This window comes from Phyllobacterium pellucidum (assembly GCF_013327855.1).
In the GTDB taxonomy this organism is placed as follows: domain Bacteria; phylum Pseudomonadota; class Alphaproteobacteria; order Rhizobiales; family Rhizobiaceae; genus Phyllobacterium; species Phyllobacterium pellucidum.
Genome location: NZ_JABUMX010000001.1, coordinates 1237475 through 1293157 on the forward strand (window position 1 = coordinate 1237475; position 55683 = coordinate 1293157).

General features: G+C 60.0%; 58 protein-coding genes. 19 read left to right on the plus strand and 39 right to left on the minus strand.

Features of this window, described 5'->3' with window-relative positions:
- The first annotated feature begins 14 nt into the window (after positions 1–14).
- The 3 genes from HQ945_RS06110 to HQ945_RS06120 all read left to right on the plus strand — a co-directional run bounded on the left by HQ945_RS06110 (position 15) and on the right by HQ945_RS06120 (position 1267).
- Positions 15–572: an SH3 domain-containing protein gene (locus HQ945_RS06110; protein WP_051614822.1), complete on the plus strand. Its 558-nt coding sequence runs from the start codon at positions 15–17 to the stop codon at positions 570–572.
- Between the two features lie 66 nt (positions 573–638).
- Positions 639–884 (plus strand): type II toxin-antitoxin system Phd/YefM family antitoxin, encoded by a 246-nt coding sequence (locus HQ945_RS06115; RefSeq protein ID WP_027230462.1) that lies wholly within the window; start codon positions 639–641, stop codon positions 882–884.
- Positions 881–1267: a type II toxin-antitoxin system VapC family toxin gene (locus tag HQ945_RS06120; protein ID WP_027230463.1), complete on the plus strand. Its 387-nt coding sequence runs from the start codon at positions 881–883 to the stop codon at positions 1265–1267. Before HQ945_RS06115 ends, HQ945_RS06120 begins: the two co-directional genes overlap by 4 nt.
- Positions 1268–1326: 59 nt before the next feature.
- Here the strand turns inward: HQ945_RS06120 and irrA are convergent, their stop codons facing one another.
- Complete coding sequence (irrA, locus tag HQ945_RS06125; RefSeq protein WP_174207809.1) at positions 1327–1758, minus strand: iron response transcriptional regulator IrrA; 432 nt, start codon at positions 1756–1758, stop codon at positions 1327–1329.
- Positions 1759–2073: 315 nt separating this feature from the next.
- Here irrA and fabA point away from each other — a divergent pair, with 315 nt between their 5' ends.
- The 3 genes from fabA to fabI all read left to right on the plus strand — a co-directional run bounded on the left by fabA (position 2074) and on the right by fabI (position 4743).
- The gene (fabA, locus tag HQ945_RS06130; protein ID WP_027230465.1) at positions 2074–2589 is read left to right on the plus strand and encodes a 3-hydroxyacyl-[acyl-carrier-protein] dehydratase FabA; all 516 of its coding nucleotides are present in this window, start codon (positions 2074–2076) and stop codon (positions 2587–2589) included.
- 36 nt (positions 2590–2625) lie between these two features.
- The gene (gene fabB, locus HQ945_RS06135; RefSeq protein ID WP_091919939.1) at positions 2626–3852 is read left to right on the plus strand and encodes a beta-ketoacyl-ACP synthase I; all 1227 of its coding nucleotides are present in this window, start codon (positions 2626–2628) and stop codon (positions 3850–3852) included.
- A gap of 75 nt (positions 3853–3927) precedes the next feature.
- A complete protein-coding gene (gene fabI, locus HQ945_RS06140) occupies positions 3928–4743 on the plus strand; it encodes an enoyl-ACP reductase FabI (RefSeq protein ID WP_027230467.1) in 816 nt (271 codons plus the stop codon).
- A gap of 66 nt (positions 4744–4809) precedes the next feature.
- On the opposite strand, the gene HQ945_RS06145 is transcribed toward fabI, so the two are convergent.
- From HQ945_RS06145 to rimP, 9 genes are all read right to left on the minus strand, one after another.
- Positions 4810–5826: a class I SAM-dependent methyltransferase gene (locus HQ945_RS06145; RefSeq protein WP_113279834.1), complete on the minus strand. Its 1017-nt coding sequence runs from the start codon at positions 5824–5826 to the stop codon at positions 4810–4812.
- Positions 5827–5902: 76 nt separating this feature from the next.
- Positions 5903–8047, minus strand: a complete 2145-nt coding sequence (pnp, locus tag HQ945_RS06150; protein WP_091919943.1) for a polyribonucleotide nucleotidyltransferase — start codon at positions 8045–8047, stop codon at positions 5903–5905.
- A gap of 206 nt (positions 8048–8253) precedes the next feature.
- A complete protein-coding gene (rpsO, locus tag HQ945_RS06155; protein WP_027230470.1) occupies positions 8254–8523 on the minus strand; it encodes a 30S ribosomal protein S15 in 270 nt (89 codons plus the stop codon).
- A 161-nt stretch (positions 8524–8684) separates the two neighbouring features.
- A complete protein-coding gene (gene truB, locus HQ945_RS06160) occupies positions 8685–9656 on the minus strand; it encodes a tRNA pseudouridine(55) synthase TruB (RefSeq protein WP_174207810.1) in 972 nt (323 codons plus the stop codon).
- 1 nt (position 9657) lies between these two features.
- The gene (gene rbfA, locus HQ945_RS06165; RefSeq protein WP_027230472.1) at positions 9658–10110 is read right to left on the minus strand and encodes a 30S ribosome-binding factor RbfA; all 453 of its coding nucleotides are present in this window, start codon (positions 10108–10110) and stop codon (positions 9658–9660) included.
- A gap of 75 nt (positions 10111–10185) precedes the next feature.
- Positions 10186–12918: a translation initiation factor IF-2 gene (infB, locus tag HQ945_RS06170; protein ID WP_091919948.1), complete on the minus strand. Its 2733-nt coding sequence runs from the start codon at positions 12916–12918 to the stop codon at positions 10186–10188.
- On the minus strand, positions 12915–13556 hold the full coding sequence (locus HQ945_RS06175; RefSeq protein ID WP_036813405.1) for an RNA-binding protein: 642 nt from the start codon (positions 13554–13556) through the stop codon (positions 12915–12917). Before HQ945_RS06175 ends, infB begins: the two co-directional genes overlap by 4 nt.
- 81 nt (positions 13557–13637) lie before the next feature.
- Entirely contained in the window at positions 13638–15242 is a 1605-nt protein-coding gene (nusA, locus tag HQ945_RS06180) for a transcription termination factor NusA (protein WP_027230474.1), read from the minus strand.
- Between the two features lie 51 nt (positions 15243–15293).
- Complete coding sequence (gene rimP / locus HQ945_RS06185) at positions 15294–15965, minus strand: ribosome maturation factor RimP (RefSeq protein WP_113279718.1); 672 nt, start codon at positions 15963–15965, stop codon at positions 15294–15296.
- 271 nt (positions 15966–16236) lie between these two features.
- Here rimP and HQ945_RS06190 point away from each other — a divergent pair, with 271 nt between their 5' ends.
- Positions 16237–16401, plus strand: a complete 165-nt coding sequence (locus HQ945_RS06190) for a hypothetical protein (RefSeq protein ID WP_174207811.1) — start codon at positions 16237–16239, stop codon at positions 16399–16401.
- 30 nt (positions 16402–16431) lie between these two features.
- Here HQ945_RS06190 and HQ945_RS06195 read toward each other — a convergent pair whose 3' ends face one another.
- From HQ945_RS06195 to HQ945_RS06285, 19 genes are all read right to left on the minus strand, one after another.
- Positions 16432–17949: a tripartite tricarboxylate transporter permease gene (locus tag HQ945_RS06195; protein ID WP_027230477.1), complete on the minus strand. Its 1518-nt coding sequence runs from the start codon at positions 17947–17949 to the stop codon at positions 16432–16434.
- A gap of 14 nt (positions 17950–17963) precedes the next feature.
- Positions 17964–18446 carry a tripartite tricarboxylate transporter TctB family protein gene (locus tag HQ945_RS06200; protein WP_027230478.1) on the minus strand — a complete coding sequence of 161 codons (483 nt, stop codon included), beginning with the start codon at positions 18444–18446 and terminating at the stop codon, positions 17964–17966.
- Positions 18443–19393: a Bug family tripartite tricarboxylate transporter substrate binding protein gene (locus HQ945_RS06205; protein WP_091919954.1), complete on the minus strand. Its 951-nt coding sequence runs from the start codon at positions 19391–19393 to the stop codon at positions 18443–18445. The genes HQ945_RS06200 and HQ945_RS06205 overlap by 4 nt, the downstream gene beginning before the upstream one ends.
- A 257-nt stretch (positions 19394–19650) precedes the next feature.
- Positions 19651–20349: a tRNA (guanine(46)-N(7))-methyltransferase TrmB gene (trmB, locus tag HQ945_RS06210; protein WP_113279717.1), complete on the minus strand. Its 699-nt coding sequence runs from the start codon at positions 20347–20349 to the stop codon at positions 19651–19653.
- 19 nt (positions 20350–20368) lie between these two features.
- Positions 20369–21634, minus strand: coding sequence for a methionine adenosyltransferase (gene metK / locus HQ945_RS06215; protein WP_036813956.1), 1266 nt, complete (start codon positions 21632–21634; stop codon positions 20369–20371).
- Positions 21635–21810: 176 nt separating this feature from the next.
- On the minus strand, positions 21811–22221 hold the full coding sequence (locus HQ945_RS06220; protein WP_027230482.1) for a helix-turn-helix domain-containing protein: 411 nt from the start codon (positions 22219–22221) through the stop codon (positions 21811–21813).
- A gap of 100 nt (positions 22222–22321) precedes the next feature.
- Entirely contained in the window at positions 22322–23911 is a 1590-nt protein-coding gene (gene lnt, locus HQ945_RS06225; RefSeq protein WP_113280286.1) for an apolipoprotein N-acyltransferase, read from the minus strand.
- A 57-nt stretch (positions 23912–23968) separates the two neighbouring features.
- Positions 23969–25054: a hemolysin family protein gene (locus HQ945_RS06230; RefSeq protein ID WP_113280285.1), complete on the minus strand. Its 1086-nt coding sequence runs from the start codon at positions 25052–25054 to the stop codon at positions 23969–23971.
- Positions 25055–25059: 5 nt separating this feature from the next.
- The gene (ybeY, locus tag HQ945_RS06235) at positions 25060–25557 is read right to left on the minus strand and encodes an rRNA maturation RNase YbeY (protein WP_343051176.1); all 498 of its coding nucleotides are present in this window, start codon (positions 25555–25557) and stop codon (positions 25060–25062) included.
- Positions 25558–25573: 16 nt separating this feature from the next.
- Positions 25574–26593 carry a PhoH family protein gene (locus HQ945_RS06240; RefSeq protein WP_027230486.1) on the minus strand — a complete coding sequence of 340 codons (1020 nt, stop codon included), beginning with the start codon at positions 26591–26593 and terminating at the stop codon, positions 25574–25576.
- Between the two features lie 27 nt (positions 26594–26620).
- A complete protein-coding gene (gene miaB, locus HQ945_RS06245) occupies positions 26621–28060 on the minus strand; it encodes a tRNA (N6-isopentenyl adenosine(37)-C2)-methylthiotransferase MiaB (RefSeq protein WP_113280283.1) in 1440 nt (479 codons plus the stop codon).
- Between the two features lie 11 nt (positions 28061–28071).
- Entirely contained in the window at positions 28072–28917 is an 846-nt protein-coding gene (olsA, locus tag HQ945_RS06250) for a lyso-ornithine lipid O-acyltransferase (RefSeq protein WP_113280282.1), read from the minus strand.
- A gap of 1 nt (position 28918) precedes the next feature.
- A complete protein-coding gene (rimI, locus tag HQ945_RS06255; protein WP_113280281.1) occupies positions 28919–29422 on the minus strand; it encodes a ribosomal protein S18-alanine N-acetyltransferase in 504 nt (167 codons plus the stop codon).
- Positions 29419–30102, minus strand: a complete 684-nt coding sequence (tsaB, locus tag HQ945_RS06260) for a tRNA (adenosine(37)-N6)-threonylcarbamoyltransferase complex dimerization subunit type 1 TsaB (protein WP_113280280.1) — start codon at positions 30100–30102, stop codon at positions 29419–29421. The genes rimI and tsaB overlap by 4 nt, the downstream gene beginning before the upstream one ends.
- A gap of 380 nt (positions 30103–30482) precedes the next feature.
- Complete coding sequence (locus HQ945_RS06265; RefSeq protein ID WP_091921449.1) at positions 30483–30686, minus strand: type II toxin-antitoxin system VapB family antitoxin; 204 nt, start codon at positions 30684–30686, stop codon at positions 30483–30485.
- A 56-nt stretch (positions 30687–30742) separates the two neighbouring features.
- On the minus strand, positions 30743–31558 hold the full coding sequence (locus tag HQ945_RS06270) for a DUF2066 domain-containing protein (protein ID WP_091919966.1): 816 nt from the start codon (positions 31556–31558) through the stop codon (positions 30743–30745).
- 37 nt (positions 31559–31595) lie between these two features.
- Positions 31596–32105 carry a DUF3859 domain-containing protein gene (locus HQ945_RS06275; protein ID WP_091919967.1) on the minus strand — a complete coding sequence of 170 codons (510 nt, stop codon included), beginning with the start codon at positions 32103–32105 and terminating at the stop codon, positions 31596–31598.
- Positions 32106–32115: 10 nt separating this feature from the next.
- Positions 32116–34293, minus strand: coding sequence for a malate synthase G (locus HQ945_RS06280; protein WP_091919969.1), 2178 nt, complete (start codon positions 34291–34293; stop codon positions 32116–32118).
- Between the two features lie 107 nt (positions 34294–34400).
- Positions 34401–36413, minus strand: coding sequence for a hydantoinase/oxoprolinase N-terminal domain-containing protein (locus tag HQ945_RS06285; protein ID WP_174207812.1), 2013 nt, complete (start codon positions 36411–36413; stop codon positions 34401–34403).
- 152 nt (positions 36414–36565) lie between these two features.
- Between HQ945_RS06285 and HQ945_RS06290 the strand changes: the two genes are divergently transcribed.
- The gene (locus HQ945_RS06290; protein ID WP_113280278.1) at positions 36566–37525 is read left to right on the plus strand and encodes a cation diffusion facilitator family transporter; all 960 of its coding nucleotides are present in this window, start codon (positions 36566–36568) and stop codon (positions 37523–37525) included.
- A gap of 20 nt (positions 37526–37545) precedes the next feature.
- On the opposite strand, the gene HQ945_RS06295 is transcribed toward HQ945_RS06290, so the two are convergent.
- Entirely contained in the window at positions 37546–38775 is a 1230-nt protein-coding gene (locus tag HQ945_RS06295; RefSeq protein ID WP_113280277.1) for a DNA recombination protein RmuC, read from the minus strand.
- Positions 38776–38889: 114 nt separating this feature from the next.
- On the opposite strand from HQ945_RS06295, the gene def reads away from it, so the two are divergent.
- Genes def through truA form a run of 4 tightly spaced genes read left to right on the plus strand, consistent with a single transcriptional unit; the run spans position 38890 to position 41632 of the window.
- Positions 38890–39420, plus strand: coding sequence for a peptide deformylase (gene def, locus HQ945_RS06300; RefSeq protein ID WP_027230497.1), 531 nt, complete (start codon positions 38890–38892; stop codon positions 39418–39420).
- Positions 39421–39429: 9 nt separating this feature from the next.
- Positions 39430–40359 (plus strand): methionyl-tRNA formyltransferase, encoded by a 930-nt coding sequence (fmt, locus tag HQ945_RS06305; RefSeq protein ID WP_027230498.1) that lies wholly within the window; start codon positions 39430–39432, stop codon positions 40357–40359.
- Entirely contained in the window at positions 40356–40847 is a 492-nt protein-coding gene (locus HQ945_RS06310) for a GNAT family N-acetyltransferase (RefSeq protein WP_027230499.1), read from the plus strand. The genes fmt and HQ945_RS06310 overlap by 4 nt, the downstream gene beginning before the upstream one ends.
- The gene (gene truA, locus HQ945_RS06315) at positions 40847–41632 is read left to right on the plus strand and encodes a tRNA pseudouridine(38-40) synthase TruA (protein ID WP_027230500.1); all 786 of its coding nucleotides are present in this window, start codon (positions 40847–40849) and stop codon (positions 41630–41632) included. Before HQ945_RS06310 ends, truA begins: the two co-directional genes overlap by 1 nt.
- Here the strand turns inward: truA and HQ945_RS06320 are convergent.
- Entirely contained in the window at positions 41584–42195 is a 612-nt protein-coding gene (locus tag HQ945_RS06320) for a hypothetical protein (protein ID WP_027230501.1), read from the minus strand. The two genes, truA and HQ945_RS06320, sit on opposite strands and share 49 nt — an antisense overlap.
- A gap of 13 nt (positions 42196–42208) precedes the next feature.
- Complete coding sequence (gene dapE, locus HQ945_RS06325) at positions 42209–43396, minus strand: succinyl-diaminopimelate desuccinylase (RefSeq protein ID WP_027230502.1); 1188 nt, start codon at positions 43394–43396, stop codon at positions 42209–42211.
- A gap of 143 nt (positions 43397–43539) precedes the next feature.
- Between dapE and HQ945_RS06330 the strand changes: the two genes are divergently transcribed.
- A complete protein-coding gene (locus HQ945_RS06330; protein WP_113280276.1) occupies positions 43540–44565 on the plus strand; it encodes a 2-dehydropantoate 2-reductase in 1026 nt (341 codons plus the stop codon).
- 5 nt (positions 44566–44570) lie between these two features.
- Here the strand turns inward: HQ945_RS06330 and dapD are convergent, their stop codons facing one another.
- Complete coding sequence (gene dapD, locus HQ945_RS06335; protein WP_027230504.1) at positions 44571–45425, minus strand: 2,3,4,5-tetrahydropyridine-2,6-dicarboxylate N-succinyltransferase; 855 nt, start codon at positions 45423–45425, stop codon at positions 44571–44573.
- A 128-nt stretch (positions 45426–45553) separates the two neighbouring features.
- Here dapD and HQ945_RS06340 point away from each other — a divergent pair, with 128 nt between their 5' ends.
- On the plus strand, positions 45554–46396 hold the full coding sequence (locus HQ945_RS06340) for an LOG family protein (protein ID WP_091919984.1): 843 nt from the start codon (positions 45554–45556) through the stop codon (positions 46394–46396).
- Positions 46397–46400: 4 nt separating this feature from the next.
- On the opposite strand, the gene HQ945_RS06345 is transcribed toward HQ945_RS06340, so the two are convergent.
- Positions 46401–47126 (minus strand): pyrimidine 5'-nucleotidase, encoded by a 726-nt coding sequence (locus HQ945_RS06345; protein ID WP_027230506.1) that lies wholly within the window; start codon positions 47124–47126, stop codon positions 46401–46403.
- Between the two features lie 158 nt (positions 47127–47284).
- Between HQ945_RS06345 and HQ945_RS06350 the strand changes: the two genes are divergently transcribed.
- Positions 47285–48040 carry a GGDEF domain-containing protein gene (locus HQ945_RS06350; protein ID WP_162737151.1) on the plus strand — a complete coding sequence of 252 codons (756 nt, stop codon included), beginning with the start codon at positions 47285–47287 and terminating at the stop codon, positions 48038–48040.
- 14 nt (positions 48041–48054) lie between these two features.
- Here HQ945_RS06350 and phhA read toward each other — a convergent pair whose 3' ends face one another.
- Positions 48055–48888, minus strand: a complete 834-nt coding sequence (gene phhA, locus HQ945_RS06355; RefSeq protein ID WP_174207813.1) for a phenylalanine 4-monooxygenase — start codon at positions 48886–48888, stop codon at positions 48055–48057.
- Between the two features lie 124 nt (positions 48889–49012).
- Between phhA and HQ945_RS06360 the strand changes: the two genes are divergently transcribed.
- Positions 49013–49495 (plus strand): Lrp/AsnC family transcriptional regulator, encoded by a 483-nt coding sequence (locus HQ945_RS06360; protein ID WP_027230509.1) that lies wholly within the window; start codon positions 49013–49015, stop codon positions 49493–49495.
- On the opposite strand, the gene argB is transcribed toward HQ945_RS06360, so the two are convergent.
- Positions 49496–50395 (minus strand): acetylglutamate kinase, encoded by a 900-nt coding sequence (gene argB, locus HQ945_RS06365; protein ID WP_027230510.1) that lies wholly within the window; start codon positions 50393–50395, stop codon positions 49496–49498. It lies immediately after the preceding gene.
- A 163-nt stretch (positions 50396–50558) separates the two neighbouring features.
- On the opposite strand from argB, the gene HQ945_RS06370 reads away from it, so the two are divergent.
- The 3 genes from HQ945_RS06370 to HQ945_RS06380 all read left to right on the plus strand — a co-directional run bounded on the left by HQ945_RS06370 (position 50559) and on the right by HQ945_RS06380 (position 52443).
- Positions 50559–51098: a sigma-70 family RNA polymerase sigma factor gene (locus HQ945_RS06370; protein WP_027230511.1), complete on the plus strand. Its 540-nt coding sequence runs from the start codon at positions 50559–50561 to the stop codon at positions 51096–51098.
- Positions 51095–51802: an anti-sigma factor gene (locus HQ945_RS06375; RefSeq protein ID WP_027230512.1), complete on the plus strand. Its 708-nt coding sequence runs from the start codon at positions 51095–51097 to the stop codon at positions 51800–51802. The genes HQ945_RS06370 and HQ945_RS06375 overlap by 4 nt, the downstream gene beginning before the upstream one ends.
- Positions 51803–51891: 89 nt before the next feature.
- On the plus strand, positions 51892–52443 hold the full coding sequence (locus tag HQ945_RS06380) for a fasciclin domain-containing protein (protein WP_027230513.1): 552 nt from the start codon (positions 51892–51894) through the stop codon (positions 52441–52443).
- Positions 52444–52525: 82 nt separating this feature from the next.
- On the opposite strand, the gene yihA is transcribed toward HQ945_RS06380, so the two are convergent.
- From yihA to rnpA, 3 genes are all read right to left on the minus strand, one after another.
- Complete coding sequence (gene yihA, locus HQ945_RS06385; RefSeq protein WP_036813413.1) at positions 52526–53209, minus strand: ribosome biogenesis GTP-binding protein YihA/YsxC; 684 nt, start codon at positions 53207–53209, stop codon at positions 52526–52528.
- 218 nt (positions 53210–53427) lie between these two features.
- Positions 53428–55281, minus strand: coding sequence for a membrane protein insertase YidC (gene yidC / locus HQ945_RS06390; RefSeq protein ID WP_113280274.1), 1854 nt, complete (start codon positions 55279–55281; stop codon positions 53428–53430).
- A gap of 30 nt (positions 55282–55311) precedes the next feature.
- Positions 55312–55674 (minus strand): ribonuclease P protein component, encoded by a 363-nt coding sequence (rnpA, locus tag HQ945_RS06395; RefSeq protein WP_113280273.1) that lies wholly within the window; start codon positions 55672–55674, stop codon positions 55312–55314.
- Positions 55675–55683 lie beyond the last annotated feature (9 nt).

The following is a 55683-nucleotide window of genomic DNA, read 5'->3' on the forward strand; positions in this document are numbered from 1 at the left end:
AAGGACCGACCTTGTTGAATATTGGAACTTTTCGCCGCTTCCTGACTGCCGCCAGCCTCGCTGCAGCCGTGACGCTGGGGCTGCCATTGACCTTGCCGGCTTTCGCACCGGCGCAGGCAGCGCAGGTCGGACCCAGCGGTCTGCCCCTGCCCCGATTCGTCAGCCTGAAGCCCGGTCGCGTCAATCTGCGCGTTGGCCCGGGCCGCGACTATGCGGTGACGTGGCTATTCCTGAAGTCTGGCCTCCCGGTCGAGATCGTCCAGGAATTCGACAACTGGCGACGCATCCGCGATTCCGAAGGCACGGAAGGCTGGGTCTATCAGTCATTGCTCTCCGGCAAGCGAACGGCTCTGACGGCGCCATGGCAGCGGGACAAGGACGGCGCCATGCTCAATGTCTATCGCAGCGCCGACGATCAGTCCGCGCTTGTCGCCAAGGTCCAGCCGGGCGTACTTGGAACCTTGAAAGCCTGTAACGGCACCTATTGCCGCGTCGTTTTCAGCGGCGCCAGCGGCTGGATAAAGCAGCCCGACATCTGGGGCGCCTATCCGGACGAGAAATTCGACGATTAAAACGTGTACTTGTTTCGCCCAGAGGAATAGACTAAGTCTAATAGACTAAGTCTGAGGGGTGACACAATGCGAACTGTTAATATTCATGAAGCAAAGACGTACCTTTCGCGTCTTATTGAACAGGCCTCCAACGGGGAACCGTTCATCATTGCCAAGGCCGGAAAGCCGATGGTCAAGGTGAGCGCAGTCGACGTTCAAGACACGCCGCAACCAAAGCGCCTTGGGTTCTTAGCTGGCCAGATCGATGTCCCCGACGACTTCAACGAGATGGGCAAAGAGGAAATAGAGGCTCTATTCAGCATTGCCAAATGAGGTTGCTGCTCGATACACATCTTATCCTTTGGGCTGCGGCGTTCGACGACAGACTTTCCGTTGATGCACGATTGCTCTTCACGAATCCGGAGAACCAACTGGTCTTCAGCGCCGCCAGTCTATGGGAAACCGCGATAAAGCAGGGATTGGAACGCTCCGACTTTCGGGTGGATGCGCGCATCCTCCGTCGCGGTTTATTGGACAATGGCTATGCCGAGTTGGCGATCACGAGCGAACACGCCGTTGCCGTCGCAGCGTTGCCGCAGATCCACAAGGACCCGTTTGACCGCATACTTGTGGCACAGGCCATGTCTGAGGGAATAACGCTCGTAACTTCGGATCCGATCGTTGCGCGCTATCCCGGTCCGATACGGCTGGTTTAAAGCTCGGCGGCCGGCACTTTCGTCGACCTGCTGCTGCGCAGGGTGTATTGATAGATCGTTTAGCCGCGCTTCTTGCGCAGGCGGATCACGATATCGACGTTGACGATTTCCATGCCCTCTGGCACGGGAGGCAGGTGCCCGACCATCGCCGAACCATCGGGAATATCGATAACCTCGTTGGCGCCTTCGACGAAGAAGTGATGATGGTCCGAAACATTGGTGTCGAAATAAGTCTTTGCACCTTCAACGGCGAGGATGCGCAGCATTCCCGACTGGGTGAACTGGTGCAGGGTGTTATAGACGGTTGCCAGCGAAACCGGCACGTTGGCGCCCTGCGCCTCTTCATGCAGTTCCTCGGCTGAAAGGTGCCTGTCGCCCTTCGAGAAGATCAGGCTGGCAAGCGCGATGCGCTGACGGGTCGGCCTCAGACCAGCAAAGCGCAAGCGCTCCTGCAAGGAAACATCAGCCTCTATTTCGTAAGAAACATGCATGGCCCGTCTGCCACTCCGTTAACCACATCCAAAACCACACCACGGGCAAAGTGCCCCTGATGCGCACTATTTGATATATGCTGTCTTGCGAAATCGATCAATAGGCAGCATTTAGGCCATTCGTCTATGTCGGATTCCGGCCGATCTTCTGTCATAAGGATTTCACCGAAGGCACAACGAAGCCAAGGGTTCCATTTGACTTCGGATTGCTCTAGAGAGCGTTTTCAGGCGGAAACAGTCTGTGATAGGGTCCGCATGCGCAGGAGCGTCTTGCTTTCCATGCGCCAACGTCAAAAGCAGTCGATGGGAGAAAGAATGCCAGAACAGAAATCAAGCTACGGGTATGAGGAGCTTCTTGCCTGTGCCCGCGGAGAGATGTTCGGTCAGGGCAATGCGCAGTTGCCGGCTCCGCCCATGCTGATGTTCGACCGCATCACTGAGATTTCTGAGACAGGCGGCGAAAACGGCAAGGGCTATATCCGCGCTGAGTTCGATATCAAACCAGACCTCTGGTTCTTCCCCTGCCACTTCATCGGCGATCCAGTCATGCCCGGCTGTCTCGGCCTCGATGCCATGTGGCAATTGACCGGCTTTTACCTCGGCTGGCTGGGCGAGCCCGGCAAAGGTCGCGCGCTCTCGACAGGCGAAGTCAAATTTACCGGCATGGTCACACCAAAGACCAAACTTGTCGAATATGGTATCGACTTCAAGCGCGTCATGCGCGGTCGTCTCGTCCTTGGCATTGCTGATGGCTGGCTAAAGGCCGACGGCGAAACTATCTATAAGGCAACCGACCTGCGGGTTGGCCTGTTCAAGGAAAGCGCTGCCTGAGCCTTCAGCCAGCGCAACACCTTCAAGGAGATCGCGATGCGGCGAGTGGTTGTGACGGGCATGGGTATCGTGTCCTCTATCGGCAATAACACGCAGGAAGTGCTGGAATCCCTGCGGACTGCAAAGTCAGGCATCGTCTTTGCCGAAGAATATGCGAAGTATGGATTCCGCAGCCAGGTTCATGGCGCTCCGACACTCGATCCATCGACCCTGGTCGATCGCCGCGCCATGCGCTTCCATGGAGGCGGGACGGCGTGGAACCATGTCGCCATGGACCAGGCCATCGCCGATGCCGGTCTCGAAGCGGACCTGATCTCCAACGAACGCACTGGCATCATCATGGGATCCGGCGGTTCATCGACGCGCACCATCGTCGAAGCCGCAGAGAAGACCATCGAATCCGGATCGAGCAAGAAGGTCGGCCCATTCGCCGTACCGAAAGCCATGTCTTCGACAGCTTCGGCAACACTCGCCACCTGGTTCAAGATCAAGGGCGTCAACTATTCGATCTCCTCCGCCTGCGCCACGTCCAACCATTGCGTCGGCAATGCGTTTGAGATGATCCAGTATGGCAAGCAGGACATGATGTTCGCCGGCGGCTGCGAAGACCTCGACTGGACCCTCTCTGTCCTCTTCGACGGCATGGGGGCGATGTCCTCGAAGTTCAATGATCGTCCGGCGGTCGCCTCGCGCGCCTATGACAAAAATCGCGACGGCTTCGTCATCTCCGGCGGTGCTGGCGTACTCGTTCTCGAAGAACTCGAACATGCCAAGGCCCGGGGCGCCAAAATCTATGGCGAACTCGTCGGCTATGGTGTCACCTCCGACGGCGCGGACATGGTCGCACCGAGCGGCGAAGGCGCAGCCCGGTGCATGCGCATGGCGATCGCCAATGTCAAAGGACCGATCGACTATATCAATCCGCACGCCACATCGACGCCGGTCGGCGATCTCAAGGAGATCGAGGCCATTCGCGAGGTCTTCGGGTCCGGCAATCAGTGCCCGCCAATTTCGGCGACGAAGTCGTTGACCGGCCACTCGCAAGGCGCAACGGGCGTGCATGAGTCGATCTATTCGCTCCTTATGATGAACCACGACTTCATCGCCGAGAGCGCCAATATCGAGGAGATCGATCCCGCCTTCGGTGACATGCCTATTGCGCGCAAGCGGATCGACAATGTCAAATTGAACACGGTTCTCACCAATTCCTTCGGATTTGGCGGCACGAACGCTTCGCTGGTGTTCCAGCGCTACGACGGTTAAAGGGGGGAGCCGAATGGATCGTCTCGTCAGCCGAGCAACAGAATGCGGCCAGCGTGGCCAGGAAAGGCTCTGAACATGGGTGATTTGATGAAAGGCAAGCGCGGTCTCATCATGGGGGTCGCGAACAGCCATTCCATTGCCTGGGGAATTGCCAAGGAACTTGCGGCCAATGGCGCCGAGCTTGCCTTTACCTATCAGGGCGAAGCGTTCGGCAAGCGCGTCGCGCCGCTGGCGGAACAGCTCGGATCGAAGTTCCTGCTGCCCTGCGATGTGGAAGATATCGCCACGGTGGACGCTGTATTCGACACGCTGGAAAAGGAATGGGGCGCGCTTGATTTCGTCGTGCACGCCATCGGCTTTTCCGACAAGGCGCAGCTCAAGGGACGCTATGCCGATGTGACGACGCGCGACAATTTCAGCCGCACGATGGTCATATCTGCCTATTCCTTCACCGAAGTTGCCCAGCGCGCCTCCAAGCTCATGAAGGAGGGCGGCTCGATTCTGACGCTGACCTATGGCGGCTCGACGCGCGTCATGCCCAACTACAATGTTATGGGCGTCGCCAAGGCCGCGCTGGAAGCAATGGTGCGCTATCTCGCCGCCGACTACGGGCCGGAAGGTATTCGCGTCAACGCGATCTCGGCGGGTCCTGTGCGCACGCTTGCCGGTGCCGGCATCGGCGATGCCCGCGCCATGTTCTCTTACCAGAAGCGCAATGCGCCCCTGCGGCGCACTGTCGACATCGAGGATGTCGGCCGCTCGGCGCTCTACCTTCTATCGAATCTTTCGAACGGTGTGACCGGCGAAATCCATTACGTCGATTCCGGCTACAACATCGTCTCGATGCCGACGCTGGAAGAACTGAAGAAGTCCGACGACGACAAGGAATAATCTAGCGCTTGAAGTGTTTATCGAAGGCCCGCCGGCGATGCGCTGGCGGGCCTTTCTGTTCCAATGTCACTTCTTCGCTTCGATGATCTTGTAGCCGGCATTGTCCTCAAGCGGTGTCACCGTGCGAAACAGCGCGTTTAGTCCGGCTTCGTAGGGCATCTGCCGGTTGGCGACGAGAAGGAGGCGACCGCCTGGCTTCAATCGCTTGGCCGCCGCGGCGATGAACCCCTGCCCCATGGTCGGATCGGCGCTGCGTGCGGCGTGGAAGGGCGGGTTCATGACGATGGTGTCGTAGATATCCGCAATTGCTTCGCGGTTGACGTCGTGCCAATGAAACGACACCGGGATGTCGGCCGGCCCGACCACATTCTGCCTTGCCGCCTCCAACGCCTCGAAATCGGCCTCATAAAGCGCCAGCGACTTCATTTTCTCGGTGTGACCGAGAAGTTCGCTGGCAAGATAGCCCCAGCCTGCACCGAAATCCGCAACGTGGCCGCTGATGCGGCCTTCGAAATGCTTTGCAAGAAGCGCCGATCCCTTGTCGATTGCCATGTGCGAGAACATGCCCGGCGCTGTGGTGTATCGGTCTTCGACTCGAACAGGGAGCGGCTTCAGCGCTTCGACGCTGTCGACAGCCAGCTTTTCGGGGCGCGTCAGCCAGAAGGCGACGGCGTGGTGCTTGGACAGCCGGTCCATAACCGGCGCAAAAGTCTCGACCGTCCTGCGGCAACTGTCGATACCTAGCTTCTTGTCGCCGGCGACGACAATCGTGCCTCCGGGCCTGACGTGAGTGAAAGCCTGGGCGAGCCAGGCTTCATTGCGGCCGCGGTGCTTTCCGATCAGGATCAGTGCACCATCAAATGTCTGCAGGCCCTCAAGGCGCGGAATCGTATTGAACCCGGCCTTTTCAAGATCGATGAAATCCGGCCTGAATGGCTGGAGGCAGGTCAGGATATCACGCCATGCGAGAGCAATGTCGCGGTTCGCCTCGGCGCCGAGAAACAGCCAGCGTTGGCCCGCGGGAACCGGCAGGATTTCGTTTTCAAAGGGTAGAAAAAGCGTCTTGAGTGCGCCGTCGGTCATCGCCTTATCCATTCTGGTCGTTCAAGAAAAAAGCGCGCCACAAGGGCGCGCTCTCCAATTGCGTTCGCTCGAGAAATTACTCTGCGTCTTCTTCCGCAGGCTTCTTTTCCTGAACGATTTCCTTGCCGGTTTCCTGATCGACGACCTTCATCGAGAGGCGAACCTTGCCGCGCTCGTCAAAGCCCATGAGCTTGACCCAGACCTTCTGGCCTTCCTTGACCACATCTGAGGTCTTGGCAACGCGCTCGGAAGCGAGCTGGGAGATATGGACCAGGCCATCGCGCGGGCCGAAGAAGTTGACGAAGGCGCCGAAGTCGGCGGTCTTGACGACCGTGCCCTCGTAGATTTCGCCGACTTCCGGTTCAGCAACGATCGAATGGATCCACTTGCGCGCGGCTTCGATTTCCTTGGCCGAGGACGATGCTATCTTGACCGTACCGTCATCTTCGATGTTGATCTTCGCGCCGGTCTTTTCGACGATTTCGCGAATGACCTTGCCGCCGGAGCCGATGACATCACGAATCTTGTCGGTCGGGATGTTCATGACTTCGATGCGCGGCGCGAACTCGCCGAGTTCCGAACGGCCTTCGGTGATGGCTTTCGCCATTTCGCCGAGAATGTGGACCCGGCCGTCCTTGGCCTGGGCCAGGGCAACCTTCATGATCTCTTCGGTGATGCCGTCGATCTTGATGTCCATCTGCAGGGCGGTGATGCCACCTTCCGTGCCGGCGACCTTGAAGTCCATGTCGCCAAGATGATCCTCGTCACCAAGGATATCGGAGAGAACTGCGAACTTCTCGCCTTCGAGGATCAAGCCCATGGCAATACCTGCAACCGGACGAAGCAGCGGAACGCCTGCATCCATCAGGGCCAGCGACGTGCCGCAAACCGTTGCCATCGACGAGGAACCGTTGGATTCGGTGATCTCGGAAACGGTGCGCAGCGTGTAGGGGAACTGTTCCTTGGCCGGGAGCACCGGATGGATGGCACGCCAGGCAAGCTTGCCATGGCCGATTTCACGACGGCCGGGCGAACCCATGCGTCCCGTTTCACCGACCGAATAGGGCGGGAAATTGTAGTGGAGCATGAAGGTTTCTTTGTACATGCCGGTCAGCGAGTCGACATACTGTTCGTCTTCGCCGGTGCCAAGCGTGGCAACGACGATGGCCTGGGTCTCACCACGGGTGAACAGGGCAGAACCATGCGTGCGTGGCAGGATACCGACTTCCGAGACGATCGGACGAACGGTCTTCAGATCGCGGCCATCGATACGGCTGCCTGTGTCGAGGATGTTCCAGCGAACGATCTTGGCCTGAACCGACTTGAAGACGGTCGCAATCTCTTCAGCCGAAAATTCGGGCTCCTCGACGCCTTCCGGGAAGAAATGCGCCTTGACCTTGGTCTTGGCCGCATCGACGGCGGCATAACGCTGCTGCTTGTCGGTGATCTTGTAGGCGGCGCGCAGATCGTCTTCGGCGACTTTCAGAACGGCGGCTTCTACGGCCGAAAGGTCTTCGGAGACGAAATCGCGCGGCTCCTTCGCAGCAACTTCAGCCAGCTTGATGATCGCGTCGATCACCGGCTGGAAGCTGCGATGACCGAACATGACTGCGCCGAGCATGACGTCTTCGCCGAGTTCCTGCGCTTCCGATTCAACCATCAGAACCGCATCGCCTGTGCCGGCAACGACGAGGTCGAGTTTGGATTCGACCATTTCATCGACCGTCGGGTTCAGCTTGTACTCGCCACCGATATAGCCGACGCGTGCACCGCCGATCGGGCCCATGAAGGGAACGCCGGAAAGCGTAAGAGCTGCCGAAGCGCCGATCATCGAGACGATGTCGGGATTGTTTTCGAGGTCATGCTGGATGACGGTGAGGACGACCTGCGTGTCGTTCTTGTAGCCATCGGCAAAGAGCGGGCGGATAGGGCGGTCGATGAGACGCGAAACAAGCGTTTCGTTCTCGCTCGGACGGCCTTCGCGCTTGAAATAGCCGCCCGGGATCTTGCCGGCGGCATAGGTCTTTTCCTGGTAGTTGACCGTCAGCGGGAAGAAATCCTGGCCCGGCTTCGGTTCCTTGGCGGAAACGACGGTGGCAAGGACCACGGTCTCGCCATAGGTGGCGAGCACCGCGCCGTCAGCCTGACGGGCGATCTTGCCGGTTTCAAGAATGAGCGGACGACCGCCCCATTCGATTTCAACCTTGTGTTGATTAAACATGTCTTGTCCTTCATTGGAAGGCAACGCGCACCCTTTGGTGCCGCGATGATCTTCCGTTTCGTTTCAGACCAATCACGGGCAAGACAACGTGCAACTCCCCAAGCCGAGTTGCCAGCAATCCTGCCCCATGATCTGTCTCATGGTAGTTTCACCCGCGAGGGATGAAAAGAACCGGCGGCGCAAGGAGCGACCGCCGGTCCAGTCTGTTAGCGGCGCAGGCCGAGCTTTCCGATCAGCGTCTGGTAGCGCGTCTCATCAACCTTCTTGAGATAATCGAGAAGGCTGCGGCGCGTCGAGACCAGCTTGAGCAGACCACGGCGGGAATGGTTATCCTTCTTGTGGTCCTTGAAATGGTCGGTCAAATTGACAATGCGTTCCGTCAGCACAGCAACCTGGACTTCCGGAGAACCGGTATCGCCTGGCTTGGTTGCATATTCGGAGATCACTGCCTGCTTGCGTTCAGCGGTAATCGACATCGTATATCCTTTCTTTGGAAGGGAAAAACAGGATGCCCACGGCCGGGATGTCGTCCAGCGGGGGCCGGTTAAAGCGAGAGCAATGCTTGTCGCTGGGGGCCGTATAGTCGAAAACGCGGCAAATTACCAGCCGCAAATGATTTTCACCCGAAACCCAGAAGCTAAGCCGTAAACACCCGCTTCGGCTTGAACTGGCCCTGCTCGATAAAACCGATCGCAAGCAGCTTGCCGCGGCTCGTAACGCAAGCTTCGTCAGCCTCGACCGGCGCGTCGCGGCCGCGCAGTATAACCGGATTGCCCATGCGGATGCGGTGCGCCTGATCGTCTGAAACCGCCACCTGCGGCAGGCAATCGAGCGCAGCGCCTGTCTCGATGAGGAAGGCATCCATCACGGCAAAGCGCTCGGCGATTGCCTGATAGGATTGCTCGCCGGCCTCTTCGCCTTCGGGCACAGGCGGATGCGCCGCCTCAAGTTCGGCCAAGGTCACGAAATCCTGTTCGTCGAACGGCGCGACTTCGATACGGCGCAGGTCCGCAATATGGCCATAGCAGCCAAGATCGCGTCCCATGTCGCGTGCGAGCGAGCGCACATAGGTGCCCTTGCCGCACTCGACTTCCAATATTGCCGTGGAATCGTCGGGCCGCTCTATGAGTTCGAGCCGGTCGATCTCGACTTCGCGGGCGGGTATTTCAATTTCCTCGCCGCCGCGGGCAAGGTCATAGGCACGTTCGCCAGCGATCTTGATCGCGGAGAACTTTGGCGGGACCTGCTCGATCACGCCGGTATATTTGGGCAGGATCGCCTTGATTGCAGCCTCGTCCGGCCGATCGGCCGACGTCAGCGTTACTTCGCCTTCAAGGTCGTCGGTCGTGCGTTCTGCACCCCAAGTGACCGTGAAGCGATACATCTTGGTTCCGTCCATCACATAGGGAACCGTCTTCGTCGCTTCACCAAGGGCAATGGGCAGCATACCGGAGGCAAGCGGATCAAGCGTTCCGGCGTGTCCGGCCTTTTCCGCCTTGAAAAGCCATTTGATCTTGGAGACGGCTTCGGTCGAACCCATGCCTTTCGGCTTGTCGAATATCAGCCAGCCGGAAACCGGGCGGCCCTTCTTCTTGCGCTGTCTTGCCATCTTAGTCGTTACCGTCGTGTCCGGGAACATCGCCGGGATTTGGCTCGCCGCCATCATCGTCATCATCGGCGTGAAGGTCGCGGGTTACTTCCGGCTTGCGCAAAAGCGCATCGATCTTCGCGTAATTATCGAAGCTGGTATCGATGCGGAAGCGGAACTCCGGCATGTACTTCATCTGCTTGAGGTACGGCGCGGCGCGTCCGCGAATGAACTTGGCGCTCTTGTTGAGCGCCGTGATAACGCCTTCGCTGTCGGTGGCGCCGACCGGCGAGACGAAACAAGTCGCGATCTTCAAGTCCGGCGACATGCGCACTTCCGAGACGGCAACCACGGCATTTTCGAGCGTCGGATCACGAACCTCGCCGCGCTGGAGCACCTGCGCAACTGCGTGGCGCACCTGCTCGCTGACGCGCAACTGGCGTTGTGAGGGACCCGATGATGCAAAACGAGACATAACGATCTTATCCAAATAACGATAACGGACCGCCGGCTTTCATTCCGGCGGTCCCATCGATCTTAACAGACGCTTTTACAGCGTGCGGGTGACGTGCTCGACGCGGAAAGCTTCGATCGTATCGCCTGCGCGAATGTCGTCGTAGTTTTCGAATGCCATACCGCATTCCTGGCCCGCCGGCACTTCGGAAACTTCGTCCTTGAAGCGCTTGAGCGTCTTGAGCTTGCCTTCGTGGATGACAACGTTGTCGCGGATGAGGCGTACGCCAGCACCACGTTCGACCTTGCCTTCCGTAACACGGCAACCGGCAACCTTGCCGACCTTGGTGATGTTGAAGACCTCGAGAATCTCCGCGTTGCCGAGGAAGGTCTCGCGCCGTTCTGGCGAAAGAAGTCCCGACATGGCTGCTTTCACATCGTCCACGAGATCGTAGATGATGTTGTAGTAGCGGATTTCGATGCCTTCGCGCTCGGCAAGGTCACGTGCCTGCTTGTTGGCACGCACGTTGAAGCCGATGATCGCAGCATTGGAGGCCTCGGCAAGCGCGATATCGCTTTCCGTGATACCGCCAGCGCCGGAATGGATGATCCGGGCCCGCACTTCATCGGTCCCGAGCTTATCCAGCGCGCCGGAAATGGCTTCGATCGAGCCCTGCACGTCGCCCTTGATCAGGAGCGGGAACTCCTTCTGGCCGGACACCTGCAACTGGCTCATCATCTGCTCGAGCGAGCCGCGCGAACCTGCCTGCTTGGCCACTGCCTTTTCACGGGCAAGGCGCGTACGGTATTCAGAGATTTCGCGTGCCTTGGCTTCGTTCTCGACAACCGCGAAGCGATCGCCTGCCTGGGGCGGACCCTGCAGACCGAGCACTTCCACCGGTGTTGCCGGGCCTGCTTCCTTCATGTTCTCGCCGCGATCATTGACCAGCGCGCGAACGCGGCCCCACTCGCTGCCGGCAACAATGATGTCGCCAGGATGCAAGGTACCCTTCTGGACGAGCACGGTGGCAACCGAGCCACGGCCGCGCTCGAGCTTGGCTTCAATGACCACGCCCTCGGCGGTCCGGTGCGGATCGGCCCTCAGGTCGAGAATTTCCGCCTGGAGCAGGATGGCTTCAAGCAGCTTTTCGAGACCGGCGCCGGTCTTTGCCGACACTTCCACGTCAAGCGTTTCACCGCCCATCGATTCCACGAAAACCTCGTGCTGCAGCAGGCCGTTGCGCACCTTCTGCGGATCAGCGGAAGGCTTGTCGATCTTGTTTATCGCCACGATGATCGGAACACCGGCCGCCTTGGCGTGGTTGATCGATTCGATCGTCTGCGGCATGACGCTGTCGTCGGCCGCGACGACGAGGATCGCAATGTCAGTCGCCTGAGCACCGCGGGCACGCATTGCCGTGAAGGCGGCGTGGCCGGGCGTATCGATAAAGGTGATCTTCTGGCCGTTCTGCTCGACCTGGTATGCGCCGATATGCTGGGTAATGCCGCCGGCTTCGCCGGAGACGACGTTGGCATGGCGGATGGCATCGAGCAGCGAGGTCTTGCCGTGGTCGACGTGACCCATGATGGTGACGACCGGCGGACGTGGCTCCAGTGCTGCAGCGTCATCCTCAACGTTGAAGATGCCCTCTTCGACATCGGACTCGGCAACGCGGCGAACCGTGTGGCCGAATTCCTCGGCGATGAGCTGTGCCGTATCGGCATCGATCAGATCGCCCGGCTTCATCATCTGGCCTTCCTTCATCAGGAACTTGATAACGTCGACCGATCGCTCGGCCATGCGCTGGGCAAGTTCCTGAATGGTAATCGTTTCAGGCAGAATGACTTCACGCGCGATCTTCTCACGCGTTTCCTGTTGCATCCCGCGCTTGAACTTCTCCTGACGGCGACGCATCGCCGAGAGAGAACGGTTGCGGCCGCCTTCATCATCAAGGGCAGCGCCCAATGTCAGCTTGCCGCGACGGCGTTCGTCTTCACCACGCACAACCTTCGGCGCGCGCACCTCGGGCTTGGCCGGCACGGCGCTGGTACCGCGGCGGGCACCTGCTGGTCCACGGCGATCGTCTTCTTCCTCGGTGGCATTGGTCTTGCGCGCCGGAGCCTTCAGCGCCGAATCGTCGGCGGTCTTTAGCTCGGGCTGGCGCTTGCGCGATTCTTCCTCGGCCTTCTGCTTGGCTTCGGCCTCGCGGCGCAGGCGCTCTTCTTCCTCGGCCTGGCGGCGGGCGGATTCCTCACGCTCCTTGGCACGCAATGCATCTTCTTCCGCACGGCGTGTGGCTTCGAGCGCAGCTTTGGCGCGGTCTTCGGCGTCACGCGCCTTCGAACCTTCGAGCGCCTTGCGACGCGCTTCGAGCTCGGCGCTCGAGAGCGTGTTCAGCACCATGCCGGAACGGTCGTTCGGACGCTGGCCGGCGGGACGGTACGGCTGCTGCTGGCCGGAAGGACGCTGCTGCGGCTGGGCCGGGCGCGCGGTGGGCTGAGCGACCGGCGCGGCAGTTGCCGTCGCTGCTGGACGCGGTGCAGCCGCGGGCGCGCTCACCGGCGCTGCCGCAGGCTGAACGGCCGGGCGAACCTGGGCCGGTGCGGGCGAAGGTGCAGGCGCCGGCGCGGCGGCAGCAGGAGGCGCGACCTCCGGCTTGTGATCCGGAAGATTAAACTTGCGCTTCTTGGTTTCAACCACAACAGACTTCGTCCGCCCATGGCTGAAGTTCTGGCGCACCGTGCTCTGTTCAACGCCGGGCCGCTTCAGGGTCAGGGTTTTCTTATTGACGCCAAGCGTCTTGTCGTCTGTCGATTTCGTATCGCTCATTCCGTTTCCGTTTCCTTCGCGGCAAATGCCGTTTTTGCGATGGCCTGATCCTCGGGGCCACCGCGAAAATGCTGAAGCAACCAGGCCCGCTTAACGAACCCGGCAGCTGCCATTCCCTTGAGTACGGCAGCATGTATCACATTTACCCCGCCCAATGCCAAATCCATTTCACTGCTTTCGAACAATGAAAGAGCGGGTATTTCCGGTCCGCCCGCATAAACTACCGAACGGCGTGCCTGGTCAAGCTTGCGAACACCATCTTCCGCCGCTTCATGGGCATGAAGAACGAGTGCGGCAGTACCGTTGCGGATGGCGGCGTCGACTTTTGCCGCCCCTGTTACCACAACCCCGGCCTTGCGCGCCAACCCAAAACTTCCCAGCGCGGATTTTGCGAGCATTCGATCAACGACCGCTCCGAAATCGTCGGGGACGACGACGGCACCCTTCAATGCGCGCGGAAACAGCTTGCGCTTGACCGCTTCATCCAAATAGCGCCGCTCGGCCTTCACCCAGCATCCCCGGCCGGGAAGGCTGCGCTTCAGATCCGGCACAACCGTTCCGTCAGGGCCGGCGACAAACCGGATCATGTCGTCGACAGAACCGCTGTCACGCGTGACGATGCACGTCCTGTCGTTCATTTCCGGTTCCACGCCTCAATCGCCCTTCGATAATTCCGCATGACCCTTCCCGAATAGTCATGCAACTTTCGGGATCGAAGGTCAGCCGGCAACCTCTTCGTCGGAGGTGGCTTCCGCCGCCTCTTCCACAGCAAGGTCCTCTTCCGTGATCCAGCCTGCCTTCAGACGCGCGGCGAGGACCATTTGTTCCGCATCAGCGCGGCTGACATCAAACTGCGACAGGATGCCGGGGTAGTTGACCGTTTCGCCATCCTTGCGTTCGCGCCAGCCGGTGAGTTCGTCGACCGCATAGCCTGCGAAATCCTCGACCGTCTTGACGCCGTCTTCACCGACCGCAACGAGAATGGCATTCGTCATTCCCGGCAGATCGCGCAATTCGTCGGAAACACCGAGTTCCTTGCGGCGCACATCCCGCTCTTCTTCGATGCGGGCAAGGTATTCCTGGGCGCGCTGCTGGATTTCAGCCGCCGTTTCCTCGTCGAAGCCGTCGATGGAGGAAATGTCGTCGCTATCGACGTAGGCAATTTCCTCGACGCTGGCAAAGCCCTCGGAAGCAAGAACCTGGCCGACCATTTCATCGACGTCCAGCGCCTCCATGAAGAGGTTCGAACGTTCGACGAATTCCTTCTGGCGGCGCTCGGATTCTTCCTGCTCGGTGAGGATGTCGATATCCCAGCCTGTCAGCTGTGAAGCAAGGCGGACGTTCTGGCCACGACGACCGATCGCAAGTGATAGTTGGTCATCCGGGACCACAACTTCAATACGTTCGGCATCTTCATCGAGAACAACCTTGGCGACTTCGGCCGGCTGCAGCGCGTTGACGATGAAGGATGCAGGCTCCGGCGACCACGGAATGATGTCGATCTTCTCGCCCTGCAACTCGCCGACGACCGCCTGAACGCGCGAACCGCGCATGCCGACGCAAGCGCCGACGGGGTCGATGGACGAATCGCGCGAGATCACGGCGATCTTGGCGCGCGAACCCGGATCACGGGCAACCGACTTGATTTCGATGATGCCGTCATAGATTTCCGGCACTTCCATGGTGAAAAGCTTTGCCATGAATTGCGGATGCGTGCGGCTCAGGAAGATCTGCGGGCCGCGCTGTTCGCGGCGCACGTCGTAGACATAAGCGCGGACGCGGTCGCCATAGCGGAAGGTCTCGCGGGGGATGAGTTCGTCGCGGCGGATAATGGCTTCACCTCGGCCGAGATCGACGATCACATTGCCGTATTCGACGCGCTTGACGCTGCCGTTGATGATTTCGCCGACACGATCCTTGTACTCGTCATACTGACGATCGCGCTCGGCTTCGCGAACCTTTTGCACGATGACCTGCTTGGCCGACTGGGCGGCAATACGGCCGAAATCCATCGGCGGCAGCTGATCGGCAAGGAAATCGCCAACCTGCGCATCGGGATTGCGGTCGCGCGCGGCATCCATGCCGATCTGGGTGACCGGGTCTTCTACCGCATCGACCACTTCAAGAAGGCGCTGCAGCTTGATTTCGCCGGTCTTGGCATTGATGTCGGCGCGGATGTTGGTTTCCTGGCCATAACGCGAGCGGGCGGCCTTCTGGATGGCATCGGCCATTGCCGCAATGACGATCTCGCGGTCAATCGACTTCTCGCGCGCTACCGCGTCAGCGATCTGCAGAAGTTCTAGCCTGTTAGCACTGACTGCCATTTTCTTCTCCTTGGGTTCACCGCCGCGCTTCTCCCGCTGGCGTATGAAAGATCAATTCTTCTTTGTTTGTTCCTGGTCGGCGGCGGACGTCGCGTCGCTCGCTTCAGCCGCGTCCGCGTCGTCATCCGCGATGCGGCCTTCGCGCAGATCCTTGTCACGCCGCAGCGCGTCGCGGATAAGGTCGTCGGTCAATACCAGCCGCGCATCCGCGATCAATTCGAACGGGATTTCGACCACTGGACTGTCGCCATAGCTTGCCTGATCGCTTTCGACGGTAACCGCTTCATCAGATACCGCAGCGATGCGGCCGCGAAACTTCTTGCGCCCCTGGTGGACCGCCGAGGTATCGACCTTGACGATATGACCGGCCCAGGTGGTGAAATCCGACTTGCGGACCAGCGGGCGATCGATGCCGGGCGATGAAACCTCGAGATGGTAGTGGCGATCGATCGGATCCTCGACATCGAGCACCGGCGACAAGGTGCGGCTGACCAGTTCGCAATCCTCGACGGTCATGGTGCCGTCATTGCGCTCGGTCATGATCTGCAGTGTCAACCCGTTAAGGCCCGTCAGACGGACCCGGACCAGCCGGAAGCCTATCGAAGTAAGGACCGGCTCGATGATACCGGCGACGCGCGCATCAACCCCGGTTTCGGTAATGATCCGCTCGTCGGTCGCGCCGCTTGCGGCTGCTTCCTGTTGTGTATTGGCGCTTTCAGTCACGCAGAAATGTTCCTTGTTTCGGCCTTAAGAAACAAAAAAGAGCGGGACCGGTCTGGACCCACTCCTGTTCTATCGACCAAGAATATGACTTCTATATACCGAATTGCCGTTAAGGTTTCAAGCGCCGAGACGCATTTCATCTCCTGGTACACGGCAGCGTGCATTGCAATGCATTTGCGCATGGCTGCCTTGCAGCATCGGGCCTAACGGCGAAGGCTCAGCGATCCTATCTTTGTGGCATCGCAGCATGGATGCGAGAAGGATGGAAAAAATGATCAGGAAAAATGAAACCAGCAGGATCGGCCGCTTCTTCAATGTATGGGGCAGCGCTGTCGCCGTGGCATCGGCCACGCGCACCGGCTACCAGCCGGCCGCATCGGATCTGCGTGCGCTCGGCATCGATCCGGTTCAGTTCAACGCGATCCACCGGAACTAGACAGTCCCGGCGGATCATCGATGACGCTGATCAGTCCTCGTTAGCCGCGAGGGCCGACAGGACCTTGCCTTTGCCGCGTGCCCGCATGATGAGCGGCACCACGACGGCGCAGACTGCAAGCAGCAACAGTATAACCGCGATCGGCGAGTGCACGAGCACCGTCGGATCGCCCTGGCTGATGGCAAGAGCGCGGCGAAGCTGCTGCTCGGCCATCGGTCCGAGGATTAGCCCGACGACGACTGGCGCGATCGGATAGCCGAAGAGACGCAGCACATAGCCGAGCACGCCGAAGGCCAGGAGCATGCCGAGCTCGAAGGTCGATGGGTTTGCCCCAATCGTGCCAAGCGTCGCGAAGACCAGGATGCCGGCATAGAGCCAATGCCGCGGGATCGACAGCAATCGTACCCACAGCCCAACAAGCGGCAGGTTCAAGACGAGCAGCATAAAGTTGGCAACGAGCAGGCTCGCAATCAAACCCCAGACGATCTGCGGATTGTTCGCAAACAAGAGCGGCCCTGGCTGCAAGCCGAACTGCTGGAAGCCGGCGAGCATGATCGCCGCCGTCGCGCTGGTCGGCAGGCCGAGGGTCAGAAGTGGTACGAGCGTACCGGCGGCGGATGCATTATTGGCGGCCTCCGGACCGGCCACGCCTTCAATGGCGCCCTTGCCAAACTCCTCCGGCCGTTTAGCCAGCTGTTTTTCCACCGAATAGGACAGGAATGTGCCGATCTCGGCACCGCCGGCTGGCATGGCGCCAATCGGGAAGCCGATGGCGGTTCCGCGCAGCCATGGTTTCCACGAACGCGACCAATCCTCGCGGCTCATCCACACCGAGCCCTTGACCGGCTCGATCTTCTCTTCAGCGGTGGTGCGCGAGGCGGCAACGGCCAGGGTTTCGCCGATGGCAAAAAGCGCGACCGCGAGTGTCGTCACCTCGATGCCGTCGAGAAGATCCGGAATGCCGAAGGCGAGACGCGCCTGCCCGGTTTGCAGGTCGATGCCGACCAGTCCCATCGCAAGGCCGAGGAACAGCGCCGTCAAGCCGCGCAACGTCGAATCGCCGAACGCGGCCGAAACGGTCATGAACGCAAGAATCATCAGGGCAAAATATTCGGCCGGCCCGAACGATAGCGCGAACTTGACAATGGTCGGCGCAATCAGCGCCAGCGCCATCGTCGCTATGAAGCCGGCAACGAACGAACCGATGGCAGCTGTCGCGAGCGCCGGACCACCTCGCCCGGCCCGCGCCATCTTGTTGCCCTCGAGCGCAGTGACGATCGAGGCGCTTTCGCCGGGCGTGTTCAGCAGGATCGACGTCGTCGAGCCACCATACATGCCGCCATAGTAGATGCCGGCGAACATAATCAGCGAGCCGGCTGGATCGAGCTTGTAGGTAACGGGAAGGAGAAGCGCCACGGTAAGCGCCGGCCCGATGCCGGGAAGAACGCCGACGGCAGTGCCGAGTGTTACGCCGATCAACGCGTAGAGCAGATTGAGCGGCTGCAGGGCAACGGCGAAACCATTTGCCAGAAGAGTGAAACTATCCATAGCCGAACCTGCTTCTAAATGAGGCGTTCAAGGGGTCCCGCGGGCAGCGACAATTGAAGTCCCTTGGCGAAGATGACCCAGATAACGAAAGACAGAACAATGCCGATAGGAATCGTGAGCCAGAGCGGTCCACGTCCGAATCCCCGCGCAGTCGCTGCAAAGAGCAGGCCTGTCGCAATGGCAAATCCGGCAATGTGAAGGAGCAGCATCTGCGCCGCGAGGCCGCCAACGATCCAGACGATCGGGCCAATCTGTTGTTCTTCCCGCTCGGGAAAATCACCTCGAACCGCTTCAAACGCCGTCCAGATCGCCAAAACAAAGAGGCACGCGGCGATTGCATAGGGAAATGCTCCGGGACCGATCCGGGTCGCGCTGCCGCCACGGGCGGTGGCAGTGCTGTAGACGATCACAGCCGCAATGATTGCCAGAACGGCTGCGATAACCAGCGCCGCCCGGTCAGGGCGGCGCGTTTCGGTGCTCGGTGGCTGTTGCGTCATTTGACGAGACCAATGTCTTTCAGGATCGTGGAGGTTGCCTCGGTATCCTTCGCCAGCTGCGCCTTGAATGCGTCACCGGCGAGATAGGTGTCAGCCCAGCCCTTGGCCTTCAGCTGCTCCTGCCAGGTCTTCGACTTTACCAGCTTTTCGATATCGGCATTGATCGCAGCTTCCTGTTCGGCCGAGATGCCGGGAGCCGCGGCGACCATGCGCCAGTTCTGGATCGCGACGTCGACGCCGCCTTCCTTGAAGGTCGGCGCATCGATGCCTTCCACCTTCTGTTCGCTGGAAATGCCGATGATGCGCAGCTGACCCGCCTTGATCTGCGATTCAAATTCGCCGTAGCCGGAAATACCAACGGTCACCTGGCCGCCAAGAATAGCTGCCAAGGCTTCACCGCCACCGGAGAATGCGATGTAGTTGACCTTGGTCGGATCGACGCCGGCCGCCTTGGCAATGAGGCCTGCGGTGATGTGGTCGGTGCCGCCGGCCGAGCCACCGCCCCATGATACTGAGCCGGGGTCAGCCTTGAGCTTGGCAACGAGATCGGCCATCGACTTGATGGGCGATGCCGCCGGCACAACCAGCGCCTCATATTCGCCGGTCAGGCGGGCGATTGGCGTCACCTGATCGAGCGTAACGGGCGATGCATTGGTGAGAATCGCGCCGACCATGACGTAGCCGCCGACGATCAGCTGCGAAGGATCACCCTTGGCCGAATTTGCGAACTGTGCGAGGCCAATCGTGCCGCCCGCGCCCGGGACATTCACGACCTGAACGCTGCCGGAAATCTTCTCGTCCTGCAGGGCCGTCTGCAAGGTGCGCGCGGTCTGGTCCCAACCACCGCCCGGCGCTGCCGGCGCCATGATCTTGTAGTCGGCCGCAAAGGCCTGACCGGAAAGCGCCAGCGCCCCGGCTGCAACAAAAGCGAGCAATATCTTACGCATTATGTAGTTCCTCCCATGACGGCCATCAGCCATCTGCGCCTATCGATTTCGAGGTCGCGGGAAGATATCGACAATCGAGCCCCTGAATTGACGGTCAGTCAAATCCAAACGCTCAACAATAAAAGCTGACAGCCTCCCAGCGGTCTCCTCACCGTCGAAATGATACTAGAAAACTGTCAGGAAGCTGTCACGCGAAATGGCGGCCGGTCGGCCGATCACAGCGTTTCTTGCCTTAACAGAGCCGTTCAGGACCTGCTCTAGACCCTGACGAATGTCAGATAGGCGCCGATCCGGCCCTCGCGATGCGCCTTCTGTTCGTAACGCGTGCCCGGCCAGGCCTCGTAGGGCGTATGCCAGTCGGCCGCGGTTTCCGCCTGCCAATCGAACCCGCCATGGGCCCGGCAATGCTGCAATGTCCAATTGACGTAGGTATCTATGTCGGAGGCGAAGCGGAATTTGCTGCCGGGCTTCAGGACCCGGGCAAAGCGGTCGAGGTTTTTCTGGCTGACGAAACGCCGCTTCCAGTGTTTCTTCTTCGGCCACGGATCGGGGTAGAAGAGGTCTATGCCGTCGAGCGAGGCTTCCGGCAGCCAGTCGAGCACTTGCGTCGCGTCGTCATCATAGAGGCGGATGTTCCGCAACGGCTCGTCATGCAGATCGACCACCAGCTTCGCCATACTGTTGACGAAGGGCTCGACGCCGATGAATCCGGCCTTCGGATGCCGTGCTGCTTCGTGCAGCAGATGTTCGCCGCCCCCGAAGCCGATTTCCATCCGCACTGCGTCGACCTCCGCAGTAAACAGCGTGCGGAGGTCGTCAGGTGCAGGTGAACCAAGATCGAGTTTCAGGAGCGGCAGCAACTCGTCGCGAATGGCTCGCTGCATCGGGCGAAGCGTCTTGCCGGCTCTTCTGCCGAAGAATGCCTCAGTTGAACGTTCTCGCCTTGGCTCGGTCATGGTAGGCAATGCTGGCCGCTCAGACGGCCAGTGCTGACTTCAATTGCTTGGCGAGATCGGTCTTCTCCCACGAGAAGGACCCATCGCGACCGGGCTTGCGACCGAAATGACCGTAGGCCGAGGTCTTGGCATAGATCGGCTTGTTAAGGTCGAGGTGCTTGCGGATACCCGATGGCGAAAGGTCCATGACCTTGCGCAGCGCTTCCTCAACCGCATCTTCCTTTACCTTGCCCGTGCCGTGCAAATCGACATAGATCGACAGCGGCTGCGCCACGCCGATGGCGTAGGAAAGCTGGATAGTGCAGCGATCGGCAAAGCCGGCGGCTACGACATTCTTGGCAAGATAGCGGGCTGCATAGGCAGCGGAACGGTCGACCTTGGTCGTGTCCTTGCCCGAGAAAGCGCCGCCGCCATGCGGCGCAGCACCGCCATAGGTGTCGACGATGATCTTGCGGCCGGTCAGGCCAGCGTCGCCATCGGGACCGCCGATGACGAACTTGCCCGTCGGGTTGATGTACCAGGCGCAATCGTCGGCGATCTTGAGATCACCCAGCGCTTCACGGATATAGGGCTCGACGACCTTGCGAACCTTTTTCGAGTCCCAGCTTTCATCCAGATGCTGGGTCGAAAGCACGATCTGCGTCGTCTCGGCGGCAACGCCGTCGACATAACGCACGGTCACCTGGCTTTTCGCATCCGGGCCGAGCTTGGCGGCATCGCCTTCACCCTTATGACGGGCAGCGGCAAGAATTTCGAGGATCTTGTGGGAATAATAGATCGGAGCCGGCATCAGGTCAGGGGTCTCGCGGCAGGCGTAGCCGAACATGATGCCCTGGTCGCCAGCGCCCTCTTCGCCCTGGCGGTCGGATGCATTGTCGACGCCCTGGGCAATGTCGGCCGACTGCGGATGCAGGAGGACGTCAATCTTGGCCGTCCTCCAGTTGAAACCGTCCTGCTCGTAGCCGATATCGCGGATGGCGCGGCGTGCCGCAGCGCGGAAGCGGGAAGGATTGATGACTGGATGCCCCTTGGCGTCCTTTACCACTACGCCGCTCTTGTCTTTCTTCAACAGCGTGTCCGGAACACGTACTTCACCGGCAATGACCACGCGATTGGTGGTTGCCAGGGTCTCGCAAGCAATTCGCACAGTCCACGGGTCAACGCCCGTCTTCTTTGCCTCTTTATAGATCATGTCGACGATTTCGTCGGAGATGCGGTCACAGACCTTGTCTGGATGTCCTTCCGATACGGACTCACTGGTAAAAAGATAAGAACTGCGTGTCACGGGGAACCCCTCTTGAAAGCAAACGAAAGCCCACCAGACCAAGTCCAGTCTGGGCCGCATAGTCTTTGCCAAGCCAAAGTGGATCAGTCAATTGCTTTCATTTTCAAACATTCGGGGGACCGGGAATTTTTTTCCCGCCCCCTCCCGCCCCCAAAAGGCGTAATGCGTCGATGAAATCAATCTTCCTCTAGGCCGAGTGTACGCACGAGATCGAGAATTTTGCGCCTGACCTTGGCATCGGTGATCTTGGCAAAGGCCCGCGCAAGCTGAATCCCTTCGGAACTGTTCAGCAGACCGACCACATAGGTCGTCTCGCTCTCCTCGTCGAACCCCTTGGGCTTGTCATCCTGCCCGGGCATGTCGTCGAAGAAAAACGTTACGGGAACGTTGAGAACATTGCCGATCGCCTGCAACCTGCTGGCACCGACGCGGTTCATCCCCTTCTCGTACTTCTGGATTTGCTGAAAGGTTATTCCGAGGCTGTCGCCAAGCTTTTCCTGGCTCAAACCGATCATATTGCGACGCAATCGAATCCTTGCGCCAACATGTACATCCACCGGATTTGGTCTCTTCTTATTATCAGACATGAAAATCTCATTCGTATTTAAATTGAACTAAAAAAGAATTTTATCACTAATGTATCAACGCACCAAATGGGGCATCATTGACAGGACAGGGCTTAAAATGTCAACCAACCCTTGTCCTCTGGCGCGAAAAATACGCTAGCGTTGCAAGCAAAGCAAGCCCCAACACAATCGGAAATTGCAGCTTGCGAGCGCGCTCACCAAGCGGTAGCGCCACCTTTGACGGCAGGATGGAATCCGCCACACCCACGGCATCCAGCGCGAGCCCGTCGATAATGCGGCCATAGGGGTCGACGGTCGCCGAAAGCCCGTTATTCGCCGCCCGGATCATCGGCAGGCCTTGTTCCACCGCGCGCAATTGCGCCTGGCGAAAATGCTGGTAGGGACCGGGCGTATCGCCATACCAGGCGTCGTTGGTGACGTTGACGATCGCGTCGGCGCGCGGACCATCATAGCCCATTTCTGCCGGGAAGATCGCTTCGTAGCAAACGAGCGGCAGGATTTGGAAACCATCCTTCACGGCCAGCGAGCGACGGCTCGAGGCAGCGCTAAAGCCGCCCGGAAGTTCCACGACTTCACTCACGCCCAGCCTGCGCAGTACATTCTCCATCGGCACATACTCACCAAAAGGCACGAGATGGACCTTGTCGGCGGCGCCAATAATTTCACCATCGCTGTTAATGGCATAGATCGCGTTATAATAGAGGGGGTCTACCCCTTCGCCCCTACTCTCCATGCGGACGGCCCCGGCAAGCAGGATCTGGCCGTCGTCGAGCTTGTCGGCAATCGCACCGAGGACTTCCGGCGACTGCGGCAGGACGTATGGAACAGCCGTTTCCGGCCAGACAACGATCTGCGGCTTCGGCTTGCCGTCCTTCGGCGTTTGCGCCGTCAGGGCGAGATGCTGGTCGAAGATACTGCGCCGCGCGTCATCGTCCCATTTCAGATCCTGCTCGATCGAAGGTTGGACGATACGCACGAGCGGCCCTTTTGCATCGACGGTCGCTGTCGACAGCCGCCAGGCGCCATAGCCCACATGCGCGGCAACGAGGAGCAGTGCGAGCCCCAGTCCGGTCTTCAGATCGCGGCGGCCCGAAAGCAGAGCCGGCATGGCGAAGACGATCACGGCAAGCACGTTCATTGCAAGAAGGCCGACGATCACGGATGACTGCATGAGCAGTGGTACGGGCATTGCCGCGTAGCCTATGGCGTTCCAGGGGAAGCCGGTGAGCACAAACGAGCGCAGCCACTCGGCAATGCCAAATCCGACGGCCAGCGCAAAAATTCTCCCCAGTCCGTCGCTCCACAACAGCCGGGCGATCGCGGCAGCAAGCGCATAGAAGATCGCGAGCACCGCAGGCAGGCCGAGAATGGCGAGAGGCACGGCCCAGGCGAAATTCTCCGCATCGACGAGGAGCGCATTGCCGATCCACCAGAGGCCAAGCATGAAATAGCCGAAGCCGAACCACCAGCCGACCATGGCAGCAGGGAGCAGGCGGCGGATGGGGCCGGCGTCAGCATTGTCGACAGCGCCATCGATCAGCCAGACTAATACGGGAAACGAAATGAGGCAGACCGCAAAGAAGTCATAGGGCGGCAAGGCAAAGCTTGCGAGCCCGCCCATGAGAAACGCCAGCAGGATACGCTTCCAGCCCGACAGCAGAATGATTGTTCCGGCCAGACGCTCGATCATGCCTTGCCCCACGACTTCCGATTCGACGTCAGTCTTAAAAGGTGAGGCTTGCGTCAATCATTCGTCCGTTTCTGCGGGTTGGTCTGCTGCATCCTGCCGTACGGTGCGCGGTCGGCGGTCCGCATGGCGCAAGGGCACGATGCGCACCTTGCGAATGCGGCGCGGATCGGCCTCAAGCACATGGAATTCATAATCGGGGACGGCCTGCAGCATCTCGCCGCGAACCGGGATGCGGCCGAGGATCGAGAAGATCAAGCCGCCGACCGTATCGACGTCCTCACCGTGCTCGCCGACGACAAAAGCAGGCCCTATTTTCTGCGACACTTCATCGAGGTCGGCGCGTGCATCGGCAACGAAAACGCCTTCAGGCTCCTCGACGATCATCACCTCGTCATCATCGTGCTCGTCCTCGATATTGCCGACCACCATCTCGACGATGTCCTCGAGCGATACCAGACCATCGGTGCCGCCATACTCGTCGATGACGAGTGCGATCTGGATACGCTGCGCCTGCATGCGTGCCATCAGGTCGTTGGCAAGCATGGACGGCGGAACGAAGAGAATTGGCCGCATCAGGCTGAGGTCTGCAATCGTCTTGCCAAGATCGACATGGGACAGATCGAGCTTTGCCGACACGGGCGGTTTCGTGCGAGCGGCACCACGCCGCGGCGCCTTCACGCGCGAACTCCGGGTTATGTGATTCACCACATCGCGGATATGGACCATGCCGCGCGGGTCATCGAGCGTTTCGGAAAAGACCGGCATGCGCGAATGGCCGGATTTCTCGAATACTTCGAGGAGATCGCCGAGAGTCGTTGATATATCGACTGCCTCAATATCGGCGCGGGGGATCATCACATCCTCGACGCGCAATTCGCGCAGCCGCAGGATATTGTGCAGCATGGCGCGTTCTTCCGGCGAAAACGCCGTGTCGCCGCTATGATCTTCCGCCAGCGCCGCGTCGAGATCTTCTCGCAAGGTCGTGCCCGGGCGGGCGCGCAGGAAAGGAAATATGGTTGAAAGGAGCGAGCGCTTTTCTGGGCCTTGCGCTCTGGTGCTACTTTGCCCTTCGGCATCACTCTCCTGCCCCGTAACCCCTCGTGCAGGCGCGGCAGGATCGTTCTGGTGCGACGTGTCAGACATGGTCCTCAATCGGATTGATCGTCAATGACGGATAGCGCATATGGGTCCGGGATTGCAAGACGCGCCAGAATTTTGCGCTCCAATCCCTCCATTTCCTCGGCTTCCGCATCGGAGAGGTGATCATACCCCAGGAGATGCAGAAATCCATGCACAACAAGATGGGTCAGATGGTTGTCGAAAGGCTTTTCCTCATCGGAGGCTTCCCGCGCCACGGTTTCGCGGGCAATGACGATATCGCCAAGCATGGGCCCGGGCTTCTGTCCCGGTTTGAGGGTGAATGCCGGAAACGACAGCACGTTGGTCGGCTTGTCCTTGTCCCGCCAGTCGCTGTTCAGTTCCCTGATCGCGGCGTCGTCGGTAAAGACAAGGCTGAGTTCGCTCACCGGCTGCTCGCCGCCGTCAAGCTCGTCCCAGGCGGCCGCGATGGCGCTTGCCGATAATCGGCGAAGGCTGGACTCGTCGGCCCAGCCTTCCGTTTCCACCAATATGTCGATATCGATCACGATTGTGTCGCCAAGCTCAGGGCTTCGCGCCTTCCTTGTCGTAGGCCCGTACGATTGCCGCAACCAGCGGATGGCGGACCACGTCGACATCCGTGAAGCGCACGGTCACGATGCCGCTGACGCCATCGAGGATACGCAAGGCTTCCACGAGTCCCGACTTTTGGCCGGGCGGCAGATCGATCTGGCTTGGATCGCCGGTGATGATCATGCGGGCATTTTCACCAAGGCGCGTCAGAAACATCTTCATCTGCATCGATGTCGTATTCTGCGCTTCATCGAGAATGATGGCAGAATGGCCAAGCGTGCGCCCGCGCATGAAAGCGAGCGGGGCGATTTCGATGACACCGGCGGCGATGGCCCGCTCGACCTTGTCAGCCGGCATCATGTCATAGAGCGCATCGTAGAGCGGGCGCAGATAGGGATCGACTTTTTCCTTCATGTCGCCGGGCAGGAAGCCGAGACGTTCGCCCGCTTCGACGGCCGGACGCGAAAGAATAATGCGGTCGACAAGGCCGCGCTCAAGCAGCATCGCGGCATGGGCGACGGCAAGATAGGTCTTGCCCGTGCCCGCCGGCCCGACGCCGAAGACCAGTTCAGACCGGTCGAGCGCGCGCATATAGGCGTCCTGCGTCGGCGTGCGCGCGAAAATCGTCTTCTTGCGGGTCGATATCTGGGCAGCAGCCATCTTGCTTTTGTTTTCCATGGTCGGGAGCGTCAACTGATCGTCGGCGGCGATCGCCATGCGCAGCGCGCCATCGACATCGGAAGCAGAAATATCATGTCCCTTCTGCAATTGCTCGTAGAGATGGTCGAGCGTCCGGCGCGCCTGCTCGGTTGCGGTGGGTTCACCGCGAATGGCAAGCTGGTTGCCTTTCGAGCGTACGTCGACGCCAAGCTTTTGTTCTATACGGGCGAGATTTTCATCGAATTGACCGAAAAGCGCACTTGCCAACCGGTTATTGTCGAATGTCAGTACGATATGGGCCAGATCCGAGGCCCCTGAGGGAGCGGGTTTCAGCTTTTCGGTGGCGTTCAAACGGCTCTCCTAAAGAAGTGTTCAGCCCTATATAGTCCCATTCCTCTGCGAGTTCATCTCCCGCACGCCAATCAGGCTGTTCGTGCCCGTGTCGATGATTCGTACATTGATAATGTCGCCGATTCGACCGCCGTGTACATCGATAATTACAGGTTGTAACCAGGGAGATCGTCCGACCATCTGTCCAGGCAAGCGGCCAGCCTTTTCGATGAGAACATCCATGTTTTTGCCGATGAGGCTGCGCTGAAACGCATATTGCTGTTCCGTGAGGAGGTTCTGCAACCGCTGCAACCGTTCATCCTTGACGCTTTCCTCGACATGATCCTCCATGTCGGCGCCAGGCGTGCCCGGGCGCGGCGAATATTTGAACGAATAGGCAGCAGCGTATGTCACGTCGCGCACGATCTGCATCGTCGCCTCGAAATCTTCTTCGGTCTCCCCGGGGAAGCCGACGATGAAATCGCCCGATAGCGCAATATCCGGTCGAGCCTGGCGGATACGCTCGATAAGCCGCAAATAGTCCTCGCCCGTATGCTTGCGGTTCATCGCCTTGAGGATGCGATCGGAGCCCGACTGAACCGGAAGATGCAGATAGGGCATCAGCATATCGAGATCGCGGTGCGCCTCGATCAGGGCACCATCCATGTCGCGCGGGTGGCTGGTGACATAACGCAGGCGGGCAATGCCGGGGATTTCGGCAAGGCGGTAGAGAAGTTCGCCAAGTCCCCATTCGCGCCCGTCCGCGCCTTCGCCGTGCCAGGCATTCACATTCTGCCCGAGGAGCGTCAGTTCGCGCACGCCCGCATCGGCAAGTTTCTCGGCTTCCTTTACAATCTGGGCGACCGGCCGCGAAACTTCCGAGCCGCGCGTATAGGGCACGACGCAGAAGGTGCAGAACTTGTCGCAGCCTTCCTGGACCGTGAGGAAAGCGGTAACGCCGCGGCTCCGGGTCTGTTCTTTGGGCGGCGCCGGCAAGTGGTCGAACTTGTCCTCGATCGCGTATTCGGTCTCGACGACGCGCTCGCCCTGGCGCACTCGCGCCAGCGCCTGCGGCAGCCGGTGATAGGTTTGCGGTCCGACCACGAGATCGACGACCGGCGCGCGGCGGGTGATCTCGTTGCCCTCAGCCTGCGCAACGCATCCCGCGACCCCAACGGTCAATTCGCGGCCTTCCCTGGCGCGCGCATCCTTCATCTTGCGCAGCCGCCCGAGCGCCGAGTAAAGCTTTTCCGAAGCCTTCTCACGGATGTGGCAAGTGTTGATGAGCACCAGATCGGCCTCATCGGCGCTGTCGGTCTGGCTATAGCCCTCGGTGGCAAGGCTGTCGGCCATGCGCTGGCTGTCGTAGACGTTCATCTGGCAGCCATAGGTCTTCACAAAGACCTTGCGCGTGTTCGGCTGCGCCGGCGAATGCGTCGTTGCTCCGGAAGCAGTCTCCGGCTCGTGATTGATACTGATATCGTCCATGGGCGAGGCTTCTAGCCGTTTTTGGCCGCCTTGAGAATAGGCTCGGCGTCGCTTTCCGACGTGTCGAGGAAGTCGCGTCCCATCAGCGAAGTGTGTACCATGGCGCGCACGCGCTCTTCGGCTGTTCGCGCCAATGCCTTTCGGTCGCTCTTGGCATCGATTACCACCGGCTCGCCGAACCAGACATCGACATCGACCGCGCCTTCCTTCAGGAGGCCTATGAGGCTCGGACCAAGTGCGACATCGCCCGGCCACGCGACGATCGGACGATGGGTGCGGCCCATCGGCATGCCATGGATGCGCGTATAGGCGACGGCCACGGGTTGCACGGTCACGGTTTCGGCATCGGTATCGCGAATTGCCACTTGCGCCGCGCCGAACAGCGAAGTCTTGAAGGGCAATACGCGGTTGCCATCGGAAGTCGTACCCTCGGCGAAAAGCACCATGGCATCGCCCGCGGCAAGGCGCAGCGCGATTTCGCTCGCCTGATGGTGGGTCTTGCCGCGTTTCTCCCGCTCGATGAAGACAGTGCGTTGCAGCTTGGCGAGCATGCCGAAGAGCGGCCATTTCGCCACCTCTGCCTTGGCGATGAAGGCCATCTTGCGCAGCGAGCCGAGAATGACGATGTCGGTCCACGACGTATGATTGGCCGCCAGAAGAAGCGGACGGCCTTTTGCCATATCGCCATGAACATGGATGCGAAAGCCAAGCAGGCGGCATACGATGCGGTGGAACAGCATTGGGGTCCCGGCGCTCGGCCCGACACCTGTCTTCAGAAAGATGAATTGCGCCGGCACCAGCAGAATAATGGCGAGAACGAAGACGGTAGACGTCAGGGCGAAGCGCAACCAAGCCATTTCAACGTCCCGGCTTGAGATCGCGGCGCATCGCCAGGGCCGACGAACGGCCGCTCGACGTTTCGTAATATCCCGGCCGCTTGCCGACCTGTTTGAAGCCGAGACGGCGGTAAAGCGCAACAGCGGGGCCATTGAGTTCGTCGACTTCCAGAAAAAGCATGCTGGCGCGCGCATTGTGGAGATGGCGGAGGATCGCATCCATCAAGGCACGGCCAAGGCCCCGCCGCTGCGCCGCAGGCGCGACGGCAATCGTCAATATTTCGGCTTCATCCAGCACCAGGCGCGCGAGAACGAAGCCGCCCGGCTGGGCACGGCGATTGCCCTCCTCGCGGGCGACGAACCCGAACACATTCTCATCGACCAGGAGAGCGTGAAAATCTTCATCGCTCCATGGCTGGCGGAAGGTCAGTCCGTGAATATTCGCGATCGCGGCAGCGTCGGCGCGCGCGAGCGGCTCGATGACGAAACTGCGCGGACGCAGATTGTCGAACGGAAAGCCGATCATTCGGTTACCTTCCTCTGCATGACGAAACCCTGCTGCGGCTTGACGTCGAGCCCGCGCAGATAAAGCGGCTTCGGCGCCTCCGCCGGGGGCTCGCCTGCTGCGCCAAGGCGGGCAAAGGCTTCGATGCTTCCAGTCGCCGCCGTTGTTGCGACATCGAAGGGCTTATCCCGCCCCTCATTGACGAGCAGAGCGCCCGAGCCGGAAAGCACCATGTCACGCCCCGCCAATTCATCCAATATTGCCGGCAAATCCGTCACCAGCGGTTTGGATATTGCCGCCCCGTCTTTGCCGTAGAATTGGGCATAGACCTCGTCGCGCCGGGCATCGATGATCGACAGGACCGGTCTTCCGGGAAACGCACGGGCGCCGTCGAATGCGAGCGCCTGCAAGGTGCTGATGCCGATAACCGGGCATTTAAGCACAAGCGCAAAGCCCCGTGCCGTCGAGACCCCCACCCGAACGCCAGTAAACGAACCGGGGCCGACGCTGACAGCAATCCTGCTGATGTCTATAAGTTCTACGGCCGCGCCCTGCAAAGTCTGCTCGATTGCGCCCATTAGCCGCTCGGCATGACCTTTGCCGATATCCTCGCTGTTCGAAGCCAGCACCACTCCCGTTTCGACATCGAAAACGGCAACGGAGCACAGATTGGCAGCGGTATCGAGCGCAAGCAATTTCATGCGCCTTCGCCTAAACAAGAATCAGCCAGCAAACAAGTGGGCGCGGTGAGTGCATTCCTTCATTCGCTGCGAGTTCAGGTCAGTCAGGTCAGATTTGCGTCAAGCTGCGTTTCCACCGCAAGTCTTGCCAAGCGCTTATCTCTTGTCCATATCGCGGCTCCGGGCGTCAGCCGCACCGCTGCAAGCAAGTGGGCGTCGACATATCCAACGCCACGGCCGTAAATTCCTTCTTTTTCGATGCATCCGAGAACCTCCGCGTCATTGGCGACCTCTGCTCGAGGCAGTTCCAGGAGCGCGTTCAGCGTCGATGTTCGGGCCCTCAACTGACCAAGGGCACGTTCACCAATAATCGGCCCAAATGGACGTGTCGACGAGACACATCAGTCAGGTGAGTGGTCGGGTCGGCGGCGATGCGTAATATCTAGATCGGGCATGCTTCCGCCGAGGCGAGCAAGGCGTCGCGCGCTTTCCCGCTCAATTAGGGCGCGAAGCGCTTCGCGAACCAAGGCTGACTTCTCATTTAACCCAGTATAGGCCTGGGCTTTTGCAATCAGTTCATCGTCCAAAGCAATTGTGGTTCGCATCGTTGCCTCCAGAAGGCACATTATCAGCATCGAATGATGCCACAAACAATGCCGCGCTACGGCGGCCCGTTCCCTGACAGTATCTGCGCTGCACCGCGCATGCCATTGCGAAACGCATCGTCGAAGCCGACGCCTTTGATCTGCCAGCGGAAGGGCGTGCCACGATAGTCTATACGCCAATCAGCGATCCATCCGAGTGCGGAATCGCTCCAGCGCAGATCGCCGGCAAGCGCGACATCGCCCCCGGCATTGCGCGCCGCGGCATCGGACACAGAAAGGTCGGCGCTCGGCAGGGTCTCGGCGTTCAGTTCGTACTTTGTGAGTTGCGCAACAGTCGGCAACGCCACGGGCAAGCCGACCTTCCGGGCGGCCGCTGCCAGCGAACTGCGCATATCCGGTTCCTTCGAACCATCCTCAGCGAGCGCGAACCTTTCCTTTCGTCCGACAACATCGAGAAAGACAACGATACGCGGGCGCGGATCAAGCCAGGCTTTTCGTCCGAGCGAGTGCAACAGCGCATCGATCCTGGCCGGATCGAAACTGACGGTCAGGTCATGCGGGCGGTCATATGTCCCTTGCTCGTCATGGATCGGCACGCCGGACATGCGGTCGCGATACTGATAGGTCGCGACGAACTGCGCCGCTTGCTGTTTCAGCGCCGCGATCTTCGGGTCGCCCATCAGCCTTGGGTCGCCAGAGACCTTGACGAGCACATCCTCGAAAGTCTGAGCAAGCCCGATTGACCGGCCGGCTTCGCCCTGCCCCGAAACGACTGCGCTTGCCTGATAGAGATCGCCGTTGGCGGCCGGCGCCGCACCGCAAGCGAGCATGACCGTCAGGAACAGGCCGATCGGGCTCCACTGGCGAAACATCGCGGTCACCACCCTCTACATTTTTTTCGGCATTCTATCAGGAAATGGGGCAGCTCCCAGTCGAAACGGTGAACGTCTTCGATGCGAGCTCGCTCCCCGCAAGGTCCCGCAGCGAGATTTTCCAGCGGCCAGGCACCAGCTCGAAATTTTCTTCAAACACCCAGCCGGCGTAGCGGCGGGCGAGGATGGCACTGTCCGGCCAACTGCTGTGTTCCATCGCCCGGCCGTCCGGGGTCCTGATGAGCGGATGATCCACAACGACCTTAATCGGAACCACAGACGCCTCGCCGGTATAGGCTGCCCGATAGACAATGCCGAAGCTCGTTCCGATACAGGCGTGAATTTCGTTCGCTCGCGTCACATCGACCGGTCCTTCGACGAGGCGATTGATGCCCGTCGGCGTATCCGGCGAAACCTCGGAACCAACCTCTTTTGCTGCGGTCAGGCCCCAATCGACAATCTCGATGACGGGTTCTTCCGCCGCGCCAACCGGTCCGGCCATCAAAACGATGGCCCCAGCAAGCAAGGCGCGGCGGAAAGTTCCCATTGTTTCCTGTCTATGCCGCCTTTGCCTTGGCTTTCAGTTCGAGGCGGCGACGATGCAAGACCGGTTCCGTATAACCGTTCGGCTGTTCGCGGCCTTTGAAGACGAGGTCGCAGGCGGCCTGGAATGCCACGGAGCCATCAAAATCGGCGGCCATCGGCTGATAATGCGGGTCGCCGGCATTTTGCTCATCAACGATCGCGGCCATGCGCTTGAGCGTGTCGAGCACCTGCTTTTCGCTGGCAACGCCGTGGTGCAGCCAGTTGGCGATATGCTGCGCGGAAATGCGCAGCGTCGCACGATCTTCCATCAGGCCGACATTATTGATGTCAGGCACCTTCGAGCAGCCGACGCCCTGGTCCACCCAGCGCACGACATAGCCGAGGATGCCCTGCGCATTGTTGTCGAGTTCGTGCTGGATGTCTTCCGGCGTCCAGTTCGGCCGCGATGCGACCGGAACCGAGAGGATGTCACTGAGCTTTGCCCGTGTACGCTGCTTCAGTTTGGCCTGAACCTCGGCCACATTGACCTTGTGATAGTGCGTCGCATGCAGCGTCGCTGCGGTCGGTGACGGCACCCAGGCGGTATTTGCGCCGGCCTTCGGATGTGCGATCTTCTGCTCGAGCATGGCGGCCATGAGGTCGGGCATGGCCCACATGCCCTTGCCGATCTGCGCATGGCCGGAGAGGCCGCATTCGAGACCGACATCGACGTTCCAGTTCTCATAGGCGCCGATCCAGGACGCCTGCTTCATGTCGCCCTTGCGGATCATCGGGCCCGCCTCCATGGAGGTGTGTATTTCATCGCCAGTGCGGTCGAGGAAACCGGTATTGATGAACACGACGCGTTCCCTGGCGGCGCGGATCGCCTCCTTGAGGTTCACCGTGGTGCGACGCTCCTCGTCCATGATGCCCATCTTGATCGTATTCGGCTGAAGGCCAAGCAGCGCTTCGACCCGGCCGAACAACTCCGCCGCAAACGCGACTTCTTCCGGTCCGTGCATCTTCGGCTTGACTACATAGACCGAGCCGGCGCGGGAATTCATGTGGCGACCGCCCTTGCCGATGTCATGCAGGGCAGCGAGCGTGGTGATGGCCGCGTCCATGATGCCCTCGGGAACCTCGTTGCCGTCACGGTCGAGGATGGCAGGGTTGGTCATCAGGTGCCCGACATTGCGGACAAGCATCAGCGAGCGGCCCGGCAATGCCAGCTTCTGACCGTCCGGGCCAATATATTCGCGGTCAGGGTTGAGCTTGCGTGTAACGGTCTTGCCGCCCTTCTCGAACGTATCGGAAAGGTCGCCGTTCATCAGTCCCAGCCAGTTGCGATAGACGACGAGCTTGTCTTCGGCATCGACAGCGGCGACGGAATCCTCGCAGTCCTGAATCGTCGTTACCGCGGACTCGAGAACCACGTCGGCGATGTGCGCAGGGTCGGTCTTGCCGATGGGATGGTCGGCGTTGATAACGATCTCGACGTGGAGACCATTCTTGACGAGCAACACTGACGTCGGGTTCGTCGGTTCGCCGCGATAGCCCGCGAACTGGGTAGCGTCGACGAGTTGCACCTTTTTGTCGTTTGCCGTCAGCACCAGCTTGCCGCCTTCGATGGCGAGGCCCGTGACATCGGCCCATTGTGCACCCGCCAGCGGCGCGCTTTCGTCAAGAAACGCTTTCGCCCATGCGATGACCTTCGCACCGCGCGCCGGATTGAATGCCTTGCCCTTCTCGGCTCCGCCATCGTCGGATATGGCGTCGGTTCCGTAGAGGGCGTCATAGAGCGAGCCCCAACGCGCATTGGCGGCATTGAGGGCATAGCGCGCATTCATGACGGGTACGACCAGTTGGGGACCGGCAATGACTGCGATTTCCGGATCGACATTATCTGTCGTCACCGTAAAGGCGCCACCTTCCGGCAGGAGGTAGCCGATTTCCTTGAGGAACGCCTCGTATTCTTCCTGGCTGTATCCGCTGTCGCGCTTTTCCTTGTAGAAGGCGTCGAGCTTCGCCTGGAATGCATCGCGCTTGGCCAGAAGTTCGCGGTTTTTCGGCGCAAGGTCGCTGACGATCTGCGCAAAGCCGGCCCAGAACTTCGTCGCATCGACGCCCGTCCCCGGGATGGCCTCATCGACCACGAAGTCATAGAGCTCCTTCGCTACCTTCAAGCCATTGATTTCGATGCTTTCGCTCATGATCGGTTCCTCGTCTTTACGTGATCCTACCCTTGATCATATAGAAGCATTCCCCGTCAATTCATCAATAGTGCACAGGATTTGTGCCGTAGCGGATAAAATCAAACTTAATGCACGATTCTGGGCCTGCCGGAAGCTGTGGCGATAAGCACCGCCTCGATGAACTTGCGCTGATCTTCGACTGTTGCGGCGCTGATGTTCCTTGAAACAACGATCTGGCCTTCGTCGGTACCTGCTTGCAGGGCAAGGTCGGAAACTTGTTGGCGCAAGACGGTTTCTGCAAAGGCGATAGCATCCTCCTCGAAGGGCAAATCCTTCAACACTTCGCCGGCCATCACCCGGAATACGCCCTCGGCCGGCTGGCTGACATGCGCTTCCACCGAAACCCGCACCTGACCGACGACGGCGCCGAGCGCATTGGCAACATCCGTATCGGTAGGGACAACGCACTCTGCTCCAAGCATGGCGCCGACGGCGGGGTAATAGACCGGCGCCGAGGCGCCGAGACCAATGATCGGCCGGTCGATGGCGAGTTTGACACCGGCGATGCGCCCGTCGCCCGACAGCGCACGCTGGACAAGTGGGCTCGCAGCCGTCTCCGGGCCGTCAAGCTCGTCTTCGGCAAATGCCGTCTCCAGGACGACCTCGGACGAGCGCCGTATCAGGGCGTCATAGGTGCGATGCGCCACTTCCTCGGGCGTATCGCAGAGGGAGCGTCCGGCGCCATCCTTGCGCCGGGCATAAAGGATCGCACCGTAGCGCGCGGCTTCCGCGTTCCAATTGTCCTGCAGGCCGAGCACGTGGCACGCATCCGAAGGCGTAAAGCCGGACACATGAACCAGACCGCGGGCAACGAGGCGATTGACGGTCGCAGCCTGTGATATCGAAGCGAGAAGCCGGTCGAGCGGCTGCGGCGCGCTGGTTATGCGCTCGTAAAGTTCGGCTTCGCTCTTGCTCAGGCCGGAAGAGAGTTGGGCGGGAACCCCCGTGCGCAGGGCGAAACGGCCATCGAGCCGCCCGACATTGGGCGCCTTGACCTGGCGCTCAAGGTGGGCAAGCACGCTCTCGCCGTGGTTGGCAGCAAGCAGCGACAGCGGCACCAGCCTGCGCGGTCCAAGCTTGATGCTCGGTGCCATGGCATTATCGTCGAGCGACACTTCGGAATCGCCGCCAAGGCCGAAGGTGCGCATCGCCACGGCTTCCACCATCGTACGAAAGCCGCCGACCGTCGCGCCATTCGGATCGAGCCGTGGACGGCCCTTGTCAAGCACGGCGACGTCCGTTGTCGTGCCGCCAATGTCCGAAACGATGGCGTTGTCGAGTCCGGTCATATGACGCGCCCCGACCAGGCTGGCAGCAGGGCCGGAGAGGATCGTCTCGATCGGACGGTGGCGCGCAAAGGCCGCAGTGACGAGTGCGCCGTCACCACGGACCACCATCAAGGGGGCGTGGATGCCGCTGCGGTCGAGAAAACCTTCCGTCGCCGCCACAAGCCGGTCGATCATGGCGATCAGGCGTGCGTTGAGGACCGTCGTGAGCGCACGGCGCGGTCCATTCAGTTTGGCGGAAAGTTCATGGCTGCAGGTGACGGGGAGCCCGGTCACGTTGCGGATGAGATCGCGCACGGCGATCTCATGTTCGGGATTGCGGACCGCAAAATAGGCGCAGATGGCAAAACCTGTGACTTCGCGCGCGAGGTTCGGCAGCGCCTCCGAGAGAGCAGCCGTATCGAGCAGTTGCGGCCTGCCATAGACATCGTGACCGCCGGGGACGAAGACGACCGGGTCGGATCCAAGCGCGGTCTTGAGGTCCGCCTTTTCGAGATCCGCTTGCGAGAACCCGATCATGACAAGGGCGATGCGGCCGCCCTGCCCTTCGACGAGCGCATTGGTTGCGAGTGTCGTCGACATGGAAACAAGGCGAATATCCGCTGGGCGGATCGCGGTTTCTTCAACGATACGCTCGACGGCGCCGGCAATGCCGACGCTGAGATCATGCCGGGTCGTCAGCGCCTTGGCTTTCGCGATAACGCCATCTCTTTCCGACCACAGCACCGCATCCGTATAGGTGCCGCCCGTATCGATGCCGAGAAAGATTGCCGTTTCAGTGTTGTCTGCCATGATGTCCTGCCTTGTTCGAGGCAGGGTTAGCGCATGACGCCGGCAAGAGCTAGCGTCATTCCGACCAGATGCTGACGCATCGGCGCGGTTGAACGTTTCACGCGGAACCTGTTCAATCCAAAGACGTTTCGTCGGGCACAAGGGGATAGTCGATGGCATCACAATCGGGAACACATGCCGGTTCGAAAAAAGTGATCTATGCCGCCATCCTTGGCAATCTCCTGATCGCAGCAACAAAATTCATCGCCGCTTTCTTTACCGGCAGTTCCGCCATGCTGTCGGAGGGTGTTCACTCCCTTGTCGATACGGGCAATGGTGCCTTGCTGCTTTATGGCTTGCGCCGCGCGGCGCGGCCTGCGGACAAGTCGCATCCTTTCGGGCATGGGCGTGAGCTCTATTTCTGGAGCTTTATCGTGGCGCTCCTGGTTTTCGCCGTCGGCGCCGGCGTTTCCTTCTACGAAGGCGTCATCCACATCATGCGGCCGGAACCAGTTGCCAATCCGATCGTGAACTACGTCGTCATCGGCCTTGCGATGATCTTTGAAGGCGCGTCGTGGTTCGTGGCACTCAAGGAATTCCGGATGATGAAGGGCAAACTCGGCTATGTCGAGGCTGTGCAGGAAAGCAAGGATCCGAGCGTCTTCACGGTGCTGTTCGAGGATACGGCCGCGCTGCTCGGACTGATCATTGCACTGGTTGCGATTTCGGCGGCGCAGATATTCGACATGCCGGCACTTGATGGCGTGGGCTCCATCGGCATCTCCATCATTCTCGCTGCGACGGCGATATTCCTCGCCCGCGAAAGCAAGGGCCTGCTCATGGGCGAGGCAGCGCTTCCCGAAGTGGAACAGCAGATTCTCGATCTAGCCAACAAGGATCCGGACATCCAGAAGGCAAACGGCGTATTGACGGTCCATATGGGTCCGAAGCAGATCGTCGCCGGACTGAGCGTCGAGTTCGAAGACCATATCCAGGCTCCGCAGATCGAAGCCTGCGTCGAACGGCTCGAGGCGGCGTTGAAAACCGCCAATCCCGATATCGTTACATTGTTCGTCAAGCCGCAGACGGCTCGAACGTGGGAAGTTCGACGCAAGAAGATCGAGGCGGCTTAAGCCGTTACCCCGCCTTTCTTCTATTCCTCGCCATCGACGACGCGCAGGCGCAACTGCCCGGTTGACGAAGCTGCGGGGGCACGGCTGGGCTCGGTCTCCTTCGTGGGCGCCTCAGCGAATTCGAGCGCCTCGATCTTCTGGCCGCGTCTCGTGACCTTGCTCGAAGAGACAAGAATGTCATCGATATCCTTGTTAGCCTGGCCGAAATGCGTTTGCAGACGGCGCACCCGGTCGTCGAGGCGGCCGACATCTTCCATCAGCCGGATCACCTCGCCCTGGATGAGATGCGCCTGTTCGCGCATGCGCACATCCTTGAGGACGGCCTGGATGACCTGGATCGATAGCATCAGCAGTGAAGGCGACACGATGACGATGCGCGAGCGATGGGCCTTTTGCACCACACCTTCGAAGTTCTCGTGAATCTCGGCGAAAATCGATTCCGACGGCACGAAGAGAAACGCCGTGTCCTGGGTTTCGCCGTTGATCAGATATTTCTCTGCGACGTCGCGAATGTGTATCTCAACGTCACGGCGGAATTGCGCAAGAGCAACCTTCTTGGCTTCCGGGTTGTCGGCCTGGCGAATGGCGTTCCAGGCTTCCAGCGGAAACTTGGCATCGATCACGAGGTTCGGCGCTCCATTGGGCATGTGGACCACGCAGTCGGGCCGGCTGCCATTGGAAAGCGTAGCCTGGAACTCATAGGCGCCTTGCGGAAGGCCGTCGGCGATGATCGCCTCCATGCGCGCCTGCCCGAAAGCGCCGCGGGTCTGCTTATTGGCGAGAATGGCCTGCAACTGTACGACCTGGCCGGCCAGCGCCTGGATATTATTCTGCGCCGTATCGATGACCGCGAGCCGCTCCTGCAGCTTCGCAAGATTCTCGTGGGTGGAACGGGTCTGCTCGGTCATGGTCTGGCCGATGCGGCTGGTCATACCGTCGAGGCGTTCGCGGATCGACTGGTTGAGTTCGGCCTGCCGCGAGCCGAAGAGTTCAGCCATTGTCTGCATGCGGCCCTGCATTTCCGCCTGGCTCTTGAGAATCTCGCCCATGCGGAACTCGGCGTCGCGGGCGCGGTCCTCCGCCTGGAGTTCGGCAGTCAGCCGTATCTTCGACGAACGCCACAGGACGATAAACGCGAGCAGCACGGCGCCGCCCGCAACCACAGCCCCGGCAATGAGCGCCGAACCCAGCGAAATTGAGCTCGCACCGAGATGGATAAGTGTTTGATCGAATGAAATTGATGTTTCCATACGAACCAGACTAGCCGATTCGGGCGACAAATGTGAGATCAAAACGAGAACATTTTTGCAAATGGATTTTGCGTCGGATTGACGGTTTATGGATGAACTATTAGGTGATGTTGCATGTCTATCAAACCACTTGTCATTCTTCCTGATCCGCTGCTGCGTCAGGTTTCAAAACCAGTCGAACGCTTCGATGCGGATTTGCGCAAGTTCGCCACCGATATGCTCGACACCATGTATGACGCACCGGGTATCGGCCTTGCAGCGATCCAGATCGGCGAGCCCCTCCGCATGCTCGTTATCGACCTTGCCAAGGAAGACGAGCCCAAGGCGCCGCAGACGTTCATCAATCCGCAGATTCTCTCGTCGAGCGAACAGCGCAATGTCTACGAAGAAGGCTGCCTCTCGATCCCGGACTATTATGCCGAGGTGGAGCGGCCGGCGGAGGTGCGCATTGCCTATTTCGATCTCGACGGCAAGGCGCAGGAAGTAGCCGCCGACGGGCTTCTCGCCACCTGCCTCCAACATGAGATCGACCATCTCAACGGCATCCTGTTCATCGACCATATTTCCCGCCTGAAGCGCGAGATGGTCGTCAAGAAATTCAAGAAGCTCGCCAAGGATCGTCCGCCGAGCCGGCTGGCGGTGTAGGCGATGAGTTTGCGCATCGTTTTCATGGGAACGCCGGACTTCGCCGTCCCCATTCTCACCGCCTTGATCGGCCAGGGTCACGAGATTGTTGCAGTCTATAGCCAGCCGCCGCGCCCCGCGGGCCGCAGGGGTCTGGAACTCACGCCCTCGCCGGTCCAGCGCAACGCCGAGCAGTTCGGCATCGAGGTGCGCACGCCCACAAGCCTCAAGAGCGAAGAAGAGCAGCAAGCCTTTCGCGACCTCAATGCCGATGTTGCGATCGTCGTCGCCTATGGACTTATCCTGCCGCGCGCAATCCTCGATGGCACGCGGCTTGGCTGCTACAACGGACACGCCTCGCTCTTGCCGCGCTGGCGCGGCGCCGCGCCGATACAGCGGGCAATCATGGCCGGAGATCTCGAAACCGGGATCATGATCATGAAGATGGACGAGGGTCTCGATACCGGACCTGTCGCCATGGTCGAAAAGGTCAAGATCACCGCCGACATGACGGCAGGCGAATTGCACGACCAGTTGAGCGCGGCAGGAGCGGATTTGATGGTGCGCGCCATGGCCGCGCTTGAACGGGACAGCCTCACGCTTACGCCGCAAGCGGAAGACGGCGTCACCTATGCGTCCAAGATCACCAAGGCGGAAACACGCATCGACTGGAGCGAACCGGCGATCGACGTTCACAACCGTATTCGCGGCCTTGCGCCCTTTCCCGGCACCTGGTGCGAGATGGAGATCGGCGGCTCGCTCGAGCGCATCAAGCTGTTGCGCTCGGTGCTTGCAACCGGCGTCGGCGATGCGGGCACGGTGCTCGACGATAGCCTGCGCATCGCCTGCGGCGAAGGCGCGGTGCGGCTGCGTTCGCTGCAGCGGGCCGGCGGCAAGGTCATGGACAGTATCGAATTCCAGCGTGGCGCCAAGATCGCCCAGGGTACACGGCTGCCATGAGCGGCGTCGCGGTGCGACCTGTACGGCCTGAAGACCATCCGGCTATCTCCACGCTGCTGAACGCCGCCTTTGGCGGTGCGGAGGAATCTGTCCTCGTGGAAAACCTTCGCGGCGCCGGCGACGTGGTCCTCGAACTGGTGGCCGTCGCGGATGACGCGATTGTCGGGCAAATCCTGTTTTCCCGCCTCACCGTGGGCGATGATTTCGATGCTGTCGCACTCGCACCACTCGCGGTTCTCCCCGCAAATCAGCGCCATGGCGTAGGTACAGCGCTGGTAAAGGCGGCCCACGATCAACTCCAGGCCAGCGGAGAAAGCCTTTCCATCGTCCTTGGCGATACTGCCTATTACGGACGTTTCGGCTACACGCATGCACGTGCCGCCGGCTACGACAGCACCTACCAAGGCGAGCATTTGCAGGCGCTGGCGTTTCGTGAGGCGCCGATAGCGGGCGCTCTCACCTATGCGCCCGCGTTCGGAGCGCTCTGATGCCCCGCTACAGGCTTCTGGTCGAATATGACGGGACGTCCTATGCGGGCTGGCAGCGCCAGGAAAACGGCCATACGGTGCAGGCGGCTATCGAGCAGGCAATCTTCAATTTTTGCGGCGATACGATTTCTCTGGGGGCGGCGGGTCGCACCGACTCGGGCGTGCACGCCTGCGCTCAGGTCGCTCATGCCGATCTCACCAAGAACTGGAGCAGTTCGAAAATCCGCGAGGCGCTCAACGCCCATCTCGTCATTGCCGGCGAGGCTGTCAGCATTCTCAATGTCGAACTCGTCGGCGATGGCTTTGACGCGCGCTTCTCGGCAACGGGCCGCCACTATCTTTATCGAATCATCAACCGCCGCCCCCCTGCCCCGCTGGAGGCGCATCGCGCGTGGTGGGTGAAGAAGCCGCTCGATGCCGAGGCTATGCACGACGCGGCGCAGCGCCTGATCGGCACGCATGATTTCACCACGTTTCGCGCGACGCAGTGCCAGTCGAAAAGCCCGGTAAAAACGCTGGACCGCCTCGACGTAACGCGCAATGGGGAGATCATCGAGATCAGGGCGTCGGCGCGCTCGTTCCTGCACAACCAGATCCGTTCTTTCGCGGGAACGCTCAACGAAGTGGGATGCGGGCGCTGGGACGCTGACGATGTAAGCGCGGCGCTCGAAGCCCGCGACCGCAGGGCCTGCGGGCCGGTTGCGCCGCCCTACGGGCTCTATCTCATTGGGGTCGACTACCCGATCGTAACCGGGTCCGGCAGGGAAATGCCGAGGGCGCCCTGAAGCAGGATCATCACGAAAAGCGAACCGACCATCAGGACCACGAAAAATCCCGCCGTATAGGCGTGTGATCGTTTCAGGGCGATATGTGTGAGACGGTAGGTCAGGAACATGATGCCCGCATAGAGCAAAAGGCTGATTGCAGTCGTGAAGCCCGGCCAATCCGGCACGATCACCCGCACCAACGTGGCCGGGACCATGAGCCAGGCGCCAATTGCCGTTCCCCAGTTGCTGGCGACGACATAGGGGCTGAAGCGCTTGCTGAGACCGAGGCGGCGCGCACTGAAAGCAAGAACGACAAGAGGCGCGACCCAGGCGGCGAGATCGACGAAGGCGACGCGGCCCATGATCGAGAAGCGGTTTCCGATTTCGGGCCGCAGCGCAATCATATCGTTGGCGAAGATGATCCAGCCAAGGATGAGCGGGGGCAGCGAGATCGTTATGGCGTGAAAGGATTGCCAGAAGCCGTCTTCGGAAAAATCGAGCATGTCGAGGCCGTCGGCATGACCGTTCATCATCCGCCATGCGCCCCACAAATATTGCTGAGTTTCATCGAAATCCGGCATTGTCACTCATGCTCTACGCAAGAAAATCCTCGATGAAGCGTTCATATATTTGGGTAAGCGTTTCAAGATCGGCAATGTCTACCCTTTCGTCAACCATGTGCATGGTTTTGCCGACAAGGCCGAACTCGACGACAGGGCAATAGTCCTTGATGAAGCGGGCGTCGGACGTGCCGCCGGACGTTGAAAGCTGCGGGCGCCGGCCTATGACCGCTTCGACAGACTTCGTCAGCGTGCCGACGAGTTTGTCATCGTGGGTGAGGAACACGTGGCTCGGCCGGTCGCGCCAGGTCAACTCGTAGTTCACGGGCGTTTTCCGCCCGGGGCGCAGCTTGCGCCGTCCGGCGGCACGGTCGAGCCGGTTGTGGATCTCGGCCATCAGCGTTTCGTCGGTCCAGCTATCGTTGTAGCGGATGTTGAATGTTGCCGTCGCTTTGGCCGGTATGACGTTGACCGCAGGATTGCCGACATCCATCGTCGTGACTTCCAGATTGGTCGCCTGGAAATCTTTGGTGCCCTTGTCGAGCGCGGGATAAAGCAGGCTGTCGAGCAAGGTGACGAGCCCCCGCACCGGATTGTCGGCGAGGTGCGGATAGGCTGCGTGACCCTGAACGCCGTTTACGGTTATCGTGCCGGAGAGCGAGCCGCGTCTTCCGATCTTTATCATGTCACCGAGCTTGTCGGGATTGGTGGGCTCGCCGACGATCGCGGCATCCCAGCTTTCGCCCTTGGCCTTTGCCCATTCAAGAAGCTTGCCGGTCCCGTTGATCGACGGGCCCTCCTCGTCGCCGGTGATCAGAAACGAAATCGACCCCTTGAGGCTGCCATGTTTCGTGATGTGACGCGCGACGGCAGCGGTGAAACAGGCGACCCCACCCTTCATGTCGACGGCGCCGCGGCCATACATCTGGCCATTGTGAATGGCGGCGGAAAAGGGCGGGAACTTCCACGCGGCCTCGTCGCCGACGGGCACCACATCCGTATGTCCCGCGAACATCAGATGGGGGCCATTGCCTGAACGTCTCGCATAAAGATTCTCGACGTCGGGCGTGCCCTCCTCGCTGAAAACCGGTCTCTCGACCGAAAAACCGAGGGGCGCAAGCATGGATTCGAGAGCAGTCAGCGCACCGGCCTCGGCGGGCGTTACCGACGGGCAAGCGATGAGCTGGGCGAGGTTTTCTACGGGATCTGTCGCGGATTTCATGCAAGAAGCGATAATGGAAAAGGATAGGCCTGTCACCTACTACTGCGGCGGGTGCCGGGGCATTGCGGTTCCCGGCATCGGGCGCTGGATTGAAGCACCCGCATCTGTTTAAATGCCGCGACCGATGAACCGGGAACAGCAACATGACCGAAAACGAAAGCCGTATCGTCATCGCTGGAGCCGGATCGATAGGGTGCTACGTCGGTGGTTGCCTCGCCGCTGCCGACAAGAACGTGGTTTTTCTCGTACGGCCAAGAGTCGATGAAGCGCTTCGCCAAGGGGGCCTCAACATCGTCGATCTCGACGGGACCGAGCGCCTTGTCGGGCGGGAGAAGCTTCAGCTTGCGGTTGATCCTGCCGCAGCCTTTGGGTCGGCCGAGATTATTCTCGTCACGGTCAAGAGTGGCGCGACTGAAGAGATGGCAAAGCTGATTGCCGCGCACGCCCCTTCCAGCGCCGTCGTTGTGAGCCTACAGAACGGCGTCGACAACGCAAAGGTGCTGCGTCGCACCCTCCCCAAGGGTTTCACCGTCGCTGCGGGCATGGTTCCCTTCAACGTCGTGCAATCGGAACCCGGGGAGGTGCCGCTCACTGTCCGGCGGACCACGGAAGGAACAATTCTCATCGACGACAAGCCCGGAGACCTTGCCGATGAACTCTCAGTCCCCGGTCTCCAGGTGGCAAATGATGAAGACATGCAGGGCGTTCTCTGGGGCAAGCTGCTGATGAACCTCAACAACGCCCTTAATGCCCTGTCAAACCTGCCGCTTGCAACCGAACTGTCCGATCGCAACTGGCGCCGGCTGCTGGCGGACCAGATGAACGAAGGCATCAAGGTGCTCAAGGCCCATGGCATCGCGCCGGCAAAGATACAGGGCCTCCCACCGGCGCTCCTGCCGTGGATATTGCGGTTGCCGGACTTCCTTTTCGGGATTCTCGCACGAAAAATGCTGAGCGTCGGGCCACACGCGCGATCGTCCATGTGGGAGGATCTGTCATGGGGGCGTCCGACCGAAATCGACTATCTGCAAGGCGTGATCCTTCGCCTGGCGCAGGAGAAGAACATCGACGTCCCCCTGACGCGGCGGATTATCGCGTGTATCAGGGAGGCGGAGGGCAAGCCGCTCCGCTCTCACACCGTGGAGGAAATCCGCAACTCGCCCGCGTGAGCGGATCAGTCGCGCAACAATTCGTTGATCGACGTCTTCGAGCGGGTCTGTTCGTCGACCCGCTTGACGATCACGGCGCAATAGAGGCTCGGACCAGGCTGGCCGTTGGGGAAGGGCTTGCCGGGAAGCGAGCCGGCGACGACCACCGAATAGGGCGGCACTTCGCCGTAGAAGATTTCGCCCGTTGCACGGTCGATAATCTTCGTCGACTTGCCGATGAAAACGCCCATGCCGAGGACAGAGCCTTCGCGAACGATGCAGCCCTCGACCACTTCGGAGCGGGCGCCGATGAAGCAATTATCCTCGATGATGGTCGGACCGGCCTGCATGGGCTCGAGCACGCCGCCAATGCCGACGCCACCCGACAGATGTACGTGCTTGCCGATCTGCGCGCACGAACCGACGCCGGCCCAGGTGTCAACCATGGTTCCCTCGCCGACATAGGCGCCGAGGTTGACGAAGGATGGCATCAGGATCGCGCCCGGCGCGATATAGGCCGAGCGGCGGACGATGGCGTTGGGCACCGTCCTGATGCCCGCCTTGGCGAATTCCGTCGCACCCCAGCCGTCAAACTTCGACGGCACCTTGTCCCACCAGACAGCGCCGCCCGGGGCTCCTTCGATGATCCCCATCGGATTGAGACGGAACGACAGAAGCACTGCCTTTTTCAGCCACTGATTGACCTTCCAGTTTCCGTCAGCCTGTTTCTCAGCGACCCGAGCCTCGCCGCCGTCGAGCAGGAGAAGCGCTGCCTCGACAGCGTCGCGAACTTCGCCGCGCGTATCGGTATTGATTGCATCGCGTTCATCGAAGGCCTTCTCGATGGTCAATTCGAGGCTGGTGAGGTCAGGCTTGGACATTTGCAGGTCACTCCATTACACGGGCGGTTTAATTTAAGTCTGTGAGAGGGTCAATCTCACCATTACCATGCTGGACCGCGAAAGAATGTCTCAGAACGTCATAAGCGTCCGCAGGAGGAGAAGCCGAATTGAACACCGATGAAAAAGACAGCTGGACACCGTTTTCTCATTCTTCCGAAGCGGTACGCCGTGTCGAGACTGCGCCGGAGACGCCGCAGACCCAGTCCAGCACCTATAAGCTGGCCTTTGCCGATCCGGAATTCATGACGCGGCGCGAATTGCGTGCCGTGCGCCTGCAGCTTGAACTGTTGAAGCCGGAAATGGCGCTCGCCGAGCGCGGCATCCGCTCGACCGTGGTCCTGTTCGGCGGAGCGCGCATCCCCGAACCTGGCGGCGCCGCCTGGGCGGCGAAGAACGCGACCCAGAAAAAGAACCTCGAGGCCAATTCACGCTACTACGCCGAGGCGCGCAAGTTCGCCGAACTCTGCTCTACCTATTCGTCAACGACCTACTACCGCGAGTTCGTGGTCGTTACCGGCGGCGGCCCCGGTGTGATGGAAGCCGGCAACCGCGGCGCATCGGATGTCGGCGCGCCGACGATCGGGCTCAATATCGTCCTGCCGCACGAGCAGACGCCAAACCCCTATGTATCGCCGGATCTGTGCTTCAATTTCCATTACTTCGCTATTCGCAAGATGCACTTTTTGATGCGGGCGAAGGCCATGGCGATATTTCCCGGCGGTTTCGGAACCATGGACGAAACCTTCGAGACGCTCACGCTCATTCAGACCGGACGCATGGAACGCATCCCGCTTCTACTCTTCGGCAAGTCTTTCTGGGAGAAGGCGATCAATTTCGACTTCCTCGCCGAGCAAGGCGTGATCTCGCCATCGGATCGCGAACTCATCACCTTCGTCGATACCGCCGACGAGGCCTGGGATGTGATCCAGGCCTTCTACAAGCTGGATTGACGCCTCAGACCGGCTCGCTCCTCTTGACCTGCCTTGGCAGGATCGCGTCGAGGAATGCGGCAAGTTCATCGGTCACGTAATCGACGTGGTCGGTGTTGCCAGGATCCCGCTCCCAGATCTCGGAATAGGTCGGTTCGAAATTATGCGGAACGATGAGGACCGTGGTCATGCCGAGCGCCTTCGGCACGACGAGGTTGCGCGCCAGATCCTCGAACATGACGCAGCTGGCGGCGTCGATCTTGTGCATTGCCAGGAACCGATCGTACGTCTCGCGCGCCGGTTTGGGTGTCAGCTCCGCTGCCCTGATGTCGAAAATGTCATCGAACTGCTCGAGCACACCGAGCTGGCGCGCTGCGCGTTCAGCGTGGCCCCGGTCGCCATTGGTGAAGATGAATTTCCGTCCCGGTAACTGCTTGATCGCCGTGGAAAGCGACGGGTCGGGCACCAGCCAGGAATAATCGATGTCGTGGACCTTCTGCAGAAAATCATCGGGATCGATATCGTAGCGGTCCATCAAGCCTTTGAGCGTCGTGCCGTATTCCTTGTAAAATCGCTTCTGGAGATCGCGTGCATCCGTATGCGAAAGCTTCAGCAGATCAGCGACATAGCCCGTCATCTTGACATCAATCTGCGAAAAGAGATTGGAATGATGCGGGTATAGCGTGTTGTCCAGATCGAAGACCCAGTCCGTTATATGCGCAAAGTTTAATGGATCAGGCTGGTTTGTCATCCGTTAGGGTTTCCGCTATTTATCTGCGCTGCTCATGCATCGATTTTATTAGTGCGTCTCATCAATAGACGAAAATGGTCGCAACTACGACCGATTTTAGATTTATCGCTCGCCTGCATTTTCCCAATTTCTTATTTCATGCATTTTCCAGAGAAACGATGTCCAAAGTCATTTTCAAGTGCATATTGGTAACCATTGTCATGACTGCCTCCTGCGTCGTGATTACCAACGCGATCCGCGAGGCGGTCCACATGTCAGATGGGCCTGCGCGCCTCATTGCCATCCTCTGTCCGCTGCTGATCACTCCGCCCATAATCTACCTGTGCCTGCGCCAATCGGAAAAGTTGCGACAAGCCCTAACCGACCTCAATCGAATCATGCAGGAACTCGAGACAACGAACGCCCGTCTGTTCGAGGCATCCCTGCGCGACAACATGACCGGGCTTCTCAACCGCGAAACGTTCTTCGAGCGGATGGAGGCTTTGCGCAGGCAGGGACCGGGCTCCTTGCTGATTGTCGATGCCGACCACTTCAAGAAGATCAACGATAACCATGGCCATCACACCGGTGACGCTGCGCTCATTGCAATCGCACAGTGCATATCGCGGTGTATCGGTGAAGATGACTGCGCCGGGCGTATCGGGGGCGAGGAGTTCGCCATATTCCTCGCGACGGCGGACGAAACCGAGGTACGCGGCGTAGCCGAATGCATTCGCGCCGAGGTCTGCAGCCATGCATTGAAATCGGCCGAAGGCGCGGAGGTTCCGCTCAGTGTCAGCATCGGCGGTGTAGCAGGCGTTGCCGCCGGTACGGTCAAGGAACACTTCCGGACAGCCGACCGGCGTCTTTACGATGCCAAACGTCGCGGCCGCAATTGCGTCAGCGTCCGCTCGCCTGTCAAGAACATCGCCTGAACGCGGCGCTCCCATCAGACCATGGCGGGGTCAAGCGGTTCCGCCTCCTTCCACCGCGCAATCAGCGCCGGCATGTCCGCCGTCTCGAAAGCATCGCGAAGGGCGGCGAAAGACGGCAGTACGAAATAGGCCCGCTGGAACTTGTCTATCTCGTATCCCGTCCGCATAACCGTTTCGATGTCGAAGGGGACGTGGTGCGCATCCGCACTCGTCACCGCGAACTGCAACTCGCTGAAAGACGACATCAGCCCCGCGCCGAAGGCCTTAACTGGGGCGCCTTCCTCCTGCATCAAGCCGAACTCGGCGGTGTACCAGTAGAGACGAGCGGCCAGTTGCTCGCCGCCCATCCGCGACGCTGCTCCACCCTTGACCCCGTATAGCTGCATGAAATCGGCAAATACGGGTTGGCTCAGGATAGGCACGTGGCCGAAGAAATCGTGAAACATGTCTGGTTCGACGATGTAATCGAGTTCCTTCTTCTTGCGCAGCCAGTTGGTGACGGGAAAACGCTTGTTGGCGAGATGATCGAAGAAGGGCTCGTTGGGGATGAGGCCAGGGACCGCTACGATTTCCCAGCCGGTCAACTTGCGCAGCCGGTCACTGACTTCGTGGAAATCCGGGATGCGATCCAGTAGGCCGAGCGCTTCCACGCCGTCGAGATAGCTGCGATGCGCAAGCTTTTCCGTCAGCTTCGTCTGGCGATCGCACAGGGAGCGCCATACCTCCTGGTCTTCGTCCGAATAGTCATATTGCTGTTCGACCGTGAAGTCGGCGTTGCACACCGTATAGTCGCCGCGCAGACCCAGCTCAGCGCATTCCCGCGCATAGGCTTCAACACTGATCGTCATGATTTTCTCCTCCACCATGGAACCATGACGTGCAGGATACCTTTAGGATAGGAGAGAATTTGACCTAATCATCTCAAAAACGCATGCTATAAGGTGAAACTTGATCTTTTTTGGAGGAAATCGGGTGACATCACCTCAATTGAATGAGTTCGAGATCAAAATGCTGCAGATCCTCCAGGCCAATGGCCGGGTTGCCATCACTGATCTGGCGCAGATGATCGGGCTGTCCGCGACGCCGTGCGCGCGGCGTTTCGAGCATCTCCAGGAGAGCGGCGTGATCAAGGGTTTCGCAGCGACGATAGACCGCCGCGCCATCGGGCTCATGGTCGAAGTGTTCATCCAGGTGCGGCTCAATACGCACAGCGACGACTCGCCCGAGCGCTTCGTCGGAGAGATAGAGCGCATGGACGAAGTTTCGTCATGCTGGACCATGACCGGCGAACACGATTTTCTGCTGCATGTCATGGTACCGACGGTCGACGATCTCAACGATTTCGTCATGCATCGGCTGATGCGGCTGAAAGGCGTGCGCGACGTGCACACCCAACTCGTCCTGCAGAACATCAAGGGGCCGGGAAAGATCCCGCTCGAACACCTGAAGCGGTGATCAGGGAACGATCAGCGTGCCGGCGCCGCGCTCGGTGAAAAGTTCGAGCAGAACCGAATGCGGCGTCTTGCCATTAAGGATGACGACGCCTTCGACGCCGCGTGTTATTGCGTCGATGCAAGTTTCGACCTTGGGAATCATCCCGCCCGAAATGGTGCCATCCTTGATGAGCGCGCGCGCCTGGCCGACCGAAAGCTCCTTGATAAGCTCCTTGTTGGCGTCAAGCACGCCCGGAACATCGGTGAGGAACAGAAGGCGCGAGGCTTTCAGCGCGCCGGCGATGGCTCCCGCGAAAGTATCAGCATTGATGTTATAGGTATGCCCGTCGCGCCCCGGAGCGACGGGTGCGATCACCGGGATCATCTCGGAACGCGCCAGAAGGTCGAGCAGCGTGCGGTCGATCTCGACCGGTTCGCCGACGAAGCCCAGATCGACGATTTTTTCAATATTGGAGTCGGGATCGATGACGGTCTTCTTGGCCTTCTCGGCAAAGACCATGTTGCCGTCCTTGCCGCACAGGCCGATTGCCCATTCGCCTTCGGCATTGATGAGCGCCACGATCTCCTTGTTGATCGAGCCCGCAAGGACCATCTCGACAATCTCGAGGGTCTTTTCGTCGGTGACGCGCAGACCGCCTTCGAACTTCGATTCGATCCCCATGCGCGCCAGCATCGAAGCAATTTGCGGTCCGCCGCCATGAACGACGATGGGATTGATGCCCGATTGTTTCAGCAAGGCTATGTCCCGCGCGAACGCCTTGCCCAGTGCGGCATCGCCCATGGCATGGCCGCCATATTTCACGACGACGGTCTTGTTTTCATAGCGCTGCATATAGGGAAGAGCAGCCGAAAGCAGATTTGCCTGGATTTCGGCGGTTTGGTCGTCGGGCGTCAGGGACATGCGCGGGCTCCGGCTTTGGAAGGTCGTGGGGTTCTTAGCGCCAAAGGCGATCCCGGGCAAACATGATTTCGGCTTGCCGCCAAGGTTTTTGCCCGAAGCCATTGACAGTGTGCCGCACCGCCGGATTTAAATCATGCAACCAGCAGTTGGAAACGCCCTTCACATGACGCCCGAAGGCATATCGGAACTGATCTCACGCGTCTCCCTGCGGGACCGGGCGGCTTTCGATGCGCTCTATGCTTCGACGAGCGCGAAACTTTTCGGCGTGTGCCTGCGTGTCTTGGGTAACCGCACGGAGGCCGAAGACGCGCTGCAGGATATCTACGTCAAGATCTGGAACAAGGCGGATCGCTTTGCTGTTGCTGGCACCAGCCCGATTTCTTGGCTCGTCGCCGTTGCCAGGAACCACTGCATCGACCGCCTGCGGGCGCGCAAGGGCCGAACGGAGGATCTCGACGAGGCATCGGATATCGCCGAGCCTTCCGCCGATCCCGAACAATCCGCCATTGCGACGGGAGAGGCGCGCCGCCTTGGGGATTGCCTCGACCAACTCGACGCTCCACGTGCGACGGCCGTGCGCGGCGCTTACCTTAATGGCGACAGCTACGAGTTGCTCGCGCAGCGTCATAAAGTGCCGTTGAATACAATGCGAACCTGGCTGCGACGCAGCCTTTTGAAACTGAAGGAATGCCTGGAAGGATGAGCGCGACACCACCCGATGACACTGTTCCGGACGGCGACGATCTCGTTGCCGCCGAATATGTGTTGGGCGTGCTGGCCGAAGAGGAGCGCCGCGACGCCGCGCGCCGCATCGAAACGGACCCGGTATTCGCCCGCCTTGTCACCCGGTGGCAGGAATATTTCAGCGCACTCGATGAGGGGTTCACGCCGGTTTCGCCGCCGCACCATATCAAGTCCCAGATCGATCATCGCCTGTTCGGAACCGATGCGCCGGCGCCGGCGATGCCGCTATGGACCAGCCTCGTATTCTGGCGCGGGCTTGCACTCGCCGCCCTGTTGCTGGCGATGATCGGTTTCGGGCGCGACCTCATTTTGCAGCGTCCCGCGCCGGCGCAACTGGTGGCATCCATGGCTGCTGACAACAGCAAGGTTCGCACAGTCGCAGTTTATGACGAGCAGACAAAGCGCCTGAAAGTGAGCCTGGTTGCCGGTGACATGCCCTCAGACCGTTCGCTCGAACTCTGGCTGATTGCCGGGAATGAAGCGCCAGTCTCGCTCGGGCTGATGAAGTCGCCGCAGGTCACCGAATTTAATGTCCCACAGGGTTTGGCCGCCAAACTGCGTGACGGTACGACGCTTGCCATCTCGGTGGAACCGCTTGGCGGTTCGCCAAGCGGAGCCCCCACCGGTGCAGTCGTCGCCGCCGGTACGATCCGTGCAATCTGAAAAAATATCGCGCCGCTGAAACTTTGCCGTCAGCACTCCCGTATCTCCACCGACCTCTCAAGAGAGGCAATGCAACAGTGGAGATAGAGATGTTACGCAAATCACTGAGCCTGATCGCACTTTCGACGGTCCTGATTGCCGGAACTGCGTTCGCCAAGAATCCGACTGTGGGCGGTGCGCCCATGTATCCAAACAAGAACATCATCGAGAATGCGGTGAACTCGAAGGATCACACGACCCTCGTCGCTGCCGTCAAGGCTGCAGGCCTCGTCGAAACCCTAGAGGGCAAGGGGCCCTTCACGGTGTTCGCACCCACCAATGAGGCCTTCGCGGCGCTGCCGAAGGGAACCGTCGAGACCCTGTTGAAGCCTGAGAACAAGGACAAGCTGGCCAAGATCCTGACCTGCCATGTCGTTGCTGCCGACGCCTCGTCAAAGACGATCATGAAGATGATCGATGATGATGAAGGCGCGCATCCGGTGAAGACCGTGGGCGGCTGCGTCTGGACCGCGAAGTACAAGGGCAAGAACCTGACATTGACAGATGAAAACGGCACCGTCGCTCACGTGACGATCGCCAATGTCAAACAGTCGAACGGCGTCATCCATGTAATCGACAAGGTGCTGCTGCCAAAAATGTAAACCGCAGCACTCAAATGCGCAGACGGCATCTGCGCATCTTGCCCCGCGGCGATCTCCTAGCCCTAGGTCGTGCGGGGCCCTTTTATTTCTGGTTTTCTTCGAGCAAAAGCGCGATTGCACCGCGCAGCTCATCAAGCCCGGCGCCCTTCTCGGATGACGTCGCCAAGATTTCCGGATAGGCGGCTGCGCGCTTTTTGATGGCCTGCGCCGTCTCCTCCATCAACCGGGGCACGCCCGCAGCCTTGATCTTGTCGATCTTGGTGAGAACAAGCTGGTATGAAACCGCGGCCCGGTCGAGAAGATCGAGCACTTCGGCATCGTTTTTCTTGACGCCGTGACGCGCGTCGATCAGCACATAGACCCGCTTCAAGGTCGAACGCCCGCGCAGATAGTCGAACACCAGACGGGTCCAGGCGTCGACCTGTTCCTTCGGCGCTTCTGCAAAGCCATAGCCCGGCATATCGACGACAGCGATCGGCGGCAGGTCCTTGCCCTCGCCCGAATAGCCGTCCGGAACAAAATAGTTGAGTTCCTGCGTACGGCCCGGCGTGTTCGAGGTGCGCGCCAGCTTCTGGCCGAGGATCGCATTGATAAGGGACGATTTGCCGACGTTGGAGCGGCCGGCGAACGCGATTTCAAGCGGTCCTTCAGGCGGCAGGAATTTCATCGACGGCACGCCGCGAATGAATACCCAGCCCTGCGCGAAGAGCATCCTGCCCCTCTCGATCAACCCGTTTGTCCTGTCCTCGGCTTCAGTCACGTTCATTCCATTCCATTGCGCGTGCGGGATTGAGAAGTGTGCATCAAGGTTTATCCTCGCCTTGTCAACACGGCAGGGCAGACCGGCGCAACAGCTTTTACCCCTTATTGCGTCATGGCTTGCGTAAGGCTGCCGTCAATGTCCAGCGAAACCAGGCGCTGAAACGAGATCAGCCGGACCTGTCAGGCCCGGCCGATGTAAAGAATTTCGCGAAACTCGGGCCGCTACTCGGCCGGTTTCGGTTTCTTCTTGAACATGCCCGCCAGATTATCCCAGAGCTCGATCTTGACGCCCTGGCGCTTCATGATGACGCCTTGCTGGATGATCGAGAGCGTGTTGTTCCACGCCCAGTAGATCACGAGACCTGCAGGGAAGCTTGCCAGCATGAAAGTGAAGATCAGCGGCATCCAGTTGAAAATCATCTGCTGTGTCGGATCGGGCGGCGTCGGGTTCATGCGCATCTGCAGGAACATCGTCACGCCCATGATCAACGGCCAGACGCCAATCATCAGGAAAGCCGGAACCGCCCAGGGCATAAGCCCGAAGAGGTTGAAGACCGAGGTCGGATCGGGCGCGGCAAGGTCCTGGATCCAGCCAAAGAACGGCGCGTGGCGCATTTCGATGGTCACGTAAAGGACTTTGTAGAGTGCGAAGAAGACGGGGATCTGGATCAGGATCGGCCAGCAACCGGCGATCGGATTGATCTTTTCCGTCTTGTAGAGCTCCATCAGCGCCTGCTGCTGCTTGACCTTGTCATCCGCATATTTCTCGCGAATTTCGGTCATCTTCGGCTGCACCAGCTTCATCCGCGCCATGGAGGCGTAGGACTTGTTGGCGAGCGGGAAGAACAAGCCCTTGAGGATAACGGTGACGAGGAGGATGGCGATGCCGAAATTGCCGATCGCCTTGTAGAGCGTGTCGATCAGGTAGAACATCGGCTTGGTGATGAAATAGAACCAGCCCCAATCGATCAGGAGATCGAACTGGCGGATGCTGCGTTCCTTTTCATAGGCATTGATCGTTCCGACTTCCTTGGCGCCGGCGAAGAGCAGGTTCTCAATCGTCGCAGACTGGCCGGGCTCGATCGTCGTCGGGTCGGAAAGGTAGTCGCTCTGATAGCGCGGGCGTCCGTCGTCGAAGTACGACATGCGCGCCTGGAACGGCTTTGCTGCCGAGGGAACGAGGGTTGCTGCCCAATATTTGTCGGTAATGCCGATCCAGCCGCCGGTCGTCGCCTTCGGCGGGGACACTTCGCGCGCCTTTTCGATGGCGGCGAACTTGTATTCCACCAGACCTTCGTCGCCGATCACGCCGATCGGACCTTCGTGCAGCACATAGGTGCTCGGATGGAGCGGCTTGGAGAAGCGCGTAACGCGGCCATAGGAGGCGAGCGAAACGGGAGCGGACGTGCTGTTGGTTACCGTGTCCTTGACCGTGAACATGTAACGGTCGTCCACCGTGAAGGTGCGCTTGAACGTCAGGCCCTTCTCGTTGGTGAAGGAGAGCGTCACCGGATTTGCCGGCGTCAGCGTGCTGTTGCCCTCGACCGTCCATACGGTGCCCGGCCCAGGGACCGTGCCGGTCAACTCGTTGCCGGTAAAGCCGATCTCGGCGAATTGCCCGTCCGCCATCTGCGCCGGGCTCAGAAGCTGGATGGCCGGCGAGTTGTCGTCAACGGTCTCGTGGTACTTCTTGAGCTGCAGGTCGTCGAGCCGTGCGCCGGTCAGGCTGATCGAGCCGCCGAGGCTCGGCGTATCGATCTTTATGCGGGAGGTCTGGCCGAGCGCGGCGTCACGCGTCAGGCTGCCGGCCTGGGCGCCATCCTGGGATTGGCCGGGGATATTGGCGCCAGGCGTTGCCGGCGTCGAAGACGGCAGGTTTGCCGCGGTGCCGGTGGTGGGCGTTCCGGCCGGCGTGCTCGCCTGTCCGTCAACGCGCGTCTGTCCTTGCCGCGTGGCCTCGATCTGGGCCTGTTCGCGCTGCGCTTCGATCTTGGGGTTCATGTAGAACACCTGCCAAAGCGTCAGGATCACAATGGACAAGGCAATGGTGATAAAGAAATTACGATTGGTTTCCATTGTAGTCCTTGGGTCGGGTCGGGTGCGCCATCAGGGCTTTGTCGAACGCCGGGTCTGTGTTTTCCTGGAAACCCGTTTTGAGAGTTCCCGTGTCAGGTCCGCGAACGGCGCGTCTAGCGCGTCACGGCGAGCAACGATCACATAATCGGTTCCCGCTTGCATGTCATCAGCAACATTGACGCGCACAGCCTCTTTCAGGCGGCGTTTGATGCGATTGCGGATGACGGCATTGCCGTTCTTTTTGGTGACGGTGAAACCGACGCGCGGTGGGCCAGCCTGGTCCTCGCGCTCCTTGACCTCGAGCAGGAAGTAGGCGCCGCGGCGCTTTTCTCCGTTCCGAACAGTCAAAAACTCCGCTCTCTTGCGAAGGCGGAGTGGTTTTTGCTCATTCATCGTGTAGTG

What these genes read in the sequence shown, in the direction of transcription:
- HQ945_RS06115 (WP_027230462.1), top strand. Translation starts at nt 639, where the DNA reads ATGCGAACTGTTAATATTCATGAAGCAAAGACGTACCTTTCGCGTCTT.
- HQ945_RS06120 (WP_027230463.1), top strand. Translation starts at nt 881, where the DNA reads ATGAGGTTGCTGCTCGATACACATCTTATCCTTTGGGCTGCGGCGTTC.
- irrA (WP_174207809.1), bottom strand. Translation starts at nt 1,758, where the DNA reads ATGCATGTTTCTTACGAAATAGAGGCTGATGTTTCCTTGCAGGAGCGC.
- fabA (WP_027230465.1), top strand. Translation starts at nt 2,074, where the DNA reads ATGCCAGAACAGAAATCAAGCTACGGGTATGAGGAGCTTCTTGCCTGT.
- fabB (WP_091919939.1), top strand. Translation starts at nt 2,626, where the DNA reads ATGCGGCGAGTGGTTGTGACGGGCATGGGTATCGTGTCCTCTATCGGC.
- fabI (WP_027230467.1), top strand. Translation starts at nt 3,928, where the DNA reads ATGGGTGATTTGATGAAAGGCAAGCGCGGTCTCATCATGGGGGTCGCG.
- HQ945_RS06145 (WP_113279834.1), bottom strand. Translation starts at nt 5,826, where the DNA reads ATGACCGACGGCGCACTCAAGACGCTTTTTCTACCCTTTGAAAACGAA.
- pnp (WP_091919943.1), bottom strand. Translation starts at nt 8,047, where the DNA reads ATGTTTAATCAACACAAGGTTGAAATCGAATGGGGCGGTCGTCCGCTC.
- rpsO (WP_027230470.1), bottom strand. Translation starts at nt 8,523, where the DNA reads ATGTCGATTACCGCTGAACGCAAGCAGGCAGTGATCTCCGAATATGCA.
- truB (WP_174207810.1), bottom strand. Translation starts at nt 9,656, where the DNA reads ATGGCAAGACAGCGCAAGAAGAAGGGCCGCCCGGTTTCCGGCTGGCTG.
- rbfA (WP_027230472.1), bottom strand. Translation starts at nt 10,110, where the DNA reads ATGTCTCGTTTTGCATCATCGGGTCCCTCACAACGCCAGTTGCGCGTC.
- infB (WP_091919948.1), bottom strand. Translation starts at nt 12,918, where the DNA reads ATGAGCGATACGAAATCGACAGACGACAAGACGCTTGGCGTCAATAAG.
- HQ945_RS06175 (WP_036813405.1), bottom strand. Translation starts at nt 13,556, where the DNA reads ATGAACGACAGGACGTGCATCGTCACGCGTGACAGCGGTTCTGTCGAC.
- nusA (WP_027230474.1), bottom strand. Translation starts at nt 15,242, where the DNA reads ATGGCAGTCAGTGCTAACAGGCTAGAACTTCTGCAGATCGCTGACGCG.
- HQ945_RS06190 (WP_174207811.1), top strand. Translation starts at nt 16,237, where the DNA reads ATGATCAGGAAAAATGAAACCAGCAGGATCGGCCGCTTCTTCAATGTA.
- HQ945_RS06195 (WP_027230477.1), bottom strand. Translation starts at nt 17,949, where the DNA reads ATGGATAGTTTCACTCTTCTGGCAAATGGTTTCGCCGTTGCCCTGCAG.
- HQ945_RS06200 (WP_027230478.1), bottom strand. Translation starts at nt 18,446, where the DNA reads ATGACGCAACAGCCACCGAGCACCGAAACGCGCCGCCCTGACCGGGCG.
- HQ945_RS06205 (WP_091919954.1), bottom strand. Translation starts at nt 19,393, where the DNA reads ATGCGTAAGATATTGCTCGCTTTTGTTGCAGCCGGGGCGCTGGCGCTT.
- trmB (WP_113279717.1), bottom strand. Translation starts at nt 20,349, where the DNA reads ATGACCGAGCCAAGGCGAGAACGTTCAACTGAGGCATTCTTCGGCAGA.
- HQ945_RS06220 (WP_027230482.1), bottom strand. Translation starts at nt 22,221, where the DNA reads ATGTCTGATAATAAGAAGAGACCAAATCCGGTGGATGTACATGTTGGC.
- lnt (WP_113280286.1), bottom strand. Translation starts at nt 23,911, where the DNA reads ATGATCGAGCGTCTGGCCGGAACAATCATTCTGCTGTCGGGCTGGAAG.
- HQ945_RS06230 (WP_113280285.1), bottom strand. Translation starts at nt 25,054, where the DNA reads ATGTCTGACACGTCGCACCAGAACGATCCTGCCGCGCCTGCACGAGGG.
- miaB (WP_113280283.1), bottom strand. Translation starts at nt 28,060, where the DNA reads ATGGACGATATCAGTATCAATCACGAGCCGGAGACTGCTTCCGGAGCA.
- olsA (WP_113280282.1), bottom strand. Translation starts at nt 28,917, where the DNA reads ATGGCTTGGTTGCGCTTCGCCCTGACGTCTACCGTCTTCGTTCTCGCC.
- rimI (WP_113280281.1), bottom strand. Translation starts at nt 29,422, where the DNA reads ATGATCGGCTTTCCGTTCGACAATCTGCGTCCGCGCAGTTTCGTCATC.
- tsaB (WP_113280280.1), bottom strand. Translation starts at nt 30,102, where the DNA reads ATGAAATTGCTTGCGCTCGATACCGCTGCCAATCTGTGCTCCGTTGCC.
- HQ945_RS06265 (WP_091921449.1), bottom strand. Translation starts at nt 30,686, where the DNA reads ATGCGAACCACAATTGCTTTGGACGATGAACTGATTGCAAAAGCCCAG.
- HQ945_RS06270 (WP_091919966.1), bottom strand. Translation starts at nt 31,558, where the DNA reads ATGTTTCGCCAGTGGAGCCCGATCGGCCTGTTCCTGACGGTCATGCTC.
- HQ945_RS06275 (WP_091919967.1), bottom strand. Translation starts at nt 32,105, where the DNA reads ATGGGAACTTTCCGCCGCGCCTTGCTTGCTGGGGCCATCGTTTTGATG.
- HQ945_RS06280 (WP_091919969.1), bottom strand. Translation starts at nt 34,293, where the DNA reads ATGAGCGAAAGCATCGAAATCAATGGCTTGAAGGTAGCGAAGGAGCTC.
- HQ945_RS06285 (WP_174207812.1), bottom strand. Translation starts at nt 36,413, where the DNA reads ATGGCAGACAACACTGAAACGGCAATCTTTCTCGGCATCGATACGGGC.
- HQ945_RS06290 (WP_113280278.1), top strand. Translation starts at nt 36,566, where the DNA reads ATGGCATCACAATCGGGAACACATGCCGGTTCGAAAAAAGTGATCTAT.
- HQ945_RS06295 (WP_113280277.1), bottom strand. Translation starts at nt 38,775, where the DNA reads ATGGAAACATCAATTTCATTCGATCAAACACTTATCCATCTCGGTGCG.
- def (WP_027230497.1), top strand. Translation starts at nt 38,890, where the DNA reads ATGTCTATCAAACCACTTGTCATTCTTCCTGATCCGCTGCTGCGTCAG.
- HQ945_RS06310 (WP_027230499.1), top strand. Translation starts at nt 40,356, where the DNA reads ATGAGCGGCGTCGCGGTGCGACCTGTACGGCCTGAAGACCATCCGGCT.
- truA (WP_027230500.1), top strand. Translation starts at nt 40,847, where the DNA reads ATGCCCCGCTACAGGCTTCTGGTCGAATATGACGGGACGTCCTATGCG.
- HQ945_RS06320 (WP_027230501.1), bottom strand. Translation starts at nt 42,195, where the DNA reads ATGCCGGATTTCGATGAAACTCAGCAATATTTGTGGGGCGCATGGCGG.
- dapE (WP_027230502.1), bottom strand. Translation starts at nt 43,396, where the DNA reads ATGAAATCCGCGACAGATCCCGTAGAAAACCTCGCCCAGCTCATCGCT.
- HQ945_RS06330 (WP_113280276.1), top strand. Translation starts at nt 43,540, where the DNA reads ATGACCGAAAACGAAAGCCGTATCGTCATCGCTGGAGCCGGATCGATA.
- dapD (WP_027230504.1), bottom strand. Translation starts at nt 45,425, where the DNA reads ATGTCCAAGCCTGACCTCACCAGCCTCGAATTGACCATCGAGAAGGCC.
- HQ945_RS06345 (WP_027230506.1), bottom strand. Translation starts at nt 47,126, where the DNA reads ATGACAAACCAGCCTGATCCATTAAACTTTGCGCATATAACGGACTGG.
- HQ945_RS06350 (WP_162737151.1), top strand. Translation starts at nt 47,285, where the DNA reads ATGTCCAAAGTCATTTTCAAGTGCATATTGGTAACCATTGTCATGACT.
- phhA (WP_174207813.1), bottom strand. Translation starts at nt 48,888, where the DNA reads ATGACGATCAGTGTTGAAGCCTATGCGCGGGAATGCGCTGAGCTGGGT.
- argB (WP_027230510.1), bottom strand. Translation starts at nt 50,395, where the DNA reads ATGTCCCTGACGCCCGACGACCAAACCGCCGAAATCCAGGCAAATCTG.
- HQ945_RS06370 (WP_027230511.1), top strand. Translation starts at nt 50,559, where the DNA reads ATGACGCCCGAAGGCATATCGGAACTGATCTCACGCGTCTCCCTGCGG.
- HQ945_RS06375 (WP_027230512.1), top strand. Translation starts at nt 51,095, where the DNA reads ATGAGCGCGACACCACCCGATGACACTGTTCCGGACGGCGACGATCTC.
- HQ945_RS06380 (WP_027230513.1), top strand. Translation starts at nt 51,892, where the DNA reads ATGTTACGCAAATCACTGAGCCTGATCGCACTTTCGACGGTCCTGATT.
- yihA (WP_036813413.1), bottom strand. Translation starts at nt 53,209, where the DNA reads ATGAACGTGACTGAAGCCGAGGACAGGACAAACGGGTTGATCGAGAGG.
- yidC (WP_113280274.1), bottom strand. Translation starts at nt 55,281, where the DNA reads ATGGAAACCAATCGTAATTTCTTTATCACCATTGCCTTGTCCATTGTG.
- rnpA (WP_113280273.1), bottom strand. Translation starts at nt 55,674, where the DNA reads ATGAATGAGCAAAAACCACTCCGCCTTCGCAAGAGAGCGGAGTTTTTG.